Source organism: Micromonospora sp. NPDC049101 (assembly GCF_040648675.1).
GTDB lineage: Bacteria > Actinomycetota > Actinomycetes > Mycobacteriales > Micromonosporaceae > Micromonospora.
In genome coordinates, this window is the sequence record NZ_JBEZED010000018.1 from 115344 (window position 1) to 163650 (window position 48307).

General features: G+C 70.2%; 43 protein-coding genes (1 of these 43 running past the window's edge). 18 read left to right on the plus strand and 25 right to left on the minus strand.

Annotation, left to right across the window (positions count from 1 at the left end; genetic code table 11):
• Positions 1-307, plus strand: partial view of a response regulator transcription factor gene (locus AB0B57_RS23980; RefSeq protein WP_357073824.1) — the 3' portion only. 296 nt of this gene lie to the left of the window's left edge; 307 of the gene's 603 nt are visible here — the last part of the coding sequence; the start codon falls outside the window, past its left edge; the stop codon is at positions 305-307.
• Positions 308-368: 61 nt separating this feature from the next.
• Here AB0B57_RS23980 and AB0B57_RS23985 read toward each other — a convergent pair whose 3' ends face one another.
• The 3 genes from AB0B57_RS23985 to AB0B57_RS23995 form a co-directional block, all read right to left on the minus strand.
• Positions 369-713, minus strand: a complete 345-nt coding sequence (locus tag AB0B57_RS23985; RefSeq protein WP_357073827.1) for a DUF1801 domain-containing protein — start codon at positions 711-713, stop codon at positions 369-371.
• 200 nt (positions 714-913) lie between these two features.
• Positions 914-1294, minus strand: coding sequence for a transposase (locus AB0B57_RS23990; RefSeq protein WP_357073830.1), 381 nt, complete (start codon positions 1292-1294; stop codon positions 914-916).
• Positions 1291-2193 (minus strand): DMT family transporter, encoded by a 903-nt coding sequence (locus AB0B57_RS23995; RefSeq protein ID WP_357073833.1) that lies wholly within the window; start codon positions 2191-2193, stop codon positions 1291-1293. The genes AB0B57_RS23990 and AB0B57_RS23995 overlap by 4 nt, the downstream gene beginning before the upstream one ends.
• Here AB0B57_RS23995 and AB0B57_RS24000 point away from each other — a divergent pair.
• A complete protein-coding gene (locus AB0B57_RS24000; protein WP_357073836.1) occupies positions 2192-3628 on the plus strand; it encodes a PLP-dependent aminotransferase family protein in 1437 nt (478 codons plus the stop codon). The genes AB0B57_RS23995 and AB0B57_RS24000 overlap by 2 nt on opposite strands.
• Here AB0B57_RS24000 and AB0B57_RS24005 read toward each other — a convergent pair.
• The 7 genes from AB0B57_RS24005 to AB0B57_RS24035 form a co-directional block, all read right to left on the minus strand.
• Complete coding sequence (locus AB0B57_RS24005) at positions 3615-4523, minus strand: hypothetical protein (protein WP_357073838.1); 909 nt, start codon at positions 4521-4523, stop codon at positions 3615-3617. The two genes, AB0B57_RS24000 and AB0B57_RS24005, sit on opposite strands and share 14 nt — an antisense overlap.
• A 13-nt stretch (positions 4524-4536) precedes the next feature.
• Positions 4537-5283 carry an SDR family oxidoreductase gene (locus AB0B57_RS24010; protein ID WP_357073841.1) on the minus strand — a complete coding sequence of 249 codons (747 nt, stop codon included), beginning with the start codon at positions 5281-5283 and terminating at the stop codon, positions 4537-4539.
• Between the two features lie 13 nt (positions 5284-5296).
• Complete coding sequence (locus tag AB0B57_RS24015; RefSeq protein ID WP_357073844.1) at positions 5297-6421, minus strand: homoserine O-acetyltransferase; 1125 nt, start codon at positions 6419-6421, stop codon at positions 5297-5299.
• A 12-nt stretch (positions 6422-6433) separates the two neighbouring features.
• On the minus strand, positions 6434-7411 hold the full coding sequence (gene cysK / locus AB0B57_RS24020) for a cysteine synthase A (protein WP_357073847.1): 978 nt from the start codon (positions 7409-7411) through the stop codon (positions 6434-6436).
• Between the two features lie 21 nt (positions 7412-7432).
• The gene (locus tag AB0B57_RS24025; RefSeq protein WP_357073850.1) at positions 7433-8242 is read right to left on the minus strand and encodes an arginase family protein; all 810 of its coding nucleotides are present in this window, start codon (positions 8240-8242) and stop codon (positions 7433-7435) included.
• Positions 8242-9048, minus strand: a complete 807-nt coding sequence (locus AB0B57_RS24030; RefSeq protein WP_357073853.1) for a YqcI/YcgG family protein — start codon at positions 9046-9048, stop codon at positions 8242-8244. The genes AB0B57_RS24025 and AB0B57_RS24030 overlap by 1 nt, the downstream gene beginning before the upstream one ends.
• A 788-nt stretch (positions 9049-9836) precedes the next feature.
• Positions 9837-10328, minus strand: coding sequence for a GNAT family N-acetyltransferase (locus AB0B57_RS24035; RefSeq protein WP_357073856.1), 492 nt, complete (start codon positions 10326-10328; stop codon positions 9837-9839).
• Positions 10329-10504: 176 nt separating this feature from the next.
• On the opposite strand from AB0B57_RS24035, the gene AB0B57_RS24040 reads away from it, so the two are divergent.
• Positions 10505-11200 (plus strand): SDR family oxidoreductase, encoded by a 696-nt coding sequence (locus tag AB0B57_RS24040; protein WP_357073858.1) that lies wholly within the window; start codon positions 10505-10507, stop codon positions 11198-11200.
• Between the two features lie 101 nt (positions 11201-11301).
• On the opposite strand, the gene AB0B57_RS24045 is transcribed toward AB0B57_RS24040, so the two are convergent.
• From AB0B57_RS24045 to glsA, 3 genes are all read right to left on the minus strand, one after another.
• Positions 11302-12621, minus strand: a complete 1320-nt coding sequence (locus AB0B57_RS24045) for an ammonium transporter (protein ID WP_357073861.1) — start codon at positions 12619-12621, stop codon at positions 11302-11304.
• An 81-nt stretch (positions 12622-12702) separates the two neighbouring features.
• The gene (gene glnII / locus AB0B57_RS24050; protein ID WP_357073864.1) at positions 12703-13722 is read right to left on the minus strand and encodes a glutamine synthetase; all 1020 of its coding nucleotides are present in this window, start codon (positions 13720-13722) and stop codon (positions 12703-12705) included.
• 65 nt (positions 13723-13787) lie between these two features.
• On the minus strand, positions 13788-15473 hold the full coding sequence (gene glsA / locus AB0B57_RS24055; RefSeq protein WP_357073867.1) for a glutaminase A: 1686 nt from the start codon (positions 15471-15473) through the stop codon (positions 13788-13790).
• Positions 15474-15793: 320 nt separating this feature from the next.
• Between glsA and AB0B57_RS24060 the strand changes: the two genes are divergently transcribed.
• Positions 15794-16486: a type 1 glutamine amidotransferase domain-containing protein gene (locus AB0B57_RS24060; protein WP_357073870.1), complete on the plus strand. Its 693-nt coding sequence runs from the start codon at positions 15794-15796 to the stop codon at positions 16484-16486.
• A gap of 73 nt (positions 16487-16559) precedes the next feature.
• On the opposite strand, the gene AB0B57_RS24065 is transcribed toward AB0B57_RS24060, so the two are convergent.
• Entirely contained in the window at positions 16560-18173 is a 1614-nt protein-coding gene (locus AB0B57_RS24065; RefSeq protein ID WP_357073873.1) for an FAD-dependent oxidoreductase, read from the minus strand.
• A gap of 150 nt (positions 18174-18323) precedes the next feature.
• Between AB0B57_RS24065 and AB0B57_RS24070 the strand changes: the two genes are divergently transcribed.
• Positions 18324-19913 (plus strand): Na+/H+ antiporter, encoded by a 1590-nt coding sequence (locus AB0B57_RS24070; RefSeq protein WP_357073877.1) that lies wholly within the window; start codon positions 18324-18326, stop codon positions 19911-19913.
• Here the strand turns inward: AB0B57_RS24070 and AB0B57_RS24075 are convergent.
• Together AB0B57_RS24075 and AB0B57_RS24080 are read right to left on the minus strand one after the other, a co-directional pair.
• Positions 19910-20239 (minus strand): transcriptional regulator, encoded by a 330-nt coding sequence (locus tag AB0B57_RS24075; RefSeq protein ID WP_357073880.1) that lies wholly within the window; start codon positions 20237-20239, stop codon positions 19910-19912. The two genes, AB0B57_RS24070 and AB0B57_RS24075, sit on opposite strands and share 4 nt — an antisense overlap.
• On the minus strand, positions 20236-20694 hold the full coding sequence (locus AB0B57_RS24080) for a hypothetical protein (protein WP_357073883.1): 459 nt from the start codon (positions 20692-20694) through the stop codon (positions 20236-20238). The genes AB0B57_RS24075 and AB0B57_RS24080 overlap by 4 nt, the downstream gene beginning before the upstream one ends.
• Before the next feature lie 178 nt (positions 20695-20872).
• Between AB0B57_RS24080 and AB0B57_RS24085 the strand changes: the two genes are divergently transcribed.
• From AB0B57_RS24085 to AB0B57_RS24095, 3 genes are all read left to right on the plus strand, one after another.
• Positions 20873-21373, plus strand: a complete 501-nt coding sequence (locus tag AB0B57_RS24085; protein WP_357073886.1) for a cupin domain-containing protein — start codon at positions 20873-20875, stop codon at positions 21371-21373.
• A gap of 83 nt (positions 21374-21456) precedes the next feature.
• Positions 21457-22116: a hemerythrin domain-containing protein gene (locus AB0B57_RS24090; protein ID WP_357073889.1), complete on the plus strand. Its 660-nt coding sequence runs from the start codon at positions 21457-21459 to the stop codon at positions 22114-22116.
• Between the two features lie 172 nt (positions 22117-22288).
• Positions 22289-23212 carry an alpha/beta hydrolase gene (locus AB0B57_RS24095; protein ID WP_357073967.1) on the plus strand — a complete coding sequence of 308 codons (924 nt, stop codon included), beginning with the start codon at positions 22289-22291 and terminating at the stop codon, positions 23210-23212.
• Between the two features lie 59 nt (positions 23213-23271).
• Here AB0B57_RS24095 and AB0B57_RS24100 read toward each other — a convergent pair whose 3' ends face one another.
• The gene (locus tag AB0B57_RS24100) at positions 23272-24024 is read right to left on the minus strand and encodes a GNAT family N-acetyltransferase (protein ID WP_357073892.1); all 753 of its coding nucleotides are present in this window, start codon (positions 24022-24024) and stop codon (positions 23272-23274) included.
• 4 nt (positions 24025-24028) lie between these two features.
• Complete coding sequence (locus tag AB0B57_RS24105) at positions 24029-25033, minus strand: sigma-70 family RNA polymerase sigma factor (protein WP_357073895.1); 1005 nt, start codon at positions 25031-25033, stop codon at positions 24029-24031.
• Positions 25034-25333: 300 nt separating this feature from the next.
• On the opposite strand from AB0B57_RS24105, the gene AB0B57_RS24110 reads away from it, so the two are divergent.
• From AB0B57_RS24110 to AB0B57_RS24130, 5 genes are all read left to right on the plus strand, one after another.
• Positions 25334-28162 (plus strand): BTAD domain-containing putative transcriptional regulator, encoded by a 2829-nt coding sequence (locus AB0B57_RS24110; protein WP_357073898.1) that lies wholly within the window; start codon positions 25334-25336, stop codon positions 28160-28162.
• A gap of 110 nt (positions 28163-28272) precedes the next feature.
• Positions 28273-29481, plus strand: coding sequence for an alcohol dehydrogenase catalytic domain-containing protein (locus tag AB0B57_RS24115; protein ID WP_357073901.1), 1209 nt, complete (start codon positions 28273-28275; stop codon positions 29479-29481).
• A 67-nt stretch (positions 29482-29548) separates the two neighbouring features.
• A complete protein-coding gene (locus AB0B57_RS24120) occupies positions 29549-29932 on the plus strand; it encodes a hypothetical protein (RefSeq protein WP_357073904.1) in 384 nt (127 codons plus the stop codon).
• An 82-nt stretch (positions 29933-30014) separates the two neighbouring features.
• The gene (locus AB0B57_RS24125; protein WP_357073907.1) at positions 30015-32894 is read left to right on the plus strand and encodes a BTAD domain-containing putative transcriptional regulator; all 2880 of its coding nucleotides are present in this window, start codon (positions 30015-30017) and stop codon (positions 32892-32894) included.
• A 118-nt stretch (positions 32895-33012) separates the two neighbouring features.
• Positions 33013-33930, plus strand: coding sequence for a hypothetical protein (locus AB0B57_RS24130; protein WP_357073910.1), 918 nt, complete (start codon positions 33013-33015; stop codon positions 33928-33930).
• A 77-nt stretch (positions 33931-34007) separates the two neighbouring features.
• Here AB0B57_RS24130 and AB0B57_RS24135 read toward each other — a convergent pair whose 3' ends face one another.
• The 4 genes from AB0B57_RS24135 to AB0B57_RS24150 all read right to left on the minus strand — a co-directional run bounded on the left by AB0B57_RS24135 (position 34008) and on the right by AB0B57_RS24150 (position 37880).
• Positions 34008-34730 carry a zf-HC2 domain-containing protein gene (locus tag AB0B57_RS24135; protein WP_357073913.1) on the minus strand — a complete coding sequence of 241 codons (723 nt, stop codon included), beginning with the start codon at positions 34728-34730 and terminating at the stop codon, positions 34008-34010.
• Positions 34727-35275, minus strand: a complete 549-nt coding sequence (locus AB0B57_RS24140; protein ID WP_357073916.1) for a sigma-70 family RNA polymerase sigma factor — start codon at positions 35273-35275, stop codon at positions 34727-34729. The genes AB0B57_RS24135 and AB0B57_RS24140 overlap by 4 nt, the downstream gene beginning before the upstream one ends.
• Before the next feature lie 209 nt (positions 35276-35484).
• Complete coding sequence (locus AB0B57_RS24145) at positions 35485-36063, minus strand: type VII secretion system-associated protein (RefSeq protein ID WP_357073919.1); 579 nt, start codon at positions 36061-36063, stop codon at positions 35485-35487.
• The gene (locus AB0B57_RS24150; RefSeq protein WP_357073922.1) at positions 36060-37880 is read right to left on the minus strand and encodes a hypothetical protein; all 1821 of its coding nucleotides are present in this window, start codon (positions 37878-37880) and stop codon (positions 36060-36062) included. The genes AB0B57_RS24145 and AB0B57_RS24150 overlap by 4 nt, the downstream gene beginning before the upstream one ends.
• Before the next feature lie 200 nt (positions 37881-38080).
• Here AB0B57_RS24150 and AB0B57_RS24155 point away from each other — a divergent pair, with 200 nt between their 5' ends.
• Both AB0B57_RS24155 and AB0B57_RS24160 read left to right on the plus strand, forming a co-directional pair.
• A complete protein-coding gene (locus AB0B57_RS24155) occupies positions 38081-38386 on the plus strand; it encodes a hypothetical protein (protein ID WP_357073925.1) in 306 nt (101 codons plus the stop codon).
• A complete protein-coding gene (locus AB0B57_RS24160; protein ID WP_357073928.1) occupies positions 38383-39060 on the plus strand; it encodes a hypothetical protein in 678 nt (225 codons plus the stop codon). Before AB0B57_RS24155 ends, AB0B57_RS24160 begins: the two co-directional genes overlap by 4 nt.
• A gap of 74 nt (positions 39061-39134) precedes the next feature.
• Here AB0B57_RS24160 and AB0B57_RS24165 read toward each other — a convergent pair whose 3' ends face one another.
• Positions 39135-43511, minus strand: coding sequence for an FtsK/SpoIIIE domain-containing protein (locus AB0B57_RS24165; RefSeq protein WP_357073931.1), 4377 nt, complete (start codon positions 43509-43511; stop codon positions 39135-39137).
• Between the two features lie 90 nt (positions 43512-43601).
• On the minus strand, positions 43602-43898 hold the full coding sequence (locus AB0B57_RS24170; RefSeq protein ID WP_007457407.1) for a WXG100 family type VII secretion target: 297 nt from the start codon (positions 43896-43898) through the stop codon (positions 43602-43604).
• 231 nt (positions 43899-44129) lie between these two features.
• Between AB0B57_RS24170 and AB0B57_RS24175 the strand changes: the two genes are divergently transcribed.
• The 3 genes from AB0B57_RS24175 (at position 44130) to AB0B57_RS24185 (ending at position 45998) form a co-directional block, all read left to right on the plus strand.
• Positions 44130-44819, plus strand: coding sequence for a hypothetical protein (locus AB0B57_RS24175; RefSeq protein WP_357073935.1), 690 nt, complete (start codon positions 44130-44132; stop codon positions 44817-44819).
• A 16-nt stretch (positions 44820-44835) separates the two neighbouring features.
• Entirely contained in the window at positions 44836-45288 is a 453-nt protein-coding gene (locus AB0B57_RS24180) for a DUF4333 domain-containing protein (protein WP_357073938.1), read from the plus strand.
• Between the two features lie 194 nt (positions 45289-45482).
• Positions 45483-45998 carry a sigma-70 family RNA polymerase sigma factor gene (locus AB0B57_RS24185; RefSeq protein WP_357073941.1) on the plus strand — a complete coding sequence of 172 codons (516 nt, stop codon included), beginning with the start codon at positions 45483-45485 and terminating at the stop codon, positions 45996-45998.
• 25 nt (positions 45999-46023) lie between these two features.
• Here AB0B57_RS24185 and AB0B57_RS24190 read toward each other — a convergent pair whose 3' ends face one another.
• Entirely contained in the window at positions 46024-48153 is a 2130-nt protein-coding gene (locus tag AB0B57_RS24190; protein ID WP_357073943.1) for a glycogen debranching N-terminal domain-containing protein, read from the minus strand.
• Between the last annotated feature and the right edge of the window lie 154 nt (positions 48154-48307).

Below are 48307 nucleotides of genomic sequence, written 5' to 3' on the forward strand. Positions count from 1 at the left end.
GGGCTTCGTCAGCAAGGGCGCCGAGCCAGCCCACATCACCTCGGTCATCGCCACCCTGCACTCGGGAAAACGCTGGATCGACCCGGACGTGTCCGCGCTCGCCGTCACCGAGGACTGCCCCCTCACCGATCGGGAGGCCGACGTCCTGCGGGTCACCGGCGAGGGCTACTCGGTCGCCGACATCGCCGCTCGGCTCCACCTCGCGCCGGGCACCGTCCGCAACTACCTCTCCAACGCGATGCGCAAGACCCAGACCCGGACCCGCCACGAAGCGGCCCGCTACGCCCGCGAACACGACTGGCTGTAACGGCGGTCCGGCACCGCCCGGCGGACGACTCCGGACAATCTCGATCGCGGCACGCGGGTAGTTACAGGGCAGCGCTGGTCTTTCCCAGGATGGCGGCGAGTGCGCCGAAGTCGACGTCCTGCCCTTCGGTGATATCGACGGTCTTACGCTCGCCGTTGCCCATCGCCCGGAGGAATCCCTTGACCTCGGGGACGTCCGCCGCGTTGAACACCATGAACGAGACCTTGGCCTTGGCGACCGCGATGACGGCCGCGTAGTGGCCGTTCTTGAGGAAGTGCGGCTTGCCGTACTGGAGTCGTTCCTCCACGCCTGGAACGGTCTGGTCGATCATCGCGCGCAGCTTCTCGCAGACCTCGATCTGCCACGGCTGCGTCTTGTTGATGTACTGGGTGACCTCGTCGTTCACGGCGTTCTCCCTCGTTGGTGCTCACTGGCCCGCAGAACGTGCCGTAGCCGAGGGTAGGTGATCGCCTCGCTCTTACGCTGCCCTGCCGACCGCCTCGACTCGGGTTCCCCGAAGTCGGGGTGTCCCAGCGACCCGGATGCCCCGACTTCCAGGAAGCCGAGTCGATCAACCAGGACCCGGCTGGTTGGCCGAGCCGAGCATCAACGTCCGTCCCGTGCCGCTCGCGAATACACCGCCCCGATCGCCCGACGGGACCAGTTCAGCTCGTCGTTCTCGTGGTGGATTTCCGCGATCAACTGCAGGAGGCGGGTCCACACCTGGGCCTGACGCCATTCCGCGAACCGCCGGTAGACGGTCGGCCAGGACACCCCGAAGCTCTCGGGGATCTGCCGCCACGCGCGGTCGGTGCCGGCGACGTACACGATGGCCGCCAGCACCTGCCGGTCGTCCGCGCGGCGCCGGCCGCCACCCTGCGGCCGGCGCACGACCGTGACCGGCACCACCTGCCGGAACAGCTCCCACAGCGCATCCGGGACGAGATGGTGGACGAGCTCGGGCCTGGTCTGCTTGAGCGAATTCATGCCGTCCTGGCCCGTTGTGTGACGACGATGCAGCAGAGGACGACTGTCGCGGTCAGCGGCACCATGACGCTGAGGTGCTCACCCAGCAGGAGGACGGCCCACACCAGGGTCAGCAGCGGCTGGGCGAGTTGAAGCTGGCTGGCCCGGGCCACCCCGATGAGGCCCATGCCGCGATACCAGACCACGAACCCGCCGAACTGCGAGATGGCCGCGAGGTACGCCATACCCCCGATTGCCTCGGCCGTCAGGCGCACCGGCTCCTGCGGAAGCGCGACCGCGCACACGGCGAGGCTGACCGGTGCCGCGAGAACGACCCCCCAGGCGATGACCTGCCAGCCGGGCATGTGCGCGGCGAGCCGCCCGCCTTCCGCGTAGCCGGCGGCGCAGACCAGCAGCGCGCCGAACAGGTAGAGGTCGGCGATCGTTGGCCGGCCGTGGTTCTGCGAGAGGGTGAACGCGATGACCGTGGCCGCGCCTGTCGAAGCGGCCGCCCAGAACAGTTTCGACGGGCGACGCCCGGTGCGTAGCGCGGAGATCGTCGCGGTGGCCATGGGCAGCGCACCGATGACGACGGCCGAGTGGGCCGTGGTCGAGGTCTGCAGAGCGAAGGTGGTGAGCAGCGGGAAGCCGATCACGCAGCCGGCTGCCACCACGGCGAGGGCTGGCCAGTCGCCGGCGGCCGGCAACGGCGTGCGGGTGGCGAGGAGAGCGGTGAGCGCGATGACCGCGGCGAGGACTCCGCGAACCCCGGTGGCACTCCACGGCCCGAACCCGTCGAGCGCCCAGTGGGTCGCCGGGAAACTGAACGAGAAGCTCAGCACACCGAGCGCGGCGAACATCGTCCCGCTCGCGAGTGGTGATATCCGCACCAGGACGATAGCGCTATTCTCCGTACTCATGTCAAACAGTAGCAGTTCCCGTCTTCTGGCTGAGTCCATCGCTGAGGAAATAGCGCTACTGCCGGAGGGCACCCGCGTCGCGACCCATCGCGAGCTGGTGCGGCGCTTCGCCGCGAGCGGCACCACCGTCTCCGCGGCGCTGGCGTTGCTCGCCCAGCGCGGACTCATCGCACCTCGCCCCGGCGCCGGGACGTACCGCACGGCGGCCCGGCCGGCAGCCCGCACCGGGGACACGTCCTGGCAGGAGGCGGCCCTCGACCCGGTGGGGGCCGAAGGAGCCTCGATCGGTGCCCTGCGTGACTTCCAGGCGCCCGCGCTGCTGCAGACACTGTCGACGGCCGGGCCGGACATCGTCGACCTCAATGGTGGCTACCTTCATCCCGGGCTACAGCCACTGGGCACCCTGGCCACGGCGATGTCGCGTGCGGCCAGACGCACGGAGGCGTGGGACCGCCCGCCCGCCGGCGGGCTGCCCGAGCTGCGCGACTGGTTCGCTGCCGACATCGGCGGCGGCCTCGGTCGTCACGACATCCTGGTCTGCGCGGCGGGGCAGAGTGCGCTGGCCATCGCGCTGCGCGCACTTGCCCAGCCGGGAGATCCGGTCCTCCTGGAATCGCCGACCTACCCGGGCGCCATCGCGGCCGCCCATGCCGCCGGCCTGCGGCCGTTTCCGGTCCCCATGGACGTCCACGGTCTGCACGCGGATCATCTCGACCGGGCCCTCACCCGCACCCGCGCGCGCGTCATCATCGTCCAGCCGCTGTTCCAGAATCCCACCGGGGCAAGCGTCTCGACGGCCCGGCAGGAGGAGATCCGGGCCATCGCCCGCCGGCACGCCGCCTTCGTCATCGAGGATGACTTCGCCCGGCACATGGCGCACGCCGACGCCCCCACCGCGCCGCCGCCGATGGTCGCCGACGACCCGGACGGCACCGTCGTCCACATCAGGTCGCTGACCAAGGTCAGCTCGCCGAACCTGCGCGTCGCGGCGATCGCGGCCCGAGGCCCCGTCCTGGCCCGACTGCGTTCCGCCCACGTCATCGACATGCTGTTCGTGCCCGCTCCGCTGCAACTGACCGCGCTGGAGATGGTGACCGCCCCCGGCTGGAGGCGGGCCCTCAAAGCGCTCAGTGTCGCCCTGGCGCACCGTCGCGAGGTGGCCACCGAGGCCGTTCTGGCGGCCTTCGGCGACCACGCTCTCGCCCGTCGCCCCCGCGGCGGTTACCACCTGTGGGTGTCGCTTCCCGCGCACCTCGACGAGCACCAACTGGTCCCCGCGGCTCTCGCCAAGGGCGTCGCCATCACACCCGGCACGAACTTCTCGGCCACCGGCAACAGCCTCCGGCATGTCCGGCTCAGCTATGTCGCGGCACCGTCGGCCTCCGACGTCGACGACGCCATCCGCCGGCTCGCGCCGCTGCTCATCGAGCACTGATCCCCAGCCGCCCGGCGATGGCCTCCGCGAAACGCGTCGGCCCGTGGTCGGTGAACGGCAGGTTCAGCGACGGCTCGCACAACTCCAGTTCCAACACGACAGGCGCGCCGTCGAATCCGCGGATCACATCGACCCGGGCGTAGACCAGCGGACGGTCCAGCCCGAGCCGCGCGCCGGCCGCCGCCAGCGCCGCCGAGGCCACGGCGCGTTCATCGTCCGCTGCCCTCCGGGGCGTGCGGCTCTCGAAGGTGGGCACGTTGACCGTGCCGTCCGGCAGGAGCATCGGGCTCTTGCGGATGGCATGGCTGTAGACGCCGCCGAAATAGATCAGGTCCGTCTCACCGTCGCGGTCGACCGATTCGAGGTACGGCTGGAGCAGCGCGACCAGGCCCGCGGAGTGCAGCCGTGCGACGTGGGCGGTCGCGGCGGGCGCGTGGGAGCGGGAGAAACGCTGGACGTCCTTCGAATAGGCGCCCACCGTGGGCTTGACGACGAATTCCGCGGCCTCGGGATGACCGTCGAGGAACTGCCGTACCGCCGTGGACGGGTCGCTACCCGGCCGGACGAACGTGCTGGGCACCACCGGCACGCCGCGGGCGGCGAGATCGGCCATGTACAACTTGTCGAGGCTCCAGCGCACCACCGGCAGCGGGTTGTGGAGATCCGTCACCGCCGCGACACGCTCACACCAGGCGAGGAAGGCCGGTAGGCGATCCACGTACGACCAGGGCGAACGCAGCAGCACCGCGTCGAACCCAGACCAGTCGACGGTCGGATCCTCCCAGTCACACACCTCGGCGACGAGCTCGGCGGTACGGCAGGCGTCACGCAGCAGGGTCATGTCGTAGTCGATCGGAAGGCTGACCTGATCGGTGACCAGAGCGAGTCTGCTCATTGTCGGAACCCCTTCACCATGGGAGTGATTCGCCGAGGTGGAGATAGCTGCCGGTCGGCCCGTCCGAGCCGAGCAGGGCCATGTCGACGCTCGTCTTCGCGCCGACGGCGACCTCGAGGTCGCCCGCGCCGTCGTTCAGGTCCGTCCTGGTGTAGCCCGGGTGCACCGAGTTGACCTTGATCGGTGTGTCGCGCAGCTCGTACGCCAGGTGCACCGTCCAGGAGTTCACCGCGCTCTTGGAGGCGCTGTAGGCGGGCAGCGACTTGAAGGCATCGCTGTACACGTATGAGGTCGGGTCGCTCTGTCTGGTCAGCGAGCCCAACAGGCTGGAAACGTTGACGATGCGGCCCGCCGTGGATCGGCGCAGGAGCGGCAGGAAGGCCGCCGTCACCTCGACGACGCCGAACAGGTTGGTGTCGAAGGTCTGGCGCCACTGATCCATGGGTTGCTCGGAGGGCCGCTTGCCGTACTTCTCGACGCGGATGCCCGCGTTGTTGACCAGGATGTCCAGCCGGCCGTACTTCGCACCGACGTTGTCGGCGGCCTCGGCGATCGTGTCCGGCGCGGTGACGTCCAGGACGAGCGGTGCGACGTCGAGGCCCATGCTTCGCAGGCTCGCCGTGGCTTCCGTCACCGCCTCCGGGCGGCGACCGGCGACCAGGGTGTGTACGCCGTTCTCCGCGAGCTGCCGAGCGATCTCACGGCCGATGCCGCGGTTGGCGCCGGTGACGAGCGCCACCTTCGAGGGGATCAGGGACAAGGCTTACTCCTCACTACCAGATCAGTGACAGGAACTTGGCGATCGGTGGACCGAAGCGGGCGACGTCCACCAGGAAAGCGTCGTGCCCCTCGTCCGACTCCAGCGCCTTGAACTGCACCTCCGTTCCGCCCTCACGGAGACCGTCCGCGATCTGGCGTTGCTGGTGCAGCGGGAACAGCGTGTCGGTCTCCACCCCGATCACCAGTGCGGCGTCCAGGCTCAGCCCGGCCAGCGCCGTTTCCGGTGTGCCACCGCATGATTCGCCGAGATCGAACAGGTCGATGCACCTGCTCAGGTAGAGGTAGCTGTTGGGATCGAAGTGGTGGGCGAAGCGGTCCGCGTGTGCCTGGAGGTAGCCCTCGACTCGGAACTCAGGGTCGAAGGGGCAGTTGTCCGTCCCGCGTTTGCCGGTGAGCCGGGCACGGCCGAAGCGCTGGTCCCACTCCCGCGCCGAGCGGTAGGTCATCATGCCGAGCTTGCGCGCGAGGCGCATCCCGGACCGCGGGTAGTGCAGGATGTCATCGCGATAGCGCCCCTGCGACCACCGGGGGTCGGACCGAATCGCCTCGCGCTGCAGTGAGCGGACGGCGATGGCGTAGGGCAGCGAGTGCACCGCCCCGGAGATGTTGATGAGGTTGCGCGCCAGACCGGGATGGCGAACCAGGAGGGAGAGCGCGCTCATCCCGCCCATGGACGCCCCAACGACGCAGCTGAGCGTGTCGAACCCCAGGGCGCGGACCAGCACCGCGGCGGCGTCGGCGATGTCCTCGATGGACAGTGATGGGAACGTCATCCCGTAGGGCTCGCCGGTGGCGGGGTCGACCGAGGCCGGCCCGGTGGAACCCTTGCAGCTGCCCAGGGCGTTCACGCAGATCACGTACCACCTGTCCGTGTCGATCGGCCGGCCCGGCCCCACCATGTGCTCCCACCAGCCGGGAGTGGGGTCCTCGTCGTGCGCGGCGACGTGCGCGTCAGGGGACATGCCGGTGAGGACCAGGACGACGTTGTCGCGTGCCTCGTTCAAGCGCCCCACCGCCTCGTACGCGACCCGCGCTCCGTCGAGCACCCCGCCGCTCTTCATGGCGAAGCCGTCGGGCAGTGTGACGAAACGGGTGGCCGCCGGAATGAACTCCCTCATGCGCGGTCCCGATCAGGCGCTGTCGCGGCCGACGTCCTGGGCGGCGAGCCAATCGTCATCCGACTCCTCGTTCATGCCGTCGAACAGGAAGGTGGACAGGTAGCGCTCGCCGGTGTCGGGAAGCATCGCGAGCAGCACCGAACCATCCGGTGCCGTCTCGGCGGTCCGCAGCGCCGTGGCCAGGGTCGCGCCAGCCGATATGCCGACGAAGATGCCCTCCTCGGCGGCGAGGCGGCGTGCGGTGTCGCGCGCCACGACCTCGTCCATCGTCACGAGCTCGTCGATGACGGTCTGGTCCAGGACACTGGGCACGAAGTTGGGGGCCAGACCCTGGATCTGGTGCACGTTCCATTCCTTGCCGGCCAGGACTGCGGCATTCTCCGGCTCCAGAACGACGATGCGTACGTCGGGGCGCGCCACCTTGAGCATCTGGCCGACGCCGGTCAGCGTCCCGGTGGTGCCGAAGCCCGTGACGAAGTAGTCCAGGCGCTTGCCCGCGAAGTCGCCGAGGATCTCGGCAGCGGTGGTCTCCCGGTGGTACGCCGGATTGGCCGGGTTGTCGAACTGCCGGGCCCGGAACCAGCCATGTTTCTCGGCCAGCTCGTCGGCGATCTGGTTACCGCCGCTGCTGCCGAGGGCTCCGGGGAAGAGGATCACCTTTCCGCCGTACGCGCGGATGAGCTTGCGCCGCTCTCTGGAGTAGGTGTCGCCCATTACCGCCACGAACCGGTAGCCGCGGGCGGCGGCCACCATCGCGAAGGCGATGCCGACGTTGCCCGAGGTGCACTCCACGATCGTGTCGCCGGGTTTGAGCATCCCGGTGGCCTCGGCGTGCAGGATCACGCCCAGGGCGAGGCGGTCTTTGACCGAACCACCGGGGTTGAACGACTCGACCTTCACATAGACCGAGGTGTGCGCCGGGGCCATCCGGTGGAGCCGGACGATCGGGGTACGGCCGATCGTGTCGAGGATGCTGTCGTAGAGGGGCATTGCGCGAACCGTCCTTCGTCGTCAGGCCGCGACGAACGCGGGGGAGACCATGTCAAGGATCACGGCGAGAGCTTGCTCGATCTGCTCCTCGTCCGCCGGGGCGTTGAACTCGGCCAGCTCGACGCCGATCAGACGTTCCCTCGGAACAGCGTCGAAGATCGCCCGGATCTGCGCGGGCAGCAGGCCGTCGGCCACCGTGTAGTCCGCGGGGACAGCGCCCGGGTCCATGACGTCCCAGTCGATGTGCACCCATACCCGTGCGTCACCGATGGCGGCCAGGACGTTCTCCGCAGTCGTCTGGCTCGGGGGGATGACGCGTACTCCAGCGGCTTCGATGAGCTTCCGCTCGCCCGGGTCGACGTCGCGGGTACCGACCAGGATCGCCTGCTCGGGCTTCAGTCCGGCGCCGTGGCCGCTGTCCCACAGGCCACATGCGCCGGACAACACCATGCCGCCGAGGTAGCCGCTGTCCGTCGTGTCCGGGGTGTTGAAGTCGCCGTGCGCGTCGATGTAGAGCACGACCGCGTCCGGAAACCGCCGGGCGACAACCGGCAGCGTGGCGAGACTGACGGAGCACGTGTTGTTCAGCAGAACCGGAAGGTTCCCGCCGTCAAGGCTCGTGGTGACCGCTCTCGCCATCGAGTCCAGCGTCTGGCGGGCCTGGGGCAGGCTCTGGGTCCAGTCGTCGTCCACCGCCGGGGCGGGTTTCCCGATGTACTGCGCGGAGAGCCCGTAGCGCTCCGCCAGGGCCTGCGCGGTACGAGCAGCGCCCTCGATCATCCGCGCCGCTCGGTCCGCCACCCGTCCCTGGGAGACGATGAGGTCGATCATCAAGAAGCATCCTTCCTGGCCGGAGCATGGTCGTGACCGCCGGAGAACGAGGCGGTGTCGTGCTGGCCCGACGCGAACGGGCACCGATCTGCCCGCTCGTCGGCAGCCTCGGCGAGGCTGTACTGAAGCCACTCGAGCGCACCGCTGCCGTACGAACTCAGGTGCGGCGAGTGGGGAGTGCCGTCGTAGCGGCCGATGCGGTCGCGGATGTTGGCGCGTACCTTGCGGCCGCTGGGCGTGTCACCGGCAAAGACGTCGAACCGCGCACGCGGGTTGATGACGATGACGAAGTGGGCGCCGAGATTGCGGCTGCGCCGTTTCCGGTGTGCCGGGCTGCTCATGTTGCAGAAGAGGGGCATGCCGTTGAAGCACATCGACCACCCGGGGGAGTCGGGTTCCCTCGCCACCTCGTCCGGCCAGGGGGCGGGGTCGAGGTCGTGGAGGTCGTGGAGGATCCGCCAGCCGAAGGCGTGGTACTCCTCGACGGTCCGCGCCCGCACCGCATCCGTCGCGAACGCCACCACCAGGGGACTCGCGGTGTCGAGGCGGCCGTCCCAGCGGTTGGCGAGCTCGACATAGCGCCGGAGTCCTTCGGCAAGGCGTCTGGTGCCCACCCCGTCCGCGCTGTCGACGAAGATGAAATTGACGATCTTCTTCCTGAATGCGTTCCGCGAGAAGATGCACGGAAAGTCGGGATCGTTGAGCCGAAGACTGAGATCTTCGAATGCGGAGCGACGCCAGCCTCGGGCCCGCTCGGCCACATGCTCCTGTGTCAGCAGGATTTCTTCGTCGTTGGAGATGTGCAATATGGATAGTCCTTCCCCGTAAATGGTCCTGGCGCACGCCGTTGCGGCGGACTCGATTTTGCGCATGCGGAATCGAGGCCCGCGGCGAGTGGGCCTACGGCCGTCGCAACGGCGGTGAGGATCAACAGGATCGAGTGGGAGCGACTGGTGGAGGTCTTCAGACCGACGCCGTCGTCGGTCCGGTGCCAGGTCAGCTCAGGTTTTCGACCGAGTCTGCGGCACCGCGTGCGACGCAACCTTTGGGTCGCATCCACCAGGGCGATTAACCGACTCCCGGCTGGCGAGCGATTACAGGACAGTTTCGTCGTTGCCTTCGACAGGAGAAATCCTGGCCCATCTCACCCGGGTCGTCAACCCGTCCGAGTGCTGTCTCTCGTGTTTATTTTGGTGACCAGGACGCGATGTCCGTTTCCTTCAGACATCGGTACCAATCAGCGTGGTGGAAATTCGAGGTGGGCGTTCATCGCGACCAAAAGGGTTATCTCGCGCGGGGCGGCAACCGGTGTGCCAACGATGAAATCCAGGTGAATCGGATATGGCGTTTTGTGCGATCGGGGAAACCGCTCGGGCAGGTGGGATGCAGGCCCGCCGAGGGCACCGTCGCAACCGGACTCGGTCAGGGCCTCATCCTGCTGCCGCGCCCTGGTGGACGTGGACGGTCAGCGCGATCGGCACCGAGTTCTCCGATTCCCGGCTACGGGTGATCCAGGACGTGGTCGCCAGTGCGATCTTCGGTGTGATCCTGCGGGAACGCGAGGGCTCCACCCACCACGACCGCCGACGCGGCGTCAGGCCGAGTCGTCGATGACGGCGCGGAAGCGACTCGCCAGGCGGATGGCCCGACCATTTGCCGACATGATCCGGGCTTGCTGGACGGGGTGACCGTGCGCGGCGGCGAGGCCGGCCAGGTGCCCGGCCACCGCGGTGCCGACTCCGCGACCCTGCCACGCGTCGGCGATCAACAGGGCGATCTCTGGCGGTCCGCAGTCCTGCCACAACAGGTGGGCGAGACCGATCAGCCCTGGCCGCTGTGGACCGGCGATGAGAAACGTGTAGCCGCGATCGGGGTCGATCAGGTGCCGCCACTCGGCGTGGCGGATCCGGTCTCGCGACGCGTGGTAGCGGGCCCTGCGGCTCTCGGCGGAGCATTCCCAGCGGTGCAGGTGGTTGACCGCGTCGAGGTCGGTGAGAGTGGCCCGGCGCAGGTGCAGTCGAAGCCCGCCAGCTGTCATCAGGTCCACGTCGTCGTGCTGACTGTCGATGAGGAGCCCCTGCTGCACGGATCTCCTTGAGGGCTGGTAGCGAAGGACGGCAGCGCCAACGTCAGGCGCACCACGTACCGAGTGACCGAGACTGGTCTCCGGACGAGCTGGAGAACGTTTTCCCGCTGAACCGCCGCGGGCCCAGGTTCGTGAACTCAGCGGAAGACTTCGGTGCCGGAGAATGTGAGGAAGACGTGAGAGTTCTTGTCGTGGGTGCCACCCAGGGCATTGGTCGCGAGCTGGCCGCCGAGTACGCCCGGCGGGGCAACGAGGTGGTCATTACCGGACGGGCGGTCCAGCGGGCCGAGGCCGAGGCGGCACGGCTCGAAGCCGAGACCGGAAGCCCGGTGTCCGGGTCGGGGCTCGACCTGTCCCGGCCGGACTCGGTGGCGGACGCGCTCCGGAATGTGGGGCCGGTCGATCGTCTCGCCGTCGCGGGAATGATTCGGGACAGCAACACCGTGGCGTCCTTCGCGATCCCGGCGGCGGTGGAGCTGGCGACCACCAAAATCGTCGGCTACGCGGCGGTGGTGGCGGCCCTGCACGGGCGACTCGCACCCGATGCCGCCGTACTGCTGTTCGGCGGAATGGCGAAGGACCGGCCCTATCCGGGTTCCACCGTGCTGTCCACCGTCAACGCCGGCATTGTCGGCCTGGTGCGCACCCTGAGCGTGGAACTCGCGCCGGTGCGGGTCAACTCGATCCACCCCGGTGCTGTCGCCGACAGCCCCGCCTGGGTGGACAACCAGGCCGTCCTCGAGCCCCTGCGCAGGGTCTCCCTGACCGGGGAACTGCCCACCATGCGGCACATCGTCGACGGGTGCGTGTTCCTGCTGGAGAACCCGGCGGCCAACGGCGTCAATCTCACCCTCGATGCCGGACGGGCATAGCGCGACCGCGAGCGTGCGCGCCGCTGGACCGGGAGGGTTGGTACGCCCTCCCGGTCCAGCGGCCCCGGCGATCCGTGGTCAGCGATCGTCGACGCGGCCGGTCAGCGGGCCGACGGCCCGCTGGAGCCACCGACGGTCTGGTGCCGGGCGGTTGGGGAGTGCGACCAGGTGCCGATGGCGCCAGCAGGAACGTCGGCCGCCTCCCTCGTGCCGAGGTCGTAGGCGTCCTCGGCGTGCAGGATCTGGTCGACCCCGGTGACCTCGTCCGAACGCGTCACCCGGAAACCGATGGTCACATCAATGATCTTGACCAGCAGCCAGGTCAGCACCAGGGAGTACGCCGCGACGGCGAAGGCGCCGATGGCCTGCTTCAGCAACTGGCCCGCGCCAGCACCGGCCACGAGGCCGTCTGTCACGTCGAAGACCCCGATGAGAAGGGTGCCGAGAACACCGCCGACCGCATGCACAGCCACGACGTCCAGCGAGTCGTCGTAGCCGAACCGGTCCTTCAGACCGACGGCCCAGGCGCAGCCGACGCCGGCGATGACGCCGATGGCGATCGCGCCCCAGATGTTCACGACCGCGCAGGCCGGGGTGATGGCCACCAGGCCGGCGACCGCTCCCGAGGCAGCGCCCAGCGAGGTGAAACCGCCCTTGCGGACCCGCTCCCACACGAGCCAGCCGAGCAGACCGGCACCGGCCGCCACCTGCGTGTTCATGAAGGCGACGCTGGCGGTGCCGTTCGCGGCGAGGGCCGATCCGGCGTTGAACCCGAACCAACCGAACCACAGCAGGCCCGAGCCGAGCATCACGAGGGGCAGACTGTGCGCCCGCATCGACTCGCGCCGGAAACCGACCCGGTTGCCGAGCACCAGTAGCGCACCGAGGGCGGCCATGCCCGCGTTGATGTGCACCGCCGTGCCTCCGGCGAAGTCCTTCACGCCGAGTTTGAAGATCCAACCGCCGGACTGCCACACCCAGTGGGCAACCGGGAAATAGACCACTGTCACCCACAGGGCGACGAACAGCATCCACGCGCCGAACCTGGCGCGGTCGGCGATCGCTCCGCTGATCAGCGCCGGCGTGATGACGGCGAACATCATCTGGAAGACGGCGAAGGCGAGCACCGGAACGCTGCCGGTCAACGTGGTGTCCGAGATTCCGCTCATGCCCACGTTGGACAGGTCACCGAGAAGCCCGCGCCCGCCCACGTCCTCGCCGAAGGCGATCGAGTATCCGTAGGCCACCCAGAGAACGCTGACGATGCCCAGGCTGACGAAGCTCATCAGCAGCATGTTGACCACGCTCTTCGCGCGAACCATGCCGCCGTAGAAGAACGCCAGTCCCGGGGTCATCAGCATGACCAGCGCGGCGCTGGTCAGGACGAATGCGGTGTCACCCGCGTCGAAGCCTTCTGGCATCGAGGTGCACTCCACGTCTTGAGCGCCGCCGCGTCGAAAGCGGCGGCGGTTGGATTTGGTACGGGAAGAGGGGCCGGTGCCTCAGGCGAGGTCGGCGGCCTCCAGGGCGGTGCAGCAGGTGTCGACGATGAGCCGGGTGACGGTGTACGGGTCGACGTTGGCGTTGGGCCGGCGGTCCTCGATGTAGCCCCTCTTGTCGATCTCCACCTGCCACGGGATGCGGACGGAGGCGCCACGGTCGGAGACGCCGTAGCTGTACTCGCTCCAGGGGGCCGTCTCGTGGGCACCGGTGAGGCGGGCCTCGACGCCGGCGCCGTAGCTGCGGATGTGCTGCAGGGGCTTGTCGCCCCGGCCGAGGGACTCGCAGGCCTCGATGATCGCCGCGTAGTTCTCGCGCATCGCGCCGGTGGAGAAGTTGGTGTGGGCGCCGGCGCCGTTCCAGTCACCCCGTGCGGGCTTGGGCTCGAGGGTGGCGGAGATGCCGAAGTCCTCGGCCGTGCGGTGCAGCAGCCAACGGGCGACCCAGAGCTGGTCGGCGACCTCCAGCGGCGACAGCGGGCCGACCTGGAACTCCCACTGGCCGGGCATGACCTCGGCGTTGATGCCGGAGATGGTCAGGCCGGCGGCCAGGCAGTTGTCCAGGTGCTTCTCGACCACGGCGCGGCCATAGATCTCGTCCGCGCCGACACCGCAGTAGTAGCCACCCTGCGGGGCCGGGTAGCCGCCGTCGGGGAAGCCCAGCGGGCGGGAGCCCTGGAAGAACGTGTACTCCTGCTCGATGCCGAACAGGGGCTGCTGGGCCGCGAACCGGTCGGCCACCGGGCGCAGCAGGGCCCGGGCGTTCGACTCGTGCGGGGTGCCGTCGATGTTGAACACCTCGCACAGCACCAGCAGGTGCGCCCCGCCGCGGATCGGGTCCGGGTAGGTGGCGACCGGCTCCAGGACCCGGTCGGAGCTGCGGCCCTCGGCCTGGTTGGTGCTGGAGCCGTCGAAGCCCCAGGTACCCGGCTCGACGCCGTCGGCGATGATCTTCGTCTTCGACCGCAGCTTCGCGGTCGGCTCGGTGCCGTCGATCCAGATGTACTCAGCCTTGTAGACCATGTGTCTCTTTCTCCTGTGAACGGGCCGGATGGCCAGTCGAAATCGTGATCGGACGAACGGGCGGCTCAGACCGCCGCGAGCGGCGCGTCCGTTCGCACCAGGTGGGTGTCCGCCGCCGGACTCGCGACGCCCAGCGCCGACGTGAGCAGCGTGACGACCCGGTCGTGTGCGCCTCGCTCGGCGTCGTGCAGCGGGGTGCCTCCCCAGCGGTCCCGCAGAGTTGGATCGGCCCCGCGATCCAGGAGGTACTGGACCACGTCGAGGTTTCCCTCGGAGGCGGCCAGGTGCAGCGCGGTACGTCTGTCGTAGTCGGCGGAGTTGGGGTCCTTTCCCGCCGCCAGCGCGAGCCGGACGTACTCCAGGTCACCGTGGCTGGCGGCCCACAGCAACCGGGTGGTCGACGCCACCTCCTCCTCGTTGCGCCCGCGCCGGGGGTCGCGTTTGCCGGAGTCCTCGCCGGTGGCCAGGGAGTCGTAGACGTGGAAGTTGAACCGGTTGACGAGGTCCGCGCAGAAGGCCACCCCTCGGACGGAGTTGCCCAGCGCGTCGAGGCGCGGCGACCAGACGCAGATGCCCAGCACGCCGGGAACCACGATCATGAGTCCGCCGGAGACGCCGCTCTTCGCCGGCAGACCGATCGTGAAGGCGAACTCCCCGGAGTAGTCGTACATCCCGCACGACGACATCAGGGACAGGCACTTGCGTACGGTGTCGGCGGAGAAGATCCGCTCCCTGGTGAGGGGATTGACGCCGCCGTTGGCCAGCGAGGCGGCCACGACCGACAGCGACCGCGCGTCGACCTCGATCGAGCAGCACTGGAAGTAGAACTCCAGCGTCTCGGTGAGGTCCGTCCCGTCCGGGAAGGCCCGGTGCTCGCGCATGAAGTAGCCGAGGGCGAAGTTCCGGTCGGCCGTGCGGCGTTCCGAGAGGTAGACGGCGTTGTTGAACCCGACCGCGCCGCCACCGGCCAACCTGCGCCACGTCTCGGCGACGTGGTCGAAGCGGTCGGCCATCTCCCAACCGGGGCGTAGCAGCGAGCAGCACATGATGGCCCCGGAATTGATCATCGGGTTGTGCGGGAGCCCCTCGCTGTTCAGCGTCAGCTCGTTGAACCCGCGACCGCTGGGCTCCCGCCCCACATGCCGGTGGACCTGCTCGGCACCGTGCTGTTCCAGCGCGAGACAGTAGTTGATCGGTTTGCAGACCGACTGGACGCAGAAGACGCTCTCCGCGTCTCCCAGGGCCAGGCGCTGCCCATCCGTGGTGCACAACGCGATCCCGAACTTCTCCGGATCGACGCGGCCCAGTTGCGGGATGTAGTCGGCGACCTGGCCCTCGTCGACACCCCGGAGCCCCTCGTAGATCGCGAAGATCTCCGTTCGGAGCGCGGCGAAGTCCGGAATGACGAGATCCCCGCGAAGCGCTTTCTCGATGACGCCGCCGCCCGCCCTGCACAGTGCGACGAAGCGGGTCAGGTCGATGCGTGTCGGCCCGTCGGCGCCCACGGCGGGACGCAGTTCGCCCCAGACCTGGGCCAGACGCGGATCAGCGTCCGAGATCCCCGAGGCGCGCAGCCGGTTGGCAAGGTCGGCCAACGAGACGGTGCCCTGCGGGTCGACGGTGAAGGAGGCGAACAGCTTCCCGTATTCACCGGCTCCGGAATCGTCGGCGAGTGACGGTTTGACGGGGTTGCCCGACCACGCCTGCTCGATGCGACGCGCCGTGGTTCGGGGTTTCTTTATCGTGGGCATGACGTGGCTCGACCACTCCGTAGAAAGTTTGTGTCAGTGCGGCCACCGGCGTATTTACTCGCGCCTCCGGGCATTCGACCGGCCAGCCTCGCACATTCGGAAGGCTACGGGCGGCCAGTGCACATTCGCTTGATTCCGACTGACCAACCGCTGGTCAGAGGGCACGCATCGACATCGGCGCCCGGTCTTGCCGGTCGTCAACTATTCGTCAACCGCGGCCACGTACAACTACCAACCCGTGACCGGCCTCATCCTCGGCCCAGGAATGTTCACGGCGAACCAGGGCACGTAGGAGCGGACCGATGATTCGAGGAGTGGACATGACAAAGGTCCTGATGGTGTTGACCTCGCACGACCAGTTGGGCGACACCGGGCACAAGACCGGCTTCTGGCTCGAGGAACTGGCCGCGCCCTACTACCGGTTCCGCGACGCGGGGTGGGAGGTCACGCTCGCCTCGCCTCGGGGCGGCCGGGCACCCCTGGACCCGAAGAGCGACGAGCCGGACTTCCAGACCGACCAGACCCGCCGGTTCACGGCGGACGCTGAGGCGCAACGCCAGCTCGAGACGACGGTACGGCTCGACTCGGTGTCCGTCGACGACTTCGACACCGTCTTCTACCCGGGCGGCCACGGCCCTCTCTGGGACCTCGCCGAGGACAACGACTCGATCAGGCTGATCGAGCAGGTCGTCGCGGCGGGCAAGCCGATCGCGCTGGTGTGCCACGCTCCGGGCGCGTTGCGGCACTGCGCGACGCCCGACGGCGAGCCCCTGGTCGCCGGGAAGCGCGTCACCGGGTTCACCGACAGCGAGGAGGAGTACATGGGCCTGACCAAGGTGGTGCCCTTCCTCGTCGAGGACGAGCTGGTCGCCAAGGGTGCCGAGTTCTCCAAGGCGGGCAACTTCGAGTCGTACGTGGTGAGCGACGGGCTGCTCGTCACCGGCCAGAACCCGGCCTCCTCGGCTCCGGCGGCGGATCAGCTGATCTCGCTGGTGAGCCGGGCCGGCGCGTAACCTCGATCGTCTCCGTCCGGCGGGACCACTGCGAGGGGCCCGCCGGACGGCCGACATCGATCGGAGCTCAACCTCAGCTGGCCCGTACGGTGTGCACTGCGGAGACCGCGGCGGCGCCTTCACCGACGGCGGTGGCCACCCGTTTGGTGGAGCCGGACCGGATGTCGCCGACCGCGAAGACACGGGCAGCGCTGGTCTGGAACGGCAGCGGCGCCGGGTGCGTGCCGGGAGGCAGCCGGCTGTCGGTCAGCACGAAACCGTCGTCGTCCGTGGCGATGCCCTTCATCCAGTCGGACGCCGGGTCGGCGCCGATGAAGCAGAACAGCCCTCGGCAGACCAACCTCGCGCGTTCGCCCTCCGACGCCACGACGATCGCCGCCAGTGTGTCGTCACCCTGAAGCTCTCGCAGGGTGCTGGTGGTGTGGACGTGGATCTGCGGATGGGCGTGAATCCGGTCGGCCAGGTACGTCGACATCTTCGCCCCGAGGTCGGCCGAGCGCACCACCAGATGCACCGTGCAGCCGCGTGCGGCCAGGGAAAGGGCCGCCTGTCCGGCCGAGTTGGCGCCGCCCACGACCGCCACCGGCTGCGACTCGTAGCCGCGCAGGTCCAGCTCCGTGGCGGCGTACCGGATGCATCCGCTCTGCTCGAACTCCGCCCAGCGCTCGATGTCCAGACGTCGGTAACGCGCTCCGGTGGCGGCGACGACCGCGGACGTCTCGATTCGGGTGCCGTCCGCCAGCTCCACGACGGGCCGCAACTCGTCCGAGACGTCGAGGCCCACCACCGCGCAGGGCGCGTAGATCTGGACGCCGAACTTCAGCGCCTGGATCATCGCCAGCCGCGCCAACTGCTCGCCGCTGACACCCGCGGGGAAGCCGAGGTAGTTCTCGATCCGCGCGCTCTTGGCCGCCTGGCCGCCCAGGCCGGTGCCGTCGAGCAACACGGTGACGAGGCCCTCGGACGCGCCGTAGACCGCCGCGGCCAGCCCCGCCGGCCCGGCGCCGACCACGACCAGGTCGGGGTTGCGCGCCGTGGCGACATAGGTCAGGCCGAGTGCCTCCGCGACAGTGCCCGGGGTGGCGCGATGCAGTACCCGGCCGGCGGTGACCGCGACCGGAAGGTCGTCCTCGCCGACGCCTGCCGTCCGCATGAGCGCCCGCCCGGACAACGAGGCCGCGTCGAGCCAGGCGTGCGGGAGAAGCATCTGGGTCACGTAGGTGCGCAGCTCCAGCGATTCCGCCGCGTGCGGTCGACCGACGATCTCCAGGGCGTTGCCGGCGGCCCCGCGCATCAGTTCACGACGAGCGCGAAACGTCTCGATCAGGACGTCGGCGATGTCGACCTGCTCGGCGAGCACACGGCGCAGTTCCGGGGCCGAGATCCGGACGACAGTCCCGGCCGCGACGACGCGGACCGTGAGGAAGACCTGCTGCCCGGTGAGGAGACTCAGTTCGCCGAGGAACTCGCCTGGGCCGCGCCGGTAGATGAGGCGCTCGGGCTCCAGCGCCGTCGCGTCGCGGACGGCCTCGGCGGTGGCCGTGCGCAACAGGAAGAAGTCGTAGGAGCTGTCGCCGGCGGCGTACAGATCCTGTCCCGGCTGGACCTCTTCCTCGGTGCCGTAGGTGGCGAGGCGGTCGAACTGCTCCGTGTCGAGGACAGGGCCGTCGGCGTCTCCGGTGCTCATGCTCGAACGATAGGTTCCGTCTGTTGACGACGAGTGGATCCCCGACCGGCGGGCGCAGAAGCCCTCCACTCGCTGTCCACCACGGCACGTCAAACTTGTCGAACCGCTGGCGGCGTAGCACCCGGCCCGAGACGAAGGACAGGGAACCTGATGTCCAGCCTCGCATTGGTGGTGGCGGTCGGCGTCGCCATCCTGACGGGTACGGGCGCGGCCCGTCGTCTCCGGATCGCCCCACCGGTGCTGCTCCTGATCGCCGGTGTCCTTCTCGGGTTCGTGCCCGTACTGCGTGTGGTGCACCTGCCACCCGAGGCCGTCCTGCTGGTGTTCCTCCCGGTGTTGCTCTACTGGGAGGCGTTCACCTCCTCGCTGCGCGAGATCCGCCGGAACCTGCGGGTCATCGTGTTGCTGAGCACCTTCCTCGTGGTCGCGACAGCGGCGGGGGTGGCCACCGCCGCGCACGCGCTCGGGCTCGACTGGGGACCGGCGTGGGTGCTGGGCGCCGCGGTGGCTCCGACCGATGCCACGGCGGTCGGTGTCCTGGGCCGGATGCTGCCGCGCCGCATCGCGACCATGCTGCGCGCGGAGAGCCTGGTCAACGATGGTACGGCGCTGGTGATCTACACGCTCGCGGTCGGGATCACGCTCGGCGAGGAACACCTCAGCGTGGGCCGGGTGGCCGGCCTGTTCGCCCTGTCGTACCTCGGCGGCATCGCGGCCGGCGTGGCTGTCACGTTCCTCGTCCTGCAGATCCGCCGCCGGCTGAGCGACCCGTTCCAGCACAACCTCCTGGCGCTGATGACGCCGCTGACCGCCTACCTGATCGCCGAGGCGGCCGAGGTGTCCGGCGTCCTCGCGGCCGTGGTCAGTGGACTCTGGGTGGGCCGCGCCTCGCCGCGCCTGTTCCCCGGTAATGCCCGCCGGCACGTCCAGACCGTCATGGACTTCCTGACCATGCTGGCCAACGCGGCGCTGTTCGTCCTGGTGGGGCTGGAGGCGCAGTCGGCCGTCCGCGGGCTGGACAGCACCGGGCTGGCCCACGGCCTGCTGGTCGCGGTCGTGGTCTGCGCGGTCATCGTCGCGGTGCGGTTCGGCTGGCTGTTCACCAGCCCGTATCTGATCCGGGCGATCGACCGCCGGCCGCAGCAACGCGAAAGACGGCTGAGCGGTAGGCCGCGGGCGCTCATGTCGGCGGCCGGTTTCCGCGGGGCCGTGTCGATGGCGGCGGCGCTTGCCGTACCCCATGCCCTGCCGTCCGGGGCGGAGTTTCCGGACCGGGACCTGATCGTCTTCGTCACGGCCGTCGTGATCGCCGCGACCCTGCTGCTCCAGGCGCCGTTGATGCCGCGCGTGACGCGGTGGGCCGGGCTGGGTGCCGACGGGGAGGCCGAGCGGGAGCGCCGTGCGGCCGAGATCGGGTCGATGGCGCACGCCCTCGCGTCGTTGCCCGAGATGGCCGCGAAGCTGGGCACGAGCGACGACGTGCACGAGCAGTTGCGAACGGAGTACGACCGCCGCCTGCGCGTGCTGCGCGACGGCGACGCCGACTCCGGGCCCGACGAGGCCGCGGCCCACTACGAGCAGCAGTACGCCGACCTGCATCTGGCGGTCATCGACCACCGCCACGACACCGTCGTCCGCATGCGTGACCGGGGCGAGATCGACGACGAGGTGCTTCGCCGCGTGCAGGACGGCCTCGACCTCGAACAGGTCCACCTGACCCAGCGCCGCGACAACGCCTAGCCGGGCTGCTCGGGGACAGGTGTCGAATCGGGGCGGCCGACCCGCGTGGCGATCTCCTGCAGGGCCGCGATGTGGGCGCTCAGCGCCGCGCGACCGGCTGGGGAGAGGTTGATCCAGGTCCGCGGGCGCTTGCCCACGTAACCCTTGCGCACCTCGACGTAGCCGCCGTCGCTCAGGGCCGAGATCCGTTTGGACAGGGCCGAGTCGCTCAGCTCCACCGAGTCGCGGACGAAGGCGAACTCGGCCCATTCCGTTCCCGCCAGCAGGGCCAGGATGGCCAGTCGGGTGGGATCGAGCAGCGCGGGGTCCAGCTTCGGGTCGGTCAACGTCCGATCTCCCTGGTGAGGATCCTGCGCTGCCACCACGGACCCGCGGCGGCCACCAGGACACCGCCGGCAAGTCCGCTCCACAGCGCGACGTGCGGGACCTCCAGGGCGGCGGCGATCGTCGTGCCGACGATCAGGACGGCCAGCACCAGCAGCAGCCCCACCAGGCTCGCCGGGTCGGGCGTGACGCGCGGACGCACCGGCCGGCGGAGCAGCGAGCCGCCCAACCGGGTGTTGCCCACCAGAGCGACGAGCAGCAGCAGCAGGATGATGGCGCTGCCCCAGGTGCGGACGAACTGTGGTTCACGGTCGGCGAGAACTCCGTACGCGGCGATCAGGACCCCGGCCACGATCCAACCCCACCGGGACCGGCCTGCCGCCGCTGCCGTCTGGGTCCGCCGCCGGTCGACGTCCCGCAGAGCTGCTCGGGCCTCTTCGGGTGTAGGGGTGTTCATCAGGTGACTCCCTCGTCTTGGAAAGTACTTGCTAGTACGGAAAGCTAGCACTCACTTTCCATGTCGGCAAGTACTTGCCGAGGCGTCCGTCGCCGGAAGTAACTCCTTACTCACTAGAAATCGTGTGCCGCGGCGTTGACTTGCCCTACTAGTCGGGAATCACGAGACGGGGGCGACCATGACGGGCCAGGCGGACTGGGGTCGGGACGGGTGGGCTGTGCAGCCCGGTGCGGGAAGGCTTGTCGAACTCGGCGGCCCGCATCGGCCGGAGATCCTCGTGCGAGGCGCCGAGGTTGGTGGGGCACTCGGGGCATTCGTGTTCCATCACGACGTGATCGTCGAGAACCCGCCCCACGCCCACCACGACTTCATGAAGATCGCCTACGTCCTGCAGGGGGAGTACCACTTCCGGGTGGGCAAGGCCGAATTCTCCGGCGGCCCGGGAACCACTGTCATCGTGCCGCGGGGCGCCTATCACACGTTCGTCACCCCGACCGGCGGGAAGCTGCTGTTCGTCAGCGCGCCGGCCGGCAACGAGCAACTCTTCGAGGAACTCGGCAGCCTCGGCCCGAATCCCACCCCGGAACAGCTCGCCGAGATCGACGAACGCTTCGGCACCACGCGTCTCCCGGGCGACGAGGGTCGCCCCTGGAGTCAACTGCGCGACGCCGCGCGTTAAACGATGCTCGCCCGCTCCTCGAACACTCGGGCGATGGCGTTTCCGACCCACATCGAACGTGCACGGATCAAGAAGGAAGAACGATGGCAGATAGTCGCGACATGTACCTCGTCCACGGCGCCTTTCGACGCGAGTTTCCCGCTGCCGCGGCACTCGTCCGGACCGTTGCCGCCAACGACAGCGCCGCCGCCGCACGGGTCGCCGAGCACGTACTCATCCTCACCGGTCTGTTGAACCTGCATCACGCCGGTGAGGACGAGAAGGTCTGGCCGAAACTGCTGCAGCGGGGCCCGAACGAGATCGCGCCGTTGGTCGAGACCATGGAACGTCAGCACGAGGGCCTGCACGAGGCACTTGTCGAGGTGGAGAGGCTGGCCACCGTCTGGCGCTGGAGGGCGACGTCGGCGGACCGTGATGCGTTGGCCTCGGCCGTCGACGCCATGATTCCGCCGATGCTGGAGCACCTGGTCACCGAGGAGACGCACCTGCTGGCGTTGATCGACAAATACCTGACCGACAAGGAGTGGGCCGAGGTGGGCGCGGCCGCGATGGCCACGATGCCGAAGAACCTGTTGCCCATGGCCTTCGGGATGGTGCTGCGCGACGGCGCCCCCGAGCACGTCGCGGGTCTCAGGGCGGTCATCCCGGGTCCGGCCTGGTTCGTGCTCTCCCGGCTCGGGCCGGGCGCGTACACCCGATACGCCCGTCGTCTGGGCCTGGACAGGGTGGGCAGCACCGCCTGACCGGGTATTGACAGTTGAGCCGATGAAGGGCAGCCGGGAACCCGGTTGCCCTTCATCGTGCACCCGGGCCGCGTCGGAGATGGTCAGTGGAAATCAACTGCGATCCGACATGCTCGACCTGGGGGTTGCCGGGGGGCTGCTGATTGTCATTCGTGGTCACCGAGGAGCTGCAATGAATACTGGTTCGGAAAAGGCGCACACGGTTCGGGTTGGCGACCTCTCCCTGATCTGTCACATTCGTGGCCGCGGCCCGCTCTGTTTCGTACATCCGGGTGGTCCGGGGCTTTCCGGAGACTATCTGCGCATGCCACTGCTCGAGCGCCGTCTGACGATGGTCTATCTCGAGCCGGTGGGCACGGGCGGTTCGAGCCGGTTGCCGGCGGGAGCGACGTACGACCTCGAGACCTACGCCGACCATCTCGACGCGGTGATTGCCAACCTCTCCGACGTCCCGGTGCTCGTGCTGGGGCATGGGCACGGTGGATTCGTCGCGCAGAGTCTGGCGTTGCGCCGCCCGGACCGGACCGCCGGGCTGATCCTGTACGCGACCGCACCCATGGCCGATGACCACACCCGGGCAGCGGCGCGGGAGAAACTCCGGCAGTACGCGCTGGCCCACGCGGACCGCACCGATGCCGAAGCGATGATCGCCGCGTTCGACCGTCCCGCCGACCGCTGGGTGCACGAGAGCACCGCACGGCTCTGGCAGCTCCTCCCCGCCTACTTCGCCGACTACTGGCGGCGGCGCACGGAGTTCGCCCATCTCCTCGGTGCGCTGCCCTGCTGGCCGAGGCCGGCCACCGACTTCGACCTTCGTGGCGCACTGCCCTCGATCAGCGCACCGACGATTGTCGTGGCGGGTGTGCACGACTTCGCATTCGGCCCCGAGCCGGCCGAGATGCTGCGGTCGGCCATTCCCGATGCGGTCCTGGCCGAGTTCTCCGACAGCGGGCACTTCCCGCACCTGGAGGAGGCCGAGCGCTTCAGCCATGTGGTGCTCGAGTTCGCCCTACGGGTCTGCGGCGGCGTTCCCGGCCGGCCTCGTCGGCCGAGCGAGCTGGCCCTGACCGGACGGCACGATGCGCGTTGGTGGTGACGGGCGCGGCGATGCCGCCCCGGCCGGCAGTGAGCGGCCGGGGCGGCATCGCCGCAAGCTCACTCCGGGAGCTGGTAGAGGCGATAGCGGGCAACGGTGTCGAAGCCGATCCGCAGGTACACTGGCTCACCCTCGGCGCTCGACTGCAGCGTGGCGATGCGCCGCCCCGACTCGCGGGTGATGCGCAACGCCTCGCGGGTGAGGGCTGTCGCGATGCCGCGCCGACGGAAGTCGGGATCGGTGGCGATGCAGTACAGCGCGCCGATGTCGGTGCCGAGCGACAGGGTGCACGTGCCGACGGTCCGGCCGTCGACGGTGCCCGCGAGCCGGACCACGTCGGGGTAGGCGAAGTTCAGTTCCCGGTCGACGACGATCCCCAGGTCACCGGAGATGCCGAGCGGCCCGGCGTAGGCCTCGACGTACTCCCGCATCCCGACCGGGCCGACGACGGTCCGGATCGACAGATCGGCGGGCGCCTCGGCCTCGGCCACGGTGGTCACGTCCACGGCCATGATCGGCATGTCCGCGATCTGCTCCGCGCCGCGCTCGAGCAGGCCCTCGGCGGTGCCCTCGTCGCTGTCCGCGCCCACCCACCAGCCCCACCGCGAGCCGGTCAGGTGCTCCCTCGCCTCCGCGATCGCGTCGTCGAGCTGTTGTCCGCGGACGCGGAGGACCCCGTTGAGCAGTGGGTGGGGGATGTCGGTGCGGTAGGTCGGCAGGTCGGTGTCGGGGCGCGTACCGGCCCAGCCGCACCAGTAGCGGCGGTTGGCGGCGAGTTGCGGGCCCAGGTCGTGGATGGAATGGGTGGTCATACCCTCAGGACCCGGTCGGGCGGCCAGAAGTTCGATTCGCCGGGGGAGTGATCTCCGGGCGGGGCGGTCGCGGGGTGTGCAGGAGGCGCACCTCACACACCAGGCCCTTCTTCTCGCGGAGCAGCCAGGTCCCGCCGGGCGGGCAGTGGAACGGATCCTCCGGCGGGTTGACGAAGGCGTTCTCCCAGATCGTGATGCCCGCACCGGCCACCACTGCGGTGATCTGGTGAGCGACGCCGGAGTCATAGTCCCGTCGCATGGCCGCGAAGACCGGTTCGCGGCCGGTCGTCCGTTTGCCACTCGGCCAGCAGAAGGTCATGTCCTCGGCCCAGCGCGCGGCCACCTTGTTCATCGGCGCACCGTCGGCCACCGCGGACAGCACAGTCGTCGCCTCCTCGCGTCGTTCGGCCCGCAGCGCCGCGGTCCCGTCGTGCCGCTCGTCGTGTACGCGGGGCAGGACCTCGGCCAGCTGACGGCGCGCTTCGCTCAGGCGGCTGCGGACGGTGCCGATCGGGACCCCGCAGAGGTCCGCGATCTGCTCGTACGAGTTGTTCTCGGTGAAGTAGCGCAGCATCGCCACCGTCTGTGCGGCCGGCGACAGCTGGTGCAGTCCGTGCCAGATCCAGTCCCGCAGTGCGCTGCGGTCGATCCGGGCGACCGGGTCGTCCTGCTCCGGGGCGTGCAGGGTCTCGCCGGCCACGCCCACCGGGACGGGTCTTCGTGAGCGCAGCAGTTTGCGGCAGTTGTTGCGCACGATGGCGTGCAGCCAGGGCCGGACCGCGGCGGGGTCACGCAGCTCGCCGATCCGGCCGAACGCGGTGATCGCGGCATCCTGGCAGGCGTCCTCGGCCTCGGGCACCGCGCCCAGCAGTTGGTGTGCCACCGCGAGCATGCCGGCGTAGTGCAGCTCGAACAGCAGCGTGAAGCTTCGCGGGTCGCCCTGCTGGGCGGCCCGGACCACCTGCTCCGCGTCGCTGGTCGAGGCGGGTGCCGAGGTTGGTAGGAGCATGCCGGAACGCTAGCTCCGGCCAGTGAAAAACTTCTTCAGCGGATCGAACTTTCGTCCTGCCGCCTGGATCTGCAGGACATGCCCGTCGACACAAGCCAGGACCACACCGTCCGCGGAGCGGCCCGCCTCGTGCCGTTTTCAACCCCGACGTCCGTCTTGCCGCTCGCGGCACCCTGCTGTCCCGAGAGCTGGAAGAACGGACGCTCGATTCAGTCACCGTCAAGTTATTCGGCACAAGAGCCGGTTCGCCCCGGCCGGTCCCCGGAGCCGGCCCCGACGGGTGCGCTGCGCCTGCAGATCATGGGCCCGCTGCGGCTCTGGCGCGGTGAGATCGAGATGGAGGCGGGCCCGCGTCAGCAGCGCGGCCTGTTGGCGGTCCTGCTGGCTCGTGCGGGGCGGCCCGTCAGCACCAGCGACCTGACGGGTCTGATCTGGGGCCCGGACTCGCCGCCCAGCGCGGTGAACGTCGTCCACAAGTACGTGGGCGCGCTGCGCCGCCTGCTCGAACCCGATCTGCCCACCCGCTCGGCCGGGTCCTACCTGCTGCGGCACGGCAACGGATACCGCTTCGTCGCGGGGCCGGAGACGCTCGACCTTCTCGCGTTCCGCCGGCACGTCTCCGCCGCGAAGTCCTGCCTGGGGCAGGACCGTCCCGCCGAGGCGCTCGACCACTACCTCAGCGCTCTCGAGCTGTGCCACGGTTCGGCCGGTGCTGGCTTGATCGACAACGCGACGGCGACCTTCGCCGGCATCGACAGCGAGTTCTTCGACGCCGCGGTCGCCGCCGCCGCGGTGGCCGTGCGAGTGCGTCAGCCCGCGCGGGTGCTGCCCCCGCTGCGGCTCGCCGCGGAGATGGGCCGGCTCAACGAGCCGGTCCACGCGTGCCTGGTGACGACGCTCGCCGCGGCCGGCCAGCAGGCCGAGGCGTTGGCGGTCTACGGCGCGATCCGCGCGCGCCTGGACGACGAGCTGGGCATCGACCCTGGGCACAAGCTCCGGGACGCCCAGCGGCGGGCCCTCACCCAGGCGGGGATGCCGCCCTCCGGGGCACCGAGTCCGGTCCCCGGGATATCTCGGCCGATTCCCCTGGTGCGTCCGGCGCAGCTTCCGCCGGACCTACCCCTCTTCGTGGGCCGCGACCCCGAGCTGACGATCCTGGACGACCTCGTGAACGGGATGAGGGCCGTCGGACGGACCAGCCCCCTGGTGGTCGCGATGAACGGCATGGGCGGCGTCGGCAAATCGACGCTTGCGGTCCACTTCGCGCACCGGGTGGCCGGCGAGTTCAGCGACGGGCAGCTCTACCTCGACCTGCAGGGTCACCTCGGCGAGGGTGAGAGTCGGCCGGCCGGCGACGCGGTGTGCCTTCTCCTGCACGCGGTGGGCGTGGCCGCCTCCGACGTTCCGGACGGGTTCGACGCGCGGATCGGGATGTACCGCAGCATGACCGCCGGCAGGCGGATCCTGGTCCTGCTGGACAACGCCCGCGATGCCTCCCAGGTGCGTCCGCTGCTGCCGAACTCGGCGGACAGTCTCGTGCTCGTCACCAGTCGGCGGTCGCTTGTCGGCCTGGCCGCGTTCGACGGGGCCCATCCACTCCGTGTCGATCCGCCCGACCTGCCGACGGCCCGTCGGCTGCTCGAAAGCCGTCTCGCCGACCTGCCGGCCGGCGGAACGGCGGGCAGGGAGATCGTCGACGAGATCATCGAGCTGTGCGGCCGGCTTCCGCTGGCGCTGGCCATCCTGGCGGCCCGGATCGCCGTCCGCCCGCGACTGTCGCTGGCCTCCGTCGCCGCCGAGCTACGCGACGGCGCTCGCCGGCTCGAGGCGTTCCCCGACGGGGGTGGCCTCAGTGATCCGCGTACCGCGTTCTCGTGGTCCTACCGGCAGCTTGGTCCCGGTGCCGCCCGGCTGTTCCGGCTTCTGTCGGTGGCCCCGGTGCCGGGTGTCACGGCCGCGGCCTGCGTGAGTCTCGGCGACCGCGACGCCGACGACATCCGGGTCGAGCTGGCCGAGCTGATCGAGGCGGACCTGGTGACCGAGCACGAGGACGGTCGGCTCACGTCGCACGTGCTGATCCGGACGTACGCGCAGGAACTCCTGCACGCCGAGGAGTCGGCGGCGGAGCGGCAGGCGGCGATCAGCCGCCTGCTGCAGCACTACCTGCACAGCAGTTTCCGCGCGCAGGTGGTGCTGGAGCCGAACCGGACGCCGATCGAGCCGCCGCCGCCCCTGCCCGGTGTGGTCGCGGAGCAGCCGGAGACGTACGACGAGGCCATCGCCTGGTTCGCCAGCCAGCGGGAGGTGCTCAAGGAGGCGGTCCACCGGGCGGCCGACATCGGGTACGGCATCGCACCCTGGCAGCTCGCCATCACGATGCAGCAGTACCTGCAGTGGGCCGGCTACTTCCAGGACTGGGAGGACGTCATGCGGGTGGCGCTGTACGCGGCACGGGTGAGCCACGACGAGGTCGGGGAGGCGCACGTCCTGCGCAGCCTGGCCGGCGCCCGTCATGTGTTCGGAGCCAACGACGAGTCGCTGCACCTGCTCGGCGAGGCGCTGCGCATCTTCGAGGACCGGGACATGCGGCTGGAACAGGCGCTCGTGCACAACAACTTCCACCAGGTGTTCAGTGCGCTGAGCCGGCACGACCTCGCCCTCGACCACAGCGCGAGGGCGCTGTCGCTGTCCCGCCTCCTGGAGAATCGTCGGGCCGAGGTCGTCAGCCTCCTGTTCAGCGGCACGTCGTTCGCCGGGCTGGGTCGGGTCGAGGAATCAGCTCGGGCGTTGAACGAGGCCCTCGCACTCAATCAGCGGATCGGACGCGGCCGTGAGGAGAGCGAGATCCGGACCGCCATCGCCCGCAACCTGGCCGCGTCGGGACACGTCGGCGAGGCGGTCGAGCAGCTGGAACTCTCGGCGGAGACGGCGTACCGCGTCGGGGACCGGCCGTTGCAGTTCGACGCCCTGCGGCAGCTGGCCGACGTGCTGATCACGGCTCGCGACGTCCCCGGAGCCGCGCGGGTGCTCGAGCGGGCCCGCGTGGTTCTCGGGGAGTTGCAGGGCGGCGGCACCGACAGCATGCGTGCCGCTCTCCTCCGTCTCACCGAGCTGCTGTCCTCGGCCTGACGGTCTCGCGCGGGTTTGCGGTGCGGTGTCCCGGGTAGCCCCGAATTTCGTCAGAAGGTCAGCGTGTGCTGGCTCGAACGCCGGTGCACAGTGTGGGAGAGGGGCGCCCGATGAAGGCTGTCGTTTGGCACGGCATCGGCGACATCCGCGTCGACGACGTGCCCGAGCCCCGCATCGAGGCGCCGACGGACGCCGTCGTCCGGATCACGACGGCGGCGATCTGCGGCACGGACCTGCACTTCGTGCGGGGCACGATGCCCGGGATGAAGCCGGGCAAGATCCTCGGCCACGAGGGCGTCGGGGTCGTCGAGGAGGTGGGACCGCAGATCCGCAACCTCAAACCCGGCGACCGGGTGGTGATCTCGGCGGTGCTGGGCTGCGGGTCCTGCGCCTACTGCCGCCGAGGGCTCTTCGCGCAGTGCGACGACGTCAACCCGTACGGGCCGCGGGCCGGCACGGGCTCGCCCGGCTCACCCGAGGCGCAGGGCCCGTTCAACGGGTTGCAGGCGGAGTACGCGCGGATCCCGTTCGCGCACACCAACCTGATCCGGCTGCCGGAGAACGTCACCGAGGCGCAGGCCATCACGCTGTCCGACATCTACCCCACCGGCTACTTCGGCGCGGTGCTGGCCGACGCCAGCGATGGCAACATCGTCACCGTCTGGGGCTGTGGCCCGGTGGGCCAGTTCGCCGTGCTCTCCGCCTACCAGCGCGGCGCGTCGCGGGTGATCGCGATCGACGGACACGCCGACCGGCTGGAACACGCCCGCCGGCGAGGGGCCGAGGTGATCAACTTCAACGAGACCGATCCGGTCGAGGCGATCATGGAGTTGACGAACGGAATCGGGGCCGACTGCGCCATCGACGCGGTCGGAGTGGACGGCGAGAGCCCGAAGTCGGGCCCCGCCGCGGGCAAGGACGACGAGCGCAACCGCGAGGAGCAGCGCAGGATCTCCCCGAACCTCGACAGTGCGGGAGTGGACGGGCACTGGAAGCCGGGAGACGCGCCCAGCCAGGCGCAGACCTGGGCGGTGGAGAGCCTCGCGAAGGTGGGCACCCTGGGGATCGTGGGGGTCTACCCACCCGCCGACCGGTACTTTCCGATCGGCACGACAATGGCTCGTAACCTCACCGTCCGGGCCGGCAACGGCAATCATCCCAGGTACATCCCGAAACTGGCGGCGATGGTCGCGTCCGGCCAGGTCCATCCGGAGGACGTGGTGACGGAACACGAACCGCTCACCGACGCGATCGGCGCGTACCGCGAGTTCGACGTTCGCAGCCCCGGCTGGCTGAAGGTCGCCCTGCGGACCGCGTGAGGGCCGTTCGGCGCCGAATCAAGTGGTGGTCCATCGCGCGTGCAGTGGGTCCGTGGATGCTGATCGGGTGCGCAGACACGTCACGGTCACCCTGGCGGCCCTGAGCAACGCCGTTCTCGGCCTGCTCGCCGTCGCCCCGCTCGCGGTCCTCATGTCGTTGCTGGCGTACGCGGCACACCACCCCACCTCGTCGCCGACGAACCACACGTACGCGACGATCGCCGGACGGCTGCCACCCGTCGAGATCGACGGCGACGAGGCCGGCGCGGCAGTGGTCTTCCTGGCCGTCGCCGCGGTGCTGCTGGGCGGAGCCTTCGTCGCGACGAACGCGTGGCTGCTGGCCCGCCGGCCGGGTGACCGGCGTGCCGGCTGGGTCGCCGCGACGATGCTCGCGCTGTCGCCGTTCGCCTGTTTCGTGGGCTACTGGTGGCTCGGGACCGTGCCGCGGTGACGGCCGGTCCAGTCGACGTCAACAAATGATCCACTGACCGTGACTACGTTTCGAGAGTCATTCGACCTCGAAGGAACAACGGTTGGCCCACTCGAACGCGCTACGCCTGCAGATCCTGGGCCCGCTCCGGATCTGGCGGGGTGACGTCGAACTCGACGCGGGCCCTCGGCAGCAACGCTGCCTGCTGGCCCTCCTGATCGCGCACCAGGGCCGCAGGATCGCCATGACCGAGTTGATCGACCTGGTGTGGGGACCGAGCCCGCCGCCCAGCGCGGTGAACGTCATCCACAAGTACATCGGCGCCATCCGCCGGCTCCTCGAGCCCGGCCTGTCGCCGCGGGCCGCTGGTTCGTATCTGACCAGGCACGACACGGGTTACCGCTTCACCGCGGGCCCGGCGACGCTGGACCTCGTCGCGTTCCGCGGGCTCGTCGCGCAGGCGGCGGAGAGCGCGCGCGGCGACCGGCTGGAGGAGGCGCTGGCCCGTTACCTGGAGGCCCTGCGACTCTGCCACGGACCGGCCGGTGAGACCCTGGCCGACACCGCGGGAGCCATGGCGACCTTCTCCGGGTTGGACGGTGAGGTCTTCGACGCCGCCGTCGCCGCCGCCGAGATCGCCACCCGTGTCGGCCAACCGGCGCGGGTCCTGGCGTCGCTGCGACTCGCCGCGCAGATGGGACGGCTGCACGAACCGGTGCACGCCAGCCTGGTGACGACGCTCGGAGCGGCCGGACACCAGGCCGAGGCGCTGGAGGCGTATCGGACCATCCGCGCTCGGCTCGCCGACGAGTTGGGCATCGACCCGGGGCGGGATCTGCGCAACGCCCAGCACCGGGTGCTGACCCAGGCGGCCGAACCGGACGTGGAGTCCGGCGCGGCGGTGCTCCCGGCACCGCTGGTGCGTCCGGCGCAGCTGCCACCGGACCAGCCCATGTTCGTGGGACGGACGTTCGAGCTGACGGTGCTGCGCGACCTGGTTCTGGGCATGCGCGACGGCCAGCGCACCAGCCCGATGGTCGTCGCGGTGGACGGGATGGGTGGCGTGGGCAAGTCGACGCTCGTCACCCACTTCGCGCACTCGGTCGCGGACGAGTTCACCGACGGCCAGCTCCACCTCGACCTGGGCGGCAACGCGGGGGAGGACGGCACCGTCTCGGCGGCGGACGCGTTGCGCTCGCTGTTGTACGCCCTCGGTGTGCGTGCGTCGGAGGTACCCGACACGTTCGACGCGCTGGTGGGCACGTACCGGAGCCTGACCGTCGGCAAGCGGATGCTCGTCCTGCTCGACGACGCCCGCGACGCCTCGCAGGTGCGTCCGCTGCTCCCGAACTCGGCCGAGAGCCTGGTGCTGATCACCAGCCGGCGCCCGCTTGTCGGTCTCTCGGCCTCCGAGGGCGCACGCCTGTACCGCACATACGTCCCCGACCTGCCCGACGCTCGCAGGATGTTGTCGACCCGGCTCTCCGTCCTGCCGAGCCGTGCGGCCGAGGGCATCGACGCCGACGTCCTCGACGAGATCATCGAACTGTGCGGCCGGCTGCCGCTCGCGCTGTCGATCCTGGCCGCCCGGCTCAGCGTACGGCCCCAGCTCTCGCTGGCCACGGTGGCGGCCGAGTTGCGCGACGGCGCCCGACGGCTCGCCGCGTTCCCGGGCGGCGTCGGCGTCACCGATCCGCGCACCGCGTTCTCCTGGTCGTACCGGCAGCTGACCCCCGGCGCGGCACGGCTCTTCCGGCTGCTGTCGGTGGCGCTGACCCCGGGCATCACCCTCGGCGCCTGCGTCAGCCTGTCCGGACGGGACCCGGATCGGACCCGGGCCGAGTTGGAGGAACTGACCGAGGCGGCGCTGGTGTCGGAGCACGACAAGGGCTGCTACACCTCGCACGTGCTGGTCCGGGCGTACGCGGAGGAGTTGCTCCGAACGACCGATCCGATCGACGAGCAGCGCGCCGCCGTCACCCGGCTGCTCCAGTACTACCTGCACAGCAGCTTCAACGCGCAGGTCATGCTGCATCCGAACCGCCCGCCGATTCCACCCGCCCCGCCCCAGCCGGGTGTGCGCTCGGAGCAGCCGGCGTCGTACGAGGAGGCCAACGGGTGGTTCGCCGAGCGGCGCGAGGTGCTCCGGGAAGCGGTCCGGGTCGCGGCCGAGCTGGGCTACGGCACCGTCTCCTGGCAGTTGGCGGTCACGATGCAGCAGTACCTCGAGTGGGCCGGTTACTTCCAGGACTGGGAGGACGTCATGCGGCTCGCCCTGCAGGCCACGCGCGACCATCGGGACGTGGTCGGCGAGGCGCACGTGCTGCGCAGCCTGGCCGGCGCACGGTGGTTTCAGGGGGCCGACCAGGAGGCTCTTGATCTGTTGTCGGCCGCGCTGACGGTGTTCGCGGCTAACGGGATGCTGCTGGAGCAGGCGCTCACCCAGATCAACATGCACGCGGTCTGCACCAGCCTCGGCGAGCACGAGCGAGCCCTGGAGTACGCGGAGACGGCGGTGTCTCTCTGCCGTGCGGCGGGCAACGAGACGGCCGAGATGCGCGGCCTCTACTCGAAGGGCAGATCGCTCACCTGCCTGGGCCAGTACGAGCACGCGGCCCAGGTGCTGCAGGAGGCGCTGAACATCAATCGCCGCGTCGGGCGCCCGCACGAGGAGGGAATGAACAAGGATTTCGTCGCGGACAACCTGGTCAAGCTCGGTCGCGCCGAGGACGCCGTCAAGGAGCTTGAGGCGGCCGTCGAGTCGGCGCGCCTGCTCGGCGAGGGGCCGTACCATTTCCAGGCCTTCGTGAGCCTGTCCGAGCTGCTGATCTCGATGGGTGACGTGGGCGCGGCGCGCACGGCGTTGGCGGGCGCCCGGGAGGTGCTGGGGTCGTTCCAGGGCGGCGGCCCCCTTCGCCTGCAGGCCAGGCTGCGTCATCTGGCGGCAGAGCTGGATCGTGCGGCTCACCCGCCACCGCACTGACGACAGCTGCGTGCTGCCCGACGGCCGGCGGACCTGAACCGATCGCGGGCATGCTCCGTGTGGATGTCGAACGGCTTCTGGACCTCCTGGAAGCCGCTTGACCGCTGGAGAATCCCCGATGACACGCAACCACCTGACTCCCCTCCTCGCCGTGCTGGCCGTCGGCGCGGCGACGCTCACCGGGTGCGGCTCGTCCCAGGTGCCGCCCGGTCCGGCCCGGGCCGCCGACCTGGGCAGCAGCCAGCCGGCAGCTCCGAGCGGTGGGACCGGCCCCGCGCTTGTGTCCGGCACCGCCAAGTCCAACAACTCGGCGGAGGGCACCGGCGACTGGGCGGTGCGCAACGGCGGGGTGGCGACCGGGAGCGCCCAGGAGTCCGCCCAGCGTTGGACCCAGTTGACCGCGAGCAAGGTGGGAAAGCTCGACCCGGTCGTGGTCAACGGCGCCGGACTGACCCTCTATCGATTCGACAGGGACAGCAACCAGCCGCCGGTCTCGAACTGCGATGGTGTCTGCGCCGAAACCTGGCCGCCGGTCACCGTTGCTCCGGGCGGCAAGATCTTTGTCGCCGGAGTCAAGAAGGAGGACGTCGGCACGATCCTGCGCCGCGACGGCACCCGGCAGGTCACCATCAAGGGGTGGGCGGTCTACCGGTTCGCCAAGGACGCCAAGCCGGGTGACACCCTGGGTCAGGGCGTCGGCGGCACCTGGTTCGGGGTGACCCCGGTCGGCGGGAAGGCCGGCGTCCCCGGTGGGGAGCAGCCCACCCCGGACGCCTCGCCGGCGCCTCCGGCCACGAGCGCCGTCTTCTTCGACGACCCCACCTTCGGCGATGGTGCGGGGTCGCAGGGTGTGGCCGGCACCGGCTGCCGGAACCTGGACCGACCGGGGGCCGCGTCCTCCGTGGCCGCTCCGGGCTCGCTCAAGATCTGGGCGGGGAAGGACTGCACCGGCCGCTCGCAGGTGATCAACGGCGACGTCGCGGATCTGGGGACTGTCGGCTTCGACAACGCGGTCGTCTCGGTGCGGCTGGGCTGACCCCGACGGCACGGCACCGCGCCGGCTCGGCCACTGGTCGGGCCGGCGCATCGCTGTGTGGGACAGGCCTTAGGGCCCTAGAGCGTCGCGCTGACGTACGCCCTGCCGTCGGTGGTCTCCACCCGGACACTGTCGACCGCTGCCGGGTCGATCAGGGCGCTGCCGTCCAGGGTGGTGCCCTCGGTGGCCGCCCTCTCCGACACCAACCAACTGCCTGCCAGCACCGTGCTGCCGTCCCTGCCGACAACCAGCAGGCGGCACCGCTGGCCCTGCGGAATGCCGGAGACCGTCGCGGTGACGCGTACCCAGCCGGTGGCCGGCCGCACGGCCACCGCGAGACGGGCGCCGGTGGCCGGATCGGTCGCGGTGGCCGAGCGGGCCGCCCGGTCAACCGTGCCGCTCGGGGACGCCGGAGCCGGCTGCGCGGTCACGCCCGGCGCCCGGTCGGCCGCCGGCCCGAAGAAGACACCCCCGAGGACGGCGGAGGCGACGACCGCCGCGGCGACGCCGGACATCGCGTGGCGTCGTCGGCGCTGCTCGGCCGCCTCGCCACGGATCTGCCGCAGAGTACGTTGCAGCAGAAGGTCGCCGTCCTCCGGTGGACCGTCGAGCAGCATCACCTCGGGCACGTTGTCGAGCGCACCGGCCCACCTGCGCAACGACTCGACCTCGGCCCGGCACTCCGCACAGACCGCCAGGTGTTCCTCCGCGCGGCGGGTCGCATCCGGGTCGAGGTCACCCAGCAGGTAAGCGCCGACGTCCAGGTGGTCGGCGTGCGGCGAGGAGCTGTCGGATGTCATGAGGCAGGCCGTTCCATCCCGGCTGGACGTTCGGCGAGATCGCGGAGCGCCCGGAGTGCGTAGTAGGTGCGTGACTTGACGGTACCTGCCGGGATGCCGAGCACCTGGGCGGCTTCCGCGACTGTACTCCCGAGCAGATACACCTGCTCAAGCACCTGTCGGTGCTCTCGGGAGAGGTGCTTCAGCGCGTCGGTCACCACTATCGAGTCCACCACGTGGTCGGCGTGGTCGCGTTCGGCGGCGGCCTCGGTCGGGCTCTCCGGGACCTCCGGTGGCCGTGCGTTTCGCGCGCGTACGGTGTCGGTCACGATGTTGCGGACGACAGTCAGCAGCCAGCCACGGACCGAGCCCTTTCCGTTGACGAGGCTCTCGGGATGACGCCACGCCCGCACCAGCGCCTCCTGGACCACGTCCTCCGCGGCGGCGCGGTCCCGGGTCAACTGGGTCGCGTAGGCGAGCATCGCGCGTCCGTGCTCCTCGAATATGGACCGGACCAACGCCTCGCCTGCCACTTCCTGCCGACGAACAGGTCCTGATCCCGCCATGGCTACCACCCTTTGCTGACCCTCACGTCGCCGGCGTCTCCACCGGATGCTCACGGGTCCTCAGGATGCACACCCCGTCGTCAGCGCATGTTGATCAATAGAAAACTTGTCTGATCACCCACGTCGTGGCCGATTCGAGACATTTTGGGTCATCAATTGGCGACCCGCTGGTCTCGGGCGGCGCGCCCGAGACCAGCGGAGTGACACTCCTACCGGGCGTACGGCCAGGGCTCGCCGCTCTCCGGGACGCCCGCCTCGGCCAACTCGCGCAACGCGTCGGCGAACAACCGCATGGCACGTTGCCCGCCCGGATTGAGCAGCACGTCGACGCCGTCGGGGAGCAGCGTCAGCAGCTCCTCCAGGTCGACCTGCCGCCAGTCTGCCGCGTCGACCCGGGCCTGGTCCGCGGCGCTCGTCGCGACGAGCACGCAGGGCACGTCGTCCGGCGCCGGCGTCACGATGACCGCACCCTCGCTGTCCAGCGCCACCTCGACGAGGCTGTCCCGCAGCGCCAGGAGCACCGCGTCGACGCCGGCGCGGCCGGTGGCCACCAGTCGCGCGGCGGCGTCCACCGGGCTCGTGGGCGCCTCCGGATCCTTCGGCCGGTACAGCGGGTTGGCGGCGAAACAGCCGACGGTGCCGTCCGGCTCCACCAGCCAGCCACCGACGATGGTCTCCACCGGTGGCATCTCGGCCGTGTCGGCGTCCCCGCCGGCGGGCCCGGTCAACTCCTCGTCCAGCAGCAGCATCCAGTGCCGCTGCCGCTCGCCCTCGTCCTGTTCGCTCATGAACTCGCCCCCTTGCCACTCGGATCGATGCGGGTGAACTTGCCGCCGTTCTCCACCGCCAGGGTGGCGATGGGGCGGCCCGCGGTGGTCAACAGCCCGTCCACGTCCACGCCCTCGGTGGTGACCACCGTCTCGTCCGCCGCGAAGATCCGCCGCTGGCTGCCGAGATCCCGCATGGCATTGGCGAAGTCCTGCCCCCCGGTGCCCGCGGTGTTGCCGAAGTTGCAGGAGATCATGGCGATCGACTTCCCGGGGTCCGAGGCGGAGTTGGTGGCCCGAAAGATCTCGTTGTGGTGCACGACCTTCGCGAACTGCCCGCCCGGCACGTGCAGGACGCTGCCGTCCTTCAACCGCACGGCGGCACCGTTCGGGTTGCCGTGCGCGATGACCAGGGTGGGTTCGCTCTTGAGTCGGGCCCACGGCGCGACCTGGAACTTGTTGCCCACGAAGTTGGGCTCCGTCCCGGGCAGCCGCCGGATCGCCTTGGTGCCGGGCTCCGCGATCGACCCGCCGATGTTGCGGCCGAAGGCGAGGTTGGCGTCGGTCCGGGCCCAACTCGTGAAGCTGTCGTTGTCGGTGGCCCGGCTCGGGAAGAGGACGCCGATCTGCCTCCCGTTGTTGTCCACCAGGGGAGTGGACTCGACGTCCGAGGCGCGGAACGTCTTGAGGTGCCCCTTGCTGTTCTGACCGAGGATGAGTGTCGGATCCTGCGCCTGCTTCTTCTTGGCGTTCTTGAGATCCCGGGCGAACCGCAGGTCGAACACCTTGTTGTCGATCCGGTTGAACACGCCCTTGATGGTCTTGCCGAGGCCGACCTCGGTGACCTTCGCGTCGATGCCGCGACCCGGTGCGGCGGCGGCGCCTCCGGTGACCTCCCGGGTGCTGTCCTTGATGCCGTCGGCAATCTTGCCGGGGCGTACCTTGCCGAGCTTGCTGGCGAGCTTGATGACCCGGCTGACGATCCGTCCACCCGGAACCAGGCCGAGCGCCAGCCCACCGGCGGCGAGGGCGATCTCGGCCGGATCGCCGCCGAGGGCGGCCGCGGCGAGTTCGATGCCGCCGGAGAGGAAGCCGATCGCCGAACCGAGGGGCGGGAAGATGAACGACGCGACCACCGAGAGCACGTCCAGGATCGTGGTGATCCATTCGATCACCGTGCTCTGGAGGAAGTCGACGAACGCGTGGAACGCCTCGACGATCTTGTCCCAGAGGGAGCGTTGCGGCGCGTCCTTCGCCAGCTGGTTCAGTGTCTCCGCGGCGGTCCGGGCCGCCTGGTCGCGCAGGGCTGTTGCCTGGCCGAGCAGCGCCTTCGCCCCGTCCAACGCCTGTTGGGCGTCGGCCGCCCGGCTCCGGGCGGCGCTCGCGTCGTCGGTGACCTGTTCCTTCGCGTCCGGGGCGGTCGCGGTGTCGGCGTTCATCGTGACAAGCGCCGCCACCGCCGAGGCGACCGACGCCTGCGCCGCCCGCTGGTCTCCGGCCGCCTGCCGCGCCTGGTCGAGGGCACGCAGCGACATCGTCTGCGCCTCCTCCAGCGATGGCAGATAGCGCAGGTAGGCGTCCGCCGCCGCGGCGTAGGAGTTCGCCATCCCGTCCAGCCGCCCGGGCAGCTTGCCGATCAGATCCCGGAAGGCGTCCATCGCCTTGCCCTGGCCGACGTCGACCTGGCTTCCGGAAGCGAGCAGGTCGTGGGCCTCCTGGGTGGTTCTGGCGAGTTCCTGGTATGCCCGGGTGATCTCTTCGAAGGACTCGGAGTCACCCGGCACGGGATCTGAGTCGAGCTGCAACACGGACCACTCGGCGTCGCCCGGACGCGTCATGACGAACCTCCCCATCGCATCGTCAGGCCGGCGCCCGAACCGTCCGCCGGGAGCCGAGTCGCACACGTAGCCGGCGGGAGATCGGTTCACCGCCGCTGAACCGCTCCGCGCGCCGGTCCGTGTACCGCGCAGGTGCCGTGACGTCTGAGGGGTGCGGAGATGAGCGAACGGGATGGCAGGCCGGCCGGGGAGGTGGCGCGATGAGCGTGATCCACGTACCCGGCGCGGAGCTGGAGCGGGTCCACGAACTGCTGCGGCGCACGAAGGAGCTGATGGACAGCGCGTCGATCAGGTCGATGGGCGCGGTCGTCGACACGCTCGGGCAGCGCAATCTGGAGGATGCCGCCCACCACTTCGAGAAGCGGTGGGGCGACGGCCGGCATGTCGTGGCGAAGGACCTCGAAGGCGTGCGCGACGCGGCGAAGGCCGTCGCCGACGCGTTCAAGGAGGCCGACACCCAGACGGCGAACGCGTTGACGGCACCGGAGCAGGGGGCGGCACAGTGAACGGCGAAACGACGGACACCAGGGCTCCCGCGTCGACCCCGACCGGGTTTCACCTGCGTACCCCCGAGGCGTGGGACGACTTCTCCACGGCCGACGAGGCGAGTGAGAACCGACTGGCCGACGAGGCGCGGGGACACGCCGTGGCCGCCGAGTTCACCGCGGACCAGGCGGAACGGTTCGCCGAGCAGGTGCGCCGATCGGTACGCCAGGCCCGACGCTCCGGCGCGGTCCACGCGGCCGGCGTCTTCCAGCTGTACGAGGACGGCCCGTTCACCGCCACGGTGCTCGTCGCGGTGGCCACCCCACCGGCCAGCGGCGACATCCTCGGGGCGTTGAGCGCGGTGGGGCAACCGACGCGGGCCGACGGAACCTGGCGGCGGGTGACCACCGCCGAGATTTCCGGGATCGGCACGGTGGGCCGGGTGTACGGCATCCAGAACGTCACCCAGGACGGCGCGACGATGCGCTGCGCGGTGATGCACACGGTCGTGCCGATGCCGGGTTCGGCCGACGTCGTGGTGGTCACCGGATCGAGCCCGAACCTCGCCGAGGCGGAGGAGATCTTCGGGCTCTTCGGTGCGATCACCGAGACGCTGGAGTTCACCTGGGCGGACGGCGTCCCGGCGCTGGCCGCTGCAACCGAGTCCACAAGGGAGCGCACGGCCGGCGAGTGATCCGGCCATGCGCGGTCAGGGGGACACCGGTGATCCGGTGTCCCCCTGAGCGTTTCCGCCGCGGCGCGCCTACCTCACTCCTCGGCCGCGCCGGCCCCCAGCAGCGCCCGCAGGGCGGACGGGTCGGTCCGCGGAATCTGCACCAGGCGGACCGTGCCGTCGCCCAGGTGGACCAGTGCCCGGCCCAGACGCCCCACGCCGAGCTGGCCGCGGGAGAGCTTGGCGCCGATGAGTTCTCCGTCGCCGAGGCCCTGCGGGCTGAGCAGCGCACCCTGCCGGTTGCGTCGGGCGTCGACGTGCCAGCCACCGAAGCCGCCGGAGAGCCCGTCGATGGAGCCGGCGATGATCAGCCCGAGGCCCTGTTCCGCACCGGCCCGCGCGATCTCCCCGAGATCGCTTCCCGCATCGCACTTGAGCAGCAACTCGGCGTCGTCCAGCACCACCACGGCCGGTCCGGTCCTGCCCTCCAGCGCCGCCGTCAACCCCTTGGAGGTGAGGTTCTCGCTCGCGACCAGGTCGAGCACCCCGGGCAGGCCGGCCAGCTCGCGCAGCGGCGAGCGGCGGGGTGTCGCCACGACCACCGGCGTCCCCTGCCGCAGCAGACCCGCCACCATGGTCAGCAACGCGGTGCTGCGTCCCGAGCGTGGCGGCCCGGCCAGGACCAGACTCGGAATGACCGCCAGGTCCGGTCCGATCGCGCCGAGTTCGTCGCCGCCGACCCCCACCATCGTCCAGAGCGGTTCGCTCGGCCGGGCGAGCGTCTCGGTGTCCCGCAGCGTCAGCTCGTCGGGCAGCACGTCGATCCGGAACGGACGGTCCGCGGCCGTCAGGTCCGCGTCGCGTTGCCGGGCCGCCTCGGCGATCTCGGCGAGTACGCGTGCCTGTCCCTGGCCGGACACGTCGTCGCCGAGCAGCGCGATCTGCGCCTCGGCACCGTCGGCCGCCCGGATCGCGCGGCCCGCCTCGATCTCGTCGGGCAGTTGCCGGTGGTTGATGCCGACCATGCTGTAGTCGCCGCGCTCGGTCAGCCGCAGCACCAGCTTGTCGTCAGTGGTGGACGAGATCCGACTGGAGAACATCGCCCGGTCACCGGCGAGCACCACGTGGATGCCCGCCCCGGCGCCCTCACGCAGCAGCGTCAGCAGGCCGGTCATGACCGTGCCGTTGTCGTAGTCGGCGAAGGTCTTGTCGAAGACCTCGAACCGGTCCAGCAACAGCAGGATGTGTGGCGGTCGCTCACCCTCGACCGCACCGGAGCGGTACTCCACCATGCTCGCCGAGCCACTGGAGGCGAGCAGTTGCTGCCGCCGGGCCAGCTCCGCGACAAGCCGGGCGAACAGCCGGCCGAGCCGTTCCGCCTCGGTGCGCTGCACCACGGCCCCGCAGTGTGGCAGACCGTTGAGGGCCAACAACGCCCCGTTGCCGCAGTCGACGCCGTACACGTGGACGTCCGCCGCGGAGTGGACGCGGGCGAGTGCCCCGGCGATCGTCCGCAGCGTCTGGGACCGGCCGCTGCGCGAGGAGCCGATGACGTGCAGATGCCCCAGCGTCCCCAGGTCCAGCGCCAACGGCACCTGGTCCTGCTGGGCGGGCAGGTCCACCAGCCCGTACGCGACCGGCGGGAGGTGGTATCCGCCGGCGCGGGCCGTGGGCAGCGCGTCCACGGACAGCTTCGACGGCAGCGCGGGCAGCCAGGGGCTGTGCTGCGTCGGGATGGCGAGCCGGTCACTGGCATTGCGGACCGCCTCCACGAGCACCGCGAGGTCGGTCAGTTCGGCGGACGCCTTGGCCGCGGCGCCGGGCCGGCGAGGTGCCGAGCGACCGAGATCCGGCCAGGAGAGCGGTGCCAGCCACGGCGCCGGTCGAGCGGTGGTGCGGGCACCGGGGCGGAACCCGCCGACCCGACCCGCCTGGAACGGCACCAACGACGACTGCGCGAGCCGGACGAAGGCGCGGCCCGGCGTCGTCTTCGAGATCGTGGCCGCGTCCGGGGCGTTCAACACGTCCTGGCTCTCGCTGCTGTCGGTGACCCGCAGGGCGATGCGCAGGTTGGTGTTGGCCCGGATCTCCGGTGAGACCACACCGCCCGGTCGCTGGGTGGCCAGCACGAGATGAATACCGAGCGACCGACCCCGCTGCGCGATGTTGACCAGACCGGTCACGAAGTCGGGCAGATCACGCACCATCGACGCGAACTCGTCGATCACGATGAGGAGCCGGGGCATCGGGACGCGGGACGGCTCGCGGCGCAGCAGCGCGACGTAGTCGTCGATGTCCTTGGCCCCGGCCTCGGCGAGGATGTGTTCGCGTCGCCGCAGCTCCGCCGAGAGTGAGGTCAACGCCCGGCTCACCAGGTGGGTGTCCAGGTCGGTCACCATGCCGACGGTGTGCGGCAGCAGGACGCAGTCCTTGAAGGCGCTACCGCCCTTGTAGTCGACCAGGACGAACGTCATCGCGTCCGGCCGGTTGGCGACGGCCAGCGACGCGACAAGAGTCTGCAACAGCTCGGACTTGCCGGAGCCGGTGGTGCCGGCGACAAGCGCGTGTGGTCCGTCCCGTTTCAGGTCGAGGGAGAAGGGCCCGTCCAGTGACACGCCGAGCACCGCCTCGGTGGTCCGACCCCCGGAGGTCCACCGGGCCGCCACGGCGTCCGGCTCCGGCGGCTCCATCCCGAGTACGTCGAGCAGCCGGCTCGCCCCGGGCAGCGCACTCTCCTCGTCCGCGCCACCGATGTCCCGCAGCGGCGCGAGGGCTCGCGCCACCCGGTGCAGCCACTCGGGCGAGACGACGTCCGGGTGGACGTCGTCGATCGGGGCGGCGAGGGTCTGGGTCACCAGCAGCGACCCGTCGGGCTGCTGCGAGATGACGGCCTGGCACTCCTCGGGCAGCAGCCTCTCCTCGGCGTCCACGCAGATCGCGAAGACCCCGACCGACGGGCCCTCCCGCAGGATCTGTGTGACGCCGGGCAGAGACCGCAGCTTCCGTGCCCCGTCGAGCACCACGAGGATGTCGCGGAACGCGCCGTTGGCCCGCTCTCCGGACCGGGCCGAGATGACGGTCACCAACTCGGCCACCCGGCGGGCCAGAGTCTGGGTGTCGGTGCCGACGGTGGCGAGGGTGTCCTGGCCGTCGCGGGGCCGCACGTGCGGCAGCCACCCGACCCAGGACCAGCCCTTCTCGTCGTCCGCACCGGCCAGCAGGTAGATCTGCAGGTCTTCCGGGCTGTGCAGCGCGCTCGCCTGGGCCACCATCCAACGGGCCGTCGTGCGGGCGACGGCGCCGCCGGCCACCCCCACGACGCCGTGCTTGCGTACCGGCACCGTCGCCGGCACGTCGAGGGCGCTCCACCGGACCTCGCGCCGGTTCTCGTCCTGGCTCAGGTCGCGGAGCACCACCTCGGACGGCAGGTCGGCGCTGCCGGCCCGTAGTTCGAGAAAGTCGGGGTCGGTGCGACGTCGCTCCCAGAGCCGACGCTGCGGCCCGACGGCGATCAGCCCGATCGCCGCCGGGTCCGGAAAGTTGTCCCGGCGGGCCAACCGTTCGGTGGTCAACGCCTCCTGCGCCTCGGAGCTGATGCCATCCTTCTTCTTCTCGTACTCGGCGAGTCGGGAGCGGTACGTGGCCCGGCCCTGCCGACGGGCGCCGATCTGGCCGGCGATCAGCACCAGGGGTGACAGGATCGCGAAGAGCAACGTGAGCGGGTTGCGGGTGATGAGGAACGCGGCACCGGAGAGCACGACCGGCGCGAGCACGGTGATCAGCGTGAGGGGCCGTCGCTCGGGCGGCGTGGGCGGCCCGGGCAGGGTGAACTGGGTGGTCCGCGCCGGGGGCAGCAGCCGCGGCGGACGGTTGTAGTCCAGGCCGGTGCGATCCTCCGAGATCTGGAGCGCGGCTTCGTCCCGAACGGGGCGGCGCAGCTCCAGCAGGGACGCACCGGCGGCGAGTTGCGCGCCGGGAGCCCAGACCTGCTCGTCCTCGATCTCCACCCGATCGAGGAGCAACCCGGGCTCGGTCGGGTGCAGCCAACACTCACCGTCCTCGGTCACCCGGACCCGCGCGATCACGGGAGCGAGCGAGGCGTCGTTCAGGCGTACGTCGTTGTCGTCGGCGGTGCCGATGGTGTGCTCACCGATGTCGAGCTGGTGCAGGCCGCCGGCGCCCAGGCCACTGACCACCCGGATCTCCAGTGGGCCCGGCGGACGTGGGGGTGACTCGGGTGCGGGACGGTCCAGCTCGAGCACGCTGCCCTGCCACAGCGGCGCGTCGGCGAGGGTGAGCCCCGGGTCCAGCGGCGCACCGGCGACGAAGACCGTCGGCGCTCGGGTGCCGGAGTCCGGACGGCGCTCCGCAAGCGCCTCGGCGAGCTCCGCGACTGTGGAGTCGAGGGCGGCCTCGACCTGGTAGTCGGTGGCAGAGGTGGACTGGTCCGTGACGGTGAGCAACAGGCGCACGGGTATCTCCTGGTCGGATGATCCGTCGGGAATACGGCTGGGGCCGCGTGGTGAGTGCGCACCACGCGGCCCCGACCGGTCGTTCGTTCGTCAGCGGCTGAGGCTGGCAGCGGTCTGCGTGTCGGTCTCGGAGAAGGCGTCACTGACCTGCGTGAGGTACTGGCTGATGCCTTCCATGCCGTGCAGGGTCTGGTCGACGCTGCCCTTGTACTCCTCGAAGTACGGACCGAACTGCTGCTGGGCGCCCGGGGTGTTGTAGCCACCCTGGATCAGAGTGTCGATCTTGCTCTTCGCCTGGGTCATCCCGTCCAGCAGGGTCTGCATGTTCTGCTGGAGCCAGCTCGCGGACTCCTGGATGTCCTCGCTGACGATGTGGTACGTAGCCATGTCTCTCTCCTGTCCTGAGCTTTCGGGCCAGCGAGCCGATCCCCCTGTGGACCGTCATCCGCCGACGCCGCCACCCACACGGATGCCCGCGCCATCTGGTTCAGAGCGGCTCCGACTTGTTGGGCGGGCGCGGCGTGGGTGGTCCCGGTGAACCGTTTCGTGGGGTCACTCGTGTGGGTGCCGGACCGGTTGCACAGGCCCGGCCCACAGGGAGCACGAGGGGGAGCGAACATGGTGGGGCAAGCGCGGATCGCACGAGGCGCGATCGCACTGATCAGTCTGGCGGCGCTGGCCGCCTGCGGCGACGACGCGGGCGCGGGCGCCACCGCCTCGCCGTCTGAGGGCCCGGGGTCGGCACCATCGGCCGCCGCCAGCACGGACCCGACCCCGCAGGTGGTCGAGGTCACCCCCGTCCCGGCGCCGACGGTGGCGAAGACGCAACGCCGGGTCCAGATCTTCAGCGGGCCGTCCGACGTTCCGCTGCCGAGTGTCACGGACCGCGGTCGGGGCATCTCCGTGATCCAGTTGAAGGCCATGAACCAGGCCGACATCGGCACCTACGTCGCGGACGGCCGCGAGATGACCCTCTACCGGTTCGACAAGGACTCGGCGAAGCCGTCGAAGGCGACCTGCGTTGGTGACTGCGCCAAGACCTGGCCCCCGCTGCTCGTCTCGTCACCCGGCCGGATCTACCCGGACGGCGTCGACCCGCAGTTCGTCGGGTACGTCGAGCGTCCCGACGGAACCTGCCAGGTGACCATCGCAGGCTGGCCCGTCTACCGGTTCGCCAAGGACGCCGCACCCGGCGACATCAAGGGCCAGGGGGTCGGCGGCACCTGGTTCGCGGTCAGCCCGACCGGAGACCGCACGAAACCGCTACCGGAGGTCGTCACCGTGCCGACGACCCCCGCCGCCCGCTGAGCCCAAGGAGCCGAGCATGAGCAGCCCACCCGGGAGTTTCGACAGCTCCGACGCTGCCGGCGCGAGCGGGGCGACCCTGCTGGCGCCCCGCTGGAAGCCGGCGCCCCCGCCGCAGTGGGGGCCGGCCAGGGCCGCATCGGGCGCGAGCAGGCGCCGGGTCGCTCCGAGACTCGTGTGGACCGTCGCCGTGCCGGTGGCCCTCCTGGTCGTGCTGGGGACGGTCCTGGCCGTGATCCGGCCCGGGTCGTCGGACCGGAAGGTCCTCGACACCGCGGCATTGCAACGAGACGTGCTGACGGTGCTTCGCGAGGACTACCGGCTCGACGCGGACACCGTCGCCTGTCCGGTGGACCAGCCGGTCCTCGAAGGACACCGGTTCACCTGCACCGCGGAGGTCGCCGGAGCAACTGTCACGACCTGGGTGACCGTCAGGTCGACGGGGCAGATCGACGTCGCGCGCCCGAAGTGACCAGACCGTGGCGCGGTGGTGGGCGCCCCGACCCGGACGGGGCGCTGCCGGTCAAGAGTTCGTCAAGAGGCTGGATGGTGGCCGCACGTAGCGTCTGAGCTGGGACCGGTCGCCGGTACCGCATTGCGTTCGCGGCAGAGCGGTGTCGCTGGCGGGGCTGGTCCCACCCCTGCACCCGGGAGGCCAGACGCCAGATGACAGCCGCAGACCCCACCTGCCCGGCCACCGGCCAGACTCTCTCGCTGGACGAGCTGATGATCGACCACACGGCACCGTTGTTCACGTTCGTCCGGACTCTCGTGACGGATCACCACCTCGCGGAGGACATCGTCCAGGAGACCTTCATCAGCGCCTGGCGGCACGCCAACCGCCACCGCCTCGGGGAGGGCTCGGTCCGGGACTGGTTGATGACGACGGCGCGCGACCTGGCGGTCACATCACTGCGGGAGGTCGCCGTCCAGCGCGAGACGATCGATGCGGAGGTCGACGTCCCCGAACCGGATCACGCGGACGCCGCCGTCGCCACGGCCGAGACGGTCACGCTGCTGCGTCGACTGCCCGAGGAACATCGCGCCGTGCTGCTGCACACCTATGTGGCCGGACGGACCGCGCACCAGACAGCCCGTGTGCTCGGAGTCCCGGTCCGCACGGTCCGGTCCCGGCACCACCACGCGCTGTCCGCCCTGCGTGCGAGCCGCACCACCCGATGACTCGGAGTGCGCCTCAGGTGGACGATCATAGGCGCGAGCCGGACGCCTCGATGGTTTCTCGCGCGCCGTGCACGGTGACACCGGTCAGCCGAATGGTGCCCAGGGCATCGGGGACGTGCGGATCGGTGGCCACGGTCCCGTTGTCGACGTCCAGCCCGAGCATCGTGCGCAGGAACAGCAGGGGCGCTCCGCTGGCCCAGGCCTGGGGGTTGCAGGCGGTGGGGTAGGGGACCGGCCGTCGGCCGAGCGAGCGGTCGTACCCGGAAATGGCCTCCGGGAGGCGGTATTCGAAGTGGGCGGCCGCTTCCAGCATCGCCATGGCGATGCGGTTCGCCGCGTCGCGGTGACCGTACCGGGCGAGCCCGGCGGCGATGATCGAGTTGTCGTGTGGCCAGACGGTCCCGAGGTGGTAGCCGATGGGGTTGTATCCCACGTCCTCGGTGGAGAGGGTGCGGACACCCCAGCCGGAGAACATCTGGTCGGACATCAACTGCCGGGCCACCGAGGCGGCCCGGTCGGGTGGGACGATGCCGCTCCACAGCAGGTGGCCCATGTTCGAGGTCATCGAGTCGATGGGGCGCTTGTCGGCGTCGAGGCCGATCGCGTAGTAGCCGCCGCGCGCGGGCAGCCAGTAGTCGCGGTTGAAGCGCTCGCGCAGATCGGCGGCTTCGGCCCGCAGACGTCGCGCCAACGCGCTGTCGGCCCAGGGCCCGTCGGCGAGTTGTGCGGCGCGGAGCTTCGCGTCGTAGGTGTAACCCTGGATCTCACAGGTGGCGATCGGCAGGGACGGAAGCCTGCTGTCGGCGAACTGGACGCCGTCGGGTGAGTCGCGCCAGCAGTGGTTGCGCATACCTTCGGGGGAGCGCGTGGCGTACTCGACGTAACCGTCGCCGTCACGGTCGCCGAAGTGGTCGATCCACCGAAGTGCCGCGTCGGCGTTGGGACGCAACCGTTGGACCAACGCGTCGTCGCCAGTCCATCGCCAGTACTCGGAGAGCAGGATGAGCCACAGCTGGGTGGTGTCGGCCGCGCCGAAGCACGGGCCGTACGGCATGATGCCCAGCTGCGTCAGCTCGCCGGACCGGTACTCGTGCAGGATCTTTCCCGGTTCCTCGTCGCTGAAGTCGTCAACGGTGTTGCCCTGGTGTGCGGCAAGGGTGACGAGTGCCCCCCGGGCCACGTCCGGTCCGCAACTGATGCTCTGGTAGGCGGTGATCAGGGTGTCCCGCCCGAACACCGCCAGGAACCAGGGCATGCCGGCGGCCAGCAGAACGACCTGCTCGCCGTTGATCTCCTTGACGATCCGCATCGACACCAGGTCGCCGGCCGACTTGTGGTAGACGTCGCGCAACAGGCCCGAATCCGTACTGAGGTCCGGCTTGTTCGCCCTCCACCGCCACGCCGCGTCGTCGGCGCCCGGGTCGTGCTCCTCGCCGAAGGTTCTGCTGACCGGCAGGTAGTCCCTGCCTTGGCAGTTCAGCAGCACCCGCAGCTCGCAACCCCAGCTGTCACCCCGTCCCAGGCGCACGTCCCAGACCAGTGCGTCGCCCTCGACCCGGTCGGCGTGCGGCTCGGCCTCGACGGTCGTGACGGCCGACCAGTGCGAGTTCTGGTACGAGAATCGCAGGGCCGAACCGTCCGACCGGTGGTCACGCTGGATGTCGGGCAGCCTGTTCCGTCCCGCCTTCTTGATCTCGAAGAGGTCGGCGAAGTCCGCGCCGACAGCCAACCGCAGACGTACGGAGACCGGCTCGGCGCCGAAGTACTGCACCGTGATCCGCTCACACATGCCGTCTCCGACGAACCGCTCCCGCCGCACGCCGACCCGGTTCGCCTCCAGGCCCTCGATCTCGGGATTCGCGAGGAAGAAGGCCGCCGAGTACGCGTCGACGGGGTTCGCACTGAGAACGAGCGGGGCCTTCCCGTCGAAGGTCAGTTCCCAACGGCTGATATAGCGGGTGTCGTCGTGGACCAGACCAGCGATGGAGTCCGTCGGCACGTCACCTGTCGAATTGGACAACATGAAGGTCCGGCCTTCGAATACGCCGACCGAGTCCGGGCCCAGTTCCGGTGGCATATCCCGGGTGACGCCGCCGTTCGCCGCGTCGGAGCGTTCTGACGACTGAGGGCTGGAAGGCGTCGACCGAGATTGCATGGCACTCAATTCCCCCCGCCGACAGTGGGACGGCCCTGCCGTACACGCTCGTAGTCTAGTACTGCAACGGCAGTAGGCGAATCGAGTTCGGCTCGCGTTCGTTGGTCTGCCTGTGACGGACGTTGATGTCGATCAGTGGCATGGCGAGTTGGAC

What these genes read in the sequence shown, in the direction of transcription:
- AB0B57_RS24130 (WP_357073910.1), top strand. Translation starts at nt 33,013, where the DNA reads ATGACACGCAACCACCTGACTCCCCTCCTCGCCGTGCTGGCCGTCGGC.
- AB0B57_RS24180 (WP_357073938.1), top strand. Translation starts at nt 44,836, where the DNA reads ATGAGCAGCCCACCCGGGAGTTTCGACAGCTCCGACGCTGCCGGCGCG.
- AB0B57_RS24080 (WP_357073883.1), bottom strand. Translation starts at nt 20,694, where the DNA reads ATGAACACCCCTACACCCGAAGAGGCCCGAGCAGCTCTGCGGGACGTC.
- glsA (WP_357073867.1), bottom strand. Translation starts at nt 15,473, where the DNA reads ATGCCCACGATAAAGAAACCCCGAACCACGGCGCGTCGCATCGAGCAG.
- cysK (WP_357073847.1), bottom strand. Translation starts at nt 7,411, where the DNA reads ATGCCCCTCTACGACAGCATCCTCGACACGATCGGCCGTACCCCGATC.
- AB0B57_RS24025 (WP_357073850.1), bottom strand. Translation starts at nt 8,242, where the DNA reads ATGATCGACCTCATCGTCTCCCAGGGACGGGTGGCGGACCGAGCGGCG.
- AB0B57_RS24150 (WP_357073922.1), bottom strand. Translation starts at nt 37,880, where the DNA reads ATGACGCGTCCGGGCGACGCCGAGTGGTCCGTGTTGCAGCTCGACTCA.
- AB0B57_RS24155 (WP_357073925.1), top strand. Translation starts at nt 38,081, where the DNA reads ATGAGCGTGATCCACGTACCCGGCGCGGAGCTGGAGCGGGTCCACGAA.
- AB0B57_RS24115 (WP_357073901.1), top strand. Translation starts at nt 28,273, where the DNA reads ATGAAGGCTGTCGTTTGGCACGGCATCGGCGACATCCGCGTCGACGAC.
- AB0B57_RS23990 (WP_357073830.1), bottom strand. Translation starts at nt 1,294, where the DNA reads ATGAATTCGCTCAAGCAGACCAGGCCCGAGCTCGTCCACCATCTCGTC.
- AB0B57_RS24110 (WP_357073898.1), top strand. Translation starts at nt 25,334, where the DNA reads ATGGGCCCGCTGCGGCTCTGGCGCGGTGAGATCGAGATGGAGGCGGGC.
- AB0B57_RS24190 (WP_357073943.1), bottom strand. Translation starts at nt 48,153, where the DNA reads ATGCAATCTCGGTCGACGCCTTCCAGCCCTCAGTCGTCAGAACGCTCC.
- AB0B57_RS24135 (WP_357073913.1), bottom strand. Translation starts at nt 34,730, where the DNA reads ATGACATCCGACAGCTCCTCGCCGCACGCCGACCACCTGGACGTCGGC.
- AB0B57_RS24060 (WP_357073870.1), top strand. Translation starts at nt 15,794, where the DNA reads ATGACAAAGGTCCTGATGGTGTTGACCTCGCACGACCAGTTGGGCGAC.
- AB0B57_RS24065 (WP_357073873.1), bottom strand. Translation starts at nt 18,173, where the DNA reads ATGAGCACCGGAGACGCCGACGGCCCTGTCCTCGACACGGAGCAGTTC.
- AB0B57_RS24170 (WP_007457407.1), bottom strand. Translation starts at nt 43,898, where the DNA reads ATGGCTACGTACCACATCGTCAGCGAGGACATCCAGGAGTCCGCGAGC.
- AB0B57_RS24100 (WP_357073892.1), bottom strand. Translation starts at nt 24,024, where the DNA reads ATGACCACCCATTCCATCCACGACCTGGGCCCGCAACTCGCCGCCAAC.
- AB0B57_RS24085 (WP_357073886.1), top strand. Translation starts at nt 20,873, where the DNA reads ATGACGGGCCAGGCGGACTGGGGTCGGGACGGGTGGGCTGTGCAGCCC.
- AB0B57_RS24095 (WP_357073967.1), top strand. Translation starts at nt 22,289, where the DNA reads ATGAATACTGGTTCGGAAAAGGCGCACACGGTTCGGGTTGGCGACCTC.
- AB0B57_RS24175 (WP_357073935.1), top strand. Translation starts at nt 44,130, where the DNA reads ATGGTGGGGCAAGCGCGGATCGCACGAGGCGCGATCGCACTGATCAGT.
- AB0B57_RS23995 (WP_357073833.1), bottom strand. Translation starts at nt 2,193, where the DNA reads ATGAGTACGGAGAATAGCGCTATCGTCCTGGTGCGGATATCACCACTC.
- AB0B57_RS24105 (WP_357073895.1), bottom strand. Translation starts at nt 25,033, where the DNA reads ATGCTCCTACCAACCTCGGCACCCGCCTCGACCAGCGACGCGGAGCAG.
- AB0B57_RS24090 (WP_357073889.1), top strand. Translation starts at nt 21,457, where the DNA reads ATGGCAGATAGTCGCGACATGTACCTCGTCCACGGCGCCTTTCGACGC.
- AB0B57_RS24005 (WP_357073838.1), bottom strand. Translation starts at nt 4,523, where the DNA reads ATGAGCAGACTCGCTCTGGTCACCGATCAGGTCAGCCTTCCGATCGAC.
- AB0B57_RS24145 (WP_357073919.1), bottom strand. Translation starts at nt 36,063, where the DNA reads ATGAGCGAACAGGACGAGGGCGAGCGGCAGCGGCACTGGATGCTGCTG.
- AB0B57_RS24015 (WP_357073844.1), bottom strand. Translation starts at nt 6,421, where the DNA reads ATGAGGGAGTTCATTCCGGCGGCCACCCGTTTCGTCACACTGCCCGAC.
- AB0B57_RS24045 (WP_357073861.1), bottom strand. Translation starts at nt 12,621, where the DNA reads ATGCCAGAAGGCTTCGACGCGGGTGACACCGCATTCGTCCTGACCAGC.
- glnII (WP_357073864.1), bottom strand. Translation starts at nt 13,722, where the DNA reads ATGGTCTACAAGGCTGAGTACATCTGGATCGACGGCACCGAGCCGACC.
- AB0B57_RS24185 (WP_357073941.1), top strand. Translation starts at nt 45,483, where the DNA reads ATGACAGCCGCAGACCCCACCTGCCCGGCCACCGGCCAGACTCTCTCG.
- AB0B57_RS24140 (WP_357073916.1), bottom strand. Translation starts at nt 35,275, where the DNA reads ATGGCGGGATCAGGACCTGTTCGTCGGCAGGAAGTGGCAGGCGAGGCG.
- AB0B57_RS24070 (WP_357073877.1), top strand. Translation starts at nt 18,324, where the DNA reads ATGTCCAGCCTCGCATTGGTGGTGGCGGTCGGCGTCGCCATCCTGACG.
- AB0B57_RS24000 (WP_357073836.1), top strand. Translation starts at nt 2,192, where the DNA reads ATGTCAAACAGTAGCAGTTCCCGTCTTCTGGCTGAGTCCATCGCTGAG.